This window comes from Actinomyces sp., from assembly GCF_030530635.1.
GTDB lineage: Bacteria > Actinomycetota > Actinomycetes > Actinomycetales > Actinomycetaceae > Actinomyces.
In genome coordinates this window covers 1-44,369 of the sequence record NZ_JAUMUL010000025.1, presented here as the reverse complement: position 1 = coordinate 44,369, position 44,369 = coordinate 1, and the positions used below count along the sequence as shown (strand labels likewise).

Below are 44,369 nucleotides of genomic sequence, written 5' to 3'. Positions count from 1 at the left end.
CTCGACACCGGCCACCACGCCCCGGGCACCAACATCGAGTTCATCGTCGCCCAGCTGTTGCGGCTGGGTCGCCTGGGCGCCTTCGACTTCAACTCGCGCTTCTACGCCGACGACGACCTGATCGTGGGCGCCGCCGACCCCTACCAGCTGTTCCGCATCATGAACGAGATCGTCGCCGTCGGGGCGCTCGCCCCCGACTCCGGGGTCAACTTCATGCTCGACCAGTGCCACAACCTGGAGGAGAAGATCCCCGGCGAGATCCGCTCGGCCACCAATGTGCAGGAGGCCACCGCCAAGGCGCTGCTGGTGGACCGCGAGGCGCTCGCCCAGGCGCAGCGCGCCGGTGACGTCCTGGCCGCCAACGACGTGTTCGTCGACGCCTTCAACACCGACGTGCGCCCGCTGCTGGCCGAGCTGCGCGAGTCTCAGGGCCTGGCCCCCGACCCGATGCGGGCCTTCCTGGACTCCGGCTACCTGGACCAGATCCGCGCCGAGCGCGTCGGCGGCACCGCCGCCGGCTGGGGCGCCTGAGCCGCATTCCGAAGGCGGGGCCGGGCACTCCTCCGGGCGCCCGGCCCCGCCACCGCCGTCCTCCCGTCCGCTCCGCGAAAGAGGTTCCGACCATGACTACCGCCCACCCCGTCCACGTCGGGGCCGTCGACCTGGGCGCCTCCTCCGGGCGCGTCATGGTCGGCACCATCGCCGACGGCCGTATCACCCTGACCGAGACCCGCCGCTTCGCCAACGGCCCCATCCCCCTGCCCGGTCCCGACGGCGAGCGCCTGTACTGGGACGTGCTGCATCTGTGGGCGGAGATCCGCGAGGGCCTGCTCACGGCGGTGCGCGACGTCGGTCCCCTCGCCGCCGTCGGCATCGACACCTGGGGGGTAGACTACGGGCTGCTGGCCCCCAGCGGCCTGCTGGCCGGGCAGGTGGCCGCCTACCGCTGCCCGCGCACCCGGGGCGTGCCGGCGGAGGTCTTCGCCGCCATCCCCGCCGCCGAGCTATACGCCGTCAACGGCCTGCAGGTGCAGGACTTCAACACGTTGTTCCAGCTGGTGGCGGCCTCCCGCGACGGCGATCTGCCGCACTCCACCGCACCGGTCGACGACGGCGTCGCCTCTACCGACGACGCCCCGGATCCAGATACCGCCCAGCGCACCATGCTGCTGCTACCAGACCTGCTCACCTACTGGCTCACCGGGAGGCGGATTGCTGAAATCACCAACGCCTCCACCACCGGCCTGGTCGACGCCCGGACACGCACCTGGTCGGCGCCGCTGCTTCAGCGGCTGCACACCGAACTCGGTGTGGGCCTGGAAGGCGTGCTCCCCGGCATCGTGGAGCCGGGCACCGTGGTCGGACCGGTGCGCCGCGACGTCGTCGACCTCTTCGGCCCGGACGGTGCCCCGACACCGGTGGTCGCCGTCGGCTCCCACGACACCGCCTCCGCGGTCGCGGCCGTGCCCGCGGCCGGAGACGGCTTCGCCTACATCTCCTGCGGAACCTGGTCACTGGTGGGCCTGGAACTGGACGCGCCAGTGCTCAGCGAGGCCTCCAGACTGGCCAACTTCACCAACGAGCTCGGGGTGGACGGCACCGTGCGCTACTTGAAGAACGTCATGGGGCTGTGGGTGTTCAACGAGGCCGTACGCACCTGGCGCCAGCAGGGCCTGGAGCTCTCCTACCGGGAGCTCGACGCGGCCGCCGAGGCGGCCGAGCCGCTGCGCACCGTCGTCGACATCAACGACCCGGCGTTCTTCGACCCCGGAGACATGGCCGCCCGCATTGACGCCTTCGCCATCAGCACCGGCCAACCGCGACCGCGCAGCGTCGGCGAGTACGTGCGCTGCATCGACGACTCCCTGGCCCTGGCCTACCGCCGCGCCGTACGCGAGGCCACGGAGCTGTCCGGCAAGCAGGTCGACGTACTGCACATGGTCGGCGGCGGCATCAGCAACCGGCTGCTGTGCCAACTGGCCGCCGACGCCACCGGGCTGCCAGTTGTAGCCGGGCCCGCCGAGGGAACCGCCTTGGGAAACCTGGTCGTTGCCGCCCGCGGCGCGGGCCTGATCGAGGGAGATCTGACGGCGCTGCGGCAGCTGGTGCGCAACTCCTCAGACATCACCGAGTACACCCCCTCCGCGGCCGCCGCCGGTTGGGACACCGCCGAACGACAGCTGTTCAGCTGACGCCGACGCCACCACTACACATCCCCGAGCACCGCCCGCGCGCCCCGCTCACCCACCCCATCAGCCAAGTCCACGGAGAAGACTCATGACCGACTCTCCCGCCGTCACCCCACCCACGCCACAGCCCACCGCCACCCGCGACGGCGTGCCCGTCGCTCCCCTGGCGGGCGGCTTCCTGCCGCCCTATGCCGAGCGAGTGCACCTGATCGCCGACTTCCCGGCGCCGCGCGCCGAGGATCTGGCCGCAGCCGACCCCCAGGCGGCAGCCGGTGCGCCCTTCGCCGGCGAGGCCCTGGCCGCAATGGAGGCCTGGGAAGCACCCTTCGGCGAGCCCGAACCAACCCACGCTGTCGTGGAAGACCGTAAACTGCCGGGCCCACACGGACCGATCCCCGTGCGCGTCTACCGCCCCGAACCCGGCTGGAATCCGCCCACCCCCTCACCGGCCACGGAATCGGGCCTGCACGCCGGGCTGGTGTGGTACCACGGTGGCGCCTTCCTGGGCGGGGATCTGGACATGCCGGAGGCCGACGCCGTCGCCCGAGGCCTGGCCACCCGCACCGGGGCGTGCGTCGTCTCGGTCTTCTACCGGCTGTGCACCGGCGGCATCCACTACCCGATCCCGCACGACGACGCCTACGCCGCCTACCGGTGGGTGCGTGAGCACGCCTCCGAACTCGGCATTGATGCGGCTCGCATCGCTGTCGGCGGTGCGAGTGCGGGCGGGAACCTGGCCGCCGGGGTGACGCTGCACGGCATCGACGAGGCAGCCGATCCCTGGCAGGCCCTACTCGCCTACCCGGTGGCCCACGGCGGGCGCTGGCCCGCCCCCAGCCCGGAGCTGGCAGCCCGCCTGGGGCAGATGCCGCAGATCCTGCGTTTCCCCGCCGACATGACGGCGGCAATGAACGCCAACTACCTCGGGGCCCCCGTACCGACCGGCACCGCGGTAGACGACGCTGCCGCCATTCCCGCCTACGCCTTCCCCGGGGACGTGCCTGAGGCCTCCCGTCTGGCGGGCTGGCCGGCCACCTACATAGAGAACTGCGAGAACGACGACCTGCGCGCCTCCGGTGAGGCTTTCGCCCGCCAACTGCGGCAGGCGGGGGCCGACGTCGAGGTGCTCACCTGCGCGGGTGTGCCCCACGGGCACCTCAACGCCGTCGGCTCACCGCTGACCGCCGCCAGCCTGGACCGCTTCGCGGCCCGGCTGGCCCGCATTGCCTGAAACCGGCGACACCACGGACGGCGCGCCCAAGGCGGCTCCGCTCAGTCCCACATTCGTCCGCCAACCGCCGGTGCTCCGAACCATCCCCGACTCCATCCAGTAACCATCGGAAAGGACAATCACCGTGACCACCATGCCCCTGTCAGAGATCCTCGCCCAGATGGGCGCCGCCGGGCGCCGCCTTGACCACATGGGCGCCGTCGAGGCCGGCGCCGGCAACATCTCCGTGTCCATACGCGCCTCCGCCGAACAGCTGGGCCTGGCCGATCGCTTCCCGCAGCTCGCCCCCGGCACCGAGTTGCCGCTGCCCGCCCCGGCGCTGGCCGGTCGCACCGTGCTGGTGACCGGCTCGGGCTGCCGCCTGCGTGACGTCGCCGAGTCCCCGGAGGCGAACGTATCCGCCTTCGTCGTGGACGAGGGCGGCGTCACCGGCACCTGGTACACCCACCCCGACCGCGCCTACGTGCGCCCCACCAGCGAGTTCAACTCCCACCTGGCGGTCCACAACGACCAGGTGGCGCGCCGCGGTGTGGACTTCCAGGCCGTCATCCACGCCCAGCCGCCCTACCTGGTGCAGCTCTCCCACATCAAAGACATCCGCAACACAGCGGACTTCAACCGCCGCATCCTGCGCTGGGAGCCGGAGACGATCGTGCAGCTGCCCCAGGGCATTGAGGTGCTCGACTTCATGGTGCCCGGATCGGCCACCCTCATGGAGAACAATGTGCGCGCCCTGCGCGACCACGTGATTGTGCTGTGGGCCAAGCACGGCATCATGGTTCGCTCCGACGTCGCCCCCCTGGCCGCCGTGGATAAGGTCGAGTATGCGGAGACCGGCGCCATGTACGAGGTCCGCGACATCATGGCCGGCGGCCTGGGTGAGGGCGTCACCGACGCCGAGCTGCGCGCCGTGGTGGAGGCCTTCAACGTCGACACCGATCTGATCTAGCCCCCTCTTCCACCGAGGTCGGTAGATCTTACGTACCGAGGTCGGTAGATCTTACGTACCCAGATCGCCCGGAATCGGCACAAACGATGATCAGCGCCCTCGACACCAAACAGGAACCGCACGATTCCAACGGTCCACAATCGGCGTTTCCGCGTCACATGAGCGTTTGTGCCGATTCCAGGCAGTTTTCCTAGTGTGCTTCAAAGGAGAATCCCGTGAACCAGACCGCCACAACACCCACGCTGGACGCGCTACGCGCCGCCATTGCCGAGCCACCCATCGAGTACCGCCCGGAGTTGCGCTGGTGGCTGGCCGCGGGACTACACACCAACGCCACCATCAGCCGTGAGATCGCCGCAGCCCATCGCCTCGGCTTCGGCGGCATGGAGTTCCTGGCCATGCCGGAGGAGAACGTCGACTCCTCCTGTTACGGCTGGGGCAGCGAGGAGTGGACCCACGACTCCCACACGGTCGTCGCCGAGACCACCGCCCGGGGCATGTCCTTCTCCTTCACCTCCGGCACCAATTGGTCCAACGCCAACCTACCCACCATCACGCCGGACGACCCCGCCGCCTCTCAAGAACTCGACGTCGAGTACGAGGACGTTCGTGGACGTCGCACCGGCCTGCTGCCGCGCATCGACCTGGGCGCAGACCGCGGCGAGGGCGGTCTGCCGGGGTCCCGGATCGCCCCGAGGCGGCAGCACCTGGTGGCCGTCGTGGCCGCCGTGATCGTCGACTCCGGCACGGCCGCCTCCACCGACGTGAAAGTCATCGACGTCGGCACCCTCATCGACCTGACTCCCCTCGTCACCGGCAACGAGGGCACCGAGGCGCTGGAATGGAGAACCCCGGACGCACGCGACTGGCGGCTGTTCGTGTTCTGGATGCACGGGACCGGGCAGACCGCGAGCCCCTCAGCAAGCGTGAATTACACGGTCAACTACCTGGATCGTGACGGCGTCGACGCCGTGATCGACTACTGGCGCGAGGTCATCCTCACCGACTCCCTCAAGGCGCATATCGCCCGCAACCCGCGCGCCCAGATGTACATGGACTCCCTCGAGCTGAACACCTGGGGCGAGGGCGGCATGTTCTGGGGGCGCTGCGTCCCGGAGGAGTTCCGCGCACGCCGCGGCTACGACGTCACCCCCTGGCTGCCCCTACTGGTGCGCTCCGCACCCCTGATGGCGGTTTCCACCCGGTACCGTTTCGAACCCGAAGCCGCCTACGCCACCGAGGTCGCCAAGGTCCGCCACGACTACGTGGCCACCCTCACCGACCTGTACATCGAGCACATGCTCCAGCCCTTCGCCGACTTCCTGCACGAGGAGGGCATCACGCTGCGTGCCGAGATCTCCTACGGGCTGCCCTTCGAGCTGACCCGCCCAGGAGTGGCCGTGGATGGCATCGAGACCGAGTCCCTGGAGTTCGGCTCCCAGATCGACGCCTACCGGCTCATGGCGGGTCCGGCGCACCTGTTGGGCAAGCAGTACTCCTCCGAGACCGGGGCGACCACGCGCAACCACATGTTGCCCCACCGCTTCTACGACCAGATCATCAACACGCAGCTGGCGGCCGGCATCACCAAGACCGTCCTGCACGGCTGGTCCAGTCCCGCCGGCGCCGAGGGCAGCACCGAGTGGCCCGGCCATGAGGGCATGCTGCCCATGTTCTCCGAACGCTTCGACACGCGTCAGCCCGCCGCCGAGTTCTATCCGCTGTGGAACCGGGCCATCGGCCGCGTGCAGCAGGTGCTGCGTCGGGGCCGGCCGCGCATCGACGTCGGCATCCTGCGCACCGACCACTTCACGGACAATTCCTCCGGCATGATGTTTTACGACGGCGAGCGCCGTATTCCGGACGAGGTCGCCTACGGGCGCAGGTGGATGCGGGACCGGGACAATCACTGGTGGCGCGACTTGGGCATGCAGGACGCCGGCTGGGGGTACGAGTTCTTCGATGGCTCGCTGCTGCTGCGCGAAGACGTGGTCTTCGCCGACGGCGTCGTTCAGCCCGACGGGCCCGGCTACCAGGCCCTGATCGTCTACCAGGAGGCGCTCGACGCCGACGTCGCCGCCCGGCTGCTCGAATGGGCGCGACGCCGAGCTGGCCGCAACCATGGCGGCCCTGAAGATGCTGCCGAGCGTTGCCGAAGTGGACGACCCTGCCCGTACCGTGGGGGCGCTGCGCGCACTGGGAGTGACCGGCTACCACGAGTTCGCCGTCCCGAACCAGAACCTGCTCGCCTATGAGCGCATTGACGGGGACCTGACCCATGTGTACGTCTACCACTTCCTGTACGAAACCGGAGAGCCGACTCGCGTGAACATCAAGATTCCCGGCTCGGGAATCGCCTACCGGCTGGACCCGTGGAGCGGCCGGTTCCACGAACTTGGCGACGCTCATACCGAGCCGATCGGACCCGAGCACTCGAACGTCACCATAGTCCCGGTCCGCCTGCGTCCGGGCGAAGCCGCCATCATCACACTCGACCGCTCCGCCGGATACTCCCTGGGCGAGTCCGGAACGGTGCCGTCAGTGGTTGCCGAGCTGCCCCACTGGGACATCACGGTGGAGTCCTGGGACGCCGGTGAGGATCAGCTGATCGAGGAGAACCGCGGCTTGGGCTACGTGACCCGCGAGGTGCGTCCTACCACCGCAGTCACCCGCCTGCGCGCCGACGCCGGCGCGCTGGCGCCGTGGAAGAACCTGGACGGCGTCGGCCCGGAGGTATCCGGCGTGGGCGAGTACCGCACCACGCTCGTCCTCGAGGCGGTGCCGGCAGGCCGCCTGGTCCTGGACCTGGGCGACGTGTGCGGCGGCCTGGGATCGGTGTCGGTCAACGGCTGCGCACCGGTCGGCTTCGACACCTCCGCCCCGCGCGTGGACGTGACCGGGCTGCTGCGTGCGGGCGGCAACGACGTCGTCGTACGCGTGTCCTCCGCGCTGTCCAACCGGCTCAAGGCCCGCGGCTACTACGACCACATCCCCGACGTTTCGGCGCTGCTCAACGGTCTGCCGTACCGGCCGCACGACGTGCCGGTGCGCGACTACGGCCTGGCCGGTCCGGTCCGCCTACTCGTCGAGAACTGAGGTTCGCGCGGCGTTCCCCCTGCGAGTCGGGACGGCGCGCGCACCGACTCCCGGACGCCGCCACTTCTACCGATCTCGGCATGTAACTTCTACCGATCTCGGCGGGTCAGGGAGTCGGGGAAGCGGGGACGCGGGGTGCGGGAACGGTGCCCCGCTCGACGACCCGTGCCAGCGTGGCAGGTGCGTCGGGCGGCTCCGTTCCGTCCAGCACCGCGCGTGCGCGGGCCGCCAGGTACCTCGCGAAGGCCACCATGTCGGGGGCGACCGTGGTCAGCGGCGGGTCGAGGAACCTGCCCAGCACCTCGTCATCCGCCCCGATCACGGCCAGCTCGTCGGGCACGCGCAGTCCCGCGCTTCTGGCCGCGGCCACCGCCAGGCCGGCGTGCAGGTCGTTGAAGCAGACCACGGCGTCGGTCCCGGCCTCCACCCATCCGCGCAGGACACCTGCGAACTCGGCGATCGCGTCCTCGTTCAACTGTCCGACGGCGTGCTCATGCGGAGCGGGCAGTCCCGTCCGCTCGCAGGCCGCCAGTACCTCCTCACGACGGGAGGCGACCAGTGCCCCGAGCCCGGGCAGGCGGGTGCTCAGATAGGCGGGGCGGCGCAGGCCGTGAGCCACCAGGTACTGCACCTGCAGCCGGGGCATGCGGCCGAGGACCAGATCGGCCAGCGGCCGCCCCCGCTCGTCGCGGTCCACCAGGGCCGCCCCCACCGCGGCTACCGCCTCCGCCTCAGCCTCCTCCAGGCCCGCCGGGGCGATGACGAGCGCCGGATCGACATGCCCGAGCACGCCCGTCAGGGACGCGTCCGAGCCGCAGGAGACCAGCGTCATTCCCCAAGAATCGACCTCACGCGCTAGGGCGTCGCGCAGCAGCCCCGCCAAGGAACCGAGCTGTAGTACCTCCTGACCCCGGGAGGGGATACGGCCGGAATCGCGCAGGAGGACGATCCGGGACCGCCCCGAGCCGAGTGCGGTGGCGGCGGCGGACGGGACGTAGCCGAGTTCACGGGCGGCGGCCAGGACGCGCTCCCGAGTCTGTTCGGAGATGGTCTTGTCCGCGCGACGGTTGAGGACGTAGCTGACGGTGGCGCGAGAGACGCCGGCACGCCTAGCCACATCGCTGCTGAGCACCCGCCCCATCTGCACCCCAATCCGCTCACCTGGAGACCGGCATCGAGCCGAGACGTCACTGAGGCCTGAACGGCTGCCGGAACCGCCGACCAGCCGCGACCTGTTTTTGACCCCACACTTGCGCTCGGTCGGCCTACAGTCTATCGTGAGCTTGAAGGTTACTCGTGTAACCTATTGCTGTCACTCAGATTGGAACGAATCATGGAGGATTCATCCAGGGGCGTCCCGCCCGAGTTCACCGCCTCCCCCGTCAGCGCCCACGTGACGCGTATCCATGGCCCCTACGACGTGCTCATGTACCTGGTGACCGGACGCGAGCGGGCACTGCTGGTGGACACCGGCTACGGCGTGGGCGACCTGGCCGCATTCGTCGCCTCACTGACCGACCTGCCGCTGACCGTGGTGCTCACCCACGGGCACGTCGACCACGCCTTCGGCGCCTCCCAGTTCGCGGACGTGCGCATGCATCCGGCCGATCTGCCCGTGCTGGCCGCGCACCAGTCCAAGTCCCGTCAGGTTCACGCCGACGCCGTCGCCGACGGGCGCGCGGTGTTCTTAGCCCCCAAGGTGGACCCCTCCCGCTTGGCCCCGCTCAGCGTGGGTAAGCACCTGGAACTCGGCGGACTCACGGTCACGGTACTGGGCGCGCCGGGTCACACCCCCGGCTCGGTGGCGCTACTGGTTCAAGAGGAACGCCTGCTCATCACCGGCGACGCCGCCAACCAGTTCACCTTCCTGTTCCTGCCCGAGTCCTCCACACTGACGCAGTACGTCGATGCCCTGCGCGACCTTGAGGCGCGCACCGCCGGCGCCTACGACCGCGTGCTCGTCTCCCACGGTCGCGGGGAGATCACCCCCACGGTTCTCGACGATCTGCTGGCCCTGAGCCGCGCCGTCCTCGCGGGAGGCGACGATACCGTCCCCTTCCGCTTCGATGGCGCGGACGCCCGCATCGCCCGCGCCGTCGTGCGCGCCGCGGGTGACGGCCCGCCCGCAGACGATACCCCCAACCTCGTCTACGACCCGCGCCGACTCTGACCCACCCGCCGGACTGCACCGGCAGGCCGCATTCCGCTTCCACCTCCGCATCCATCAACACCGACACTCGGCGCCGCCCCCTTAAGTCCAGATCGCAACCAGTTCAAAGGAGAACACCTCAATGGCGGCATCATTAGCCACACGCCACGACGACCCCGACGCCAGGCTCGGCTGGGTCGAGCGGGTCGGATACGGTTCCGGCCAGTTAGGCATTAACGCCATCAACGGGATACTCGGCTCGTTCCTGACCGTGTACTTCACGAACGTGGCGCTGCTGGACGCGGCCGTGATCTCCAGTATCATCGCCGTCTCCAAACTGTTCGACGGCGTCTCGGACATTATCGTCGGACGCCTCGTCGACCGGACGAAGTCGAAGCTGGGCAAGGCCCGCAGCTGGCTGCTCAGAGTGTGCGTCCCCTTCGCCGTGGCGGTGATGCTGCTGTTCCTGGTGCCGCCGAACTGGCCCGGGGCCGTGAAGTACGTGTACGTGTTCGTCATGTACAACGTGGTCAACGCGGTGTTCATGACCTCGATGCTGGTGCCCTTCTACTCGATGATCTCGCTGATGACGAGGAACTCCTACGAGCGCGGTCTGCTCGGCAATATTCAGCAGATCTTCCAGACGCTCGGGAACGTGATCGTCAACGCCGTGTTCGTGTGGCTGCTCGCCCGCCTCTCCTCCGACGCAGCGAACCCCAACACGCAGCAGGCCTACACCCTGACCATGCTGTGCTTCTGCGCGGCCATGGTGCTGCTGGCGCTCGTAACCGTCTTCACCACGAAGGAGCGCGTGCACGACGACGCGGCGGGCGCCGGGGCCCCGACCTCGTCCCACGGCCCGGGCTTCTGGCTGAGCGTGCAGGCGCTGCTGGCCAACAAGTACTGGGTGATGATGTTCGTGGCCATGCTGGTGATCTTCTTCGCCATCATCTTCAATGCCGTGGGCGGCATCTACTACTGCATGTACGTCTTCTACGACATGACCCAGTACAGCTGGCTGTCCAACTCTATGACCATTGCGCAGTTCGCCATCATGTTCGCCACCCCGCTACTCATGGCCAGGTTCGGCAAGGAGAAGATCTACATCGCCGGCATCGGGATCTCGGCCGTCGGCTATCTGGGATTCGGTCTGCTCGGATTCAGTGTTCCCGCGATGCTCACCTGCAACATTCTCAAGGGCGTCGGCCTGGGCATGGCCGGCGGCATGGCGATGGGAATCGTCGCGGACACGCTGACATACGGTCGACTCCGCAGTGGCGTAGACGCCGTGGGCATGGGGAATGCGGGCGTGTCCGCGGCGCAGAAACTCGGCATGGGGCTGGGAACCGCGGTCTTCGGCTGGGTGCTGTCCGCCTCCGGATTCGACGGCGCCCTGGACCTCGAGGGTCTGCGCCAGCCCGAATCGGTGACCACAGCCATCCAGCTCATATACAACTGGATCCCGTTCGCGATGTTCTTGATCGTGTTCGCGCTGCTGACGACCTCGTTCCGCCTGGAGCGCGACCTGAAGGCGCTGCGCACTCAGAACGACACGAAGGCACCGGTATCGGCGGAGCCCGAGTGATCCCGCCAAGAGCGATGCCCGTAGCGCCCCGCGCCGCCCACGGGTATCCGCACCGGACCGAGTGCGCCTGCACCCGCCCGGATGACATCATGACCTGATCCGCAAGTCCGCCGCCGAACAAATCCCCGCCACCGACGAAGGAGTCCCATGCACACCGCCCCGGCCGATCCCGCGCCCGCGCCCGTCCGTCTGACCGTCGACCACCAGCACGCCCCGCTGAATGTGGCGGTGCCGCGGCCCGTGCTCGCCTGGCAGGTGCCCGGCGAGGTACCAGCGAGCGCCTACGAGGTGCAGGTGCGCCGCCTCGACCCGGCCACCGGCGAGGAGCTGGAGCCGCCGGTGTGGGCCACCGGCCGCGTGGCGGTACCCGACCCGCCCGCCTGCCCCTGGCTGCCCTACGACGGCACGCCGCTCGAATCCGATGCGGACTACGTCTGGCGGGTGCGCGTCTGGACGGGCGGCTCGGCGGCGCCCGGGGCGACGGCGTCGAGCACCCCGGCCCAGGCCGCCGGCCCCACGACGTCGGAAACACCCTCACCCTGGGCCGCCTCCACCTTCTCCACCTCTCTGCTGCAGGCGACCGACGTCGTCGCCCCCTGGGTGGAGCCGACCCAGACGCCGGTGGAGCTGGAGCCGGAGGCCTCCTTCGCCACCCTGTTCGCCCCGCGGGAGCCGGTACCGGCCGGGGAGAAGCTGCATCCGGTCAAGCTGGTGCGCCAGGACCTGCCCCGCGCCGCCGCAGGCACCGCCCCCATCACCCGCGCCCGTCTGTACCTCAGCGCCCAGGGCGTGATCGAGGCGAGCATCGACGGCGTCGAAGTGGGCGACACCGTGCTGGCGCCGGGCTGGACCAGCTACCACACCTACACCGAGTTCGACGTCCACGACGTCACCGCGGCCCTGGCCGATCCCGCCGACGCGCCCCGACCGCATACGCTGGGCCTGCGGCTGGGCGACGGCTGGTTCGCAGGGAGGGCCACCATCACCGGGGAGTCCGGCCAGTACGGCACCCTGCTGCGCGGCTGGTGGCAGCTGTCCATCACCCGCGCCGACGGCACCCGCGAGACCTGGGGACCGGACGCCACCGCCCGCTGCACCGAATCCGGCCCGCTGCGCTACAGCGACATCATGATCGGTGAGAGGCGCGACGACCGGCTGGCGGCGGCCGTCGCCGGCTGGGACTCCCCCGGCTTCGACGCCTCCACCTGGGACCCGGTGCACATCATTCCCGGCGCGCTGCTGGACCCGGCCACCGCCCTGGAGCCCTTCCGCGGCGAACCGGTGCGCCGTCTGCTGGAACTGCCCGCCGTGGAGGTCATCACCACGCCGGCCGGGGAGACGGTGGTGGACTTCGGGCAGGTGATCGCCGGGCGGGTGCGGCTGCGCGCCGTCGGCCCGGCCGGCACCGAGATCACTCTGGAGCACTCCGAGCACCTGGCGGCCGACGGCAACTTCTTCTCCAACGTGCAGGGCCCCAACAAGGACCAGCGCGACCTCTGGGTCCTGGCCGGCACGGGCACGCCGCAGGCCCCCGAGACCTATGAGCCGACCTTCACCTTCCACGGCTTCCGCTACGCGCGGGTGACCGGCTACCCCGGGCAGCTGCACACGCGGGACGCGATCGCCGTCGTCATCGGCTCGGACCTGGAGTCGGCGGGCGACTTCAGCTGCTCCGACGAGCGCCTGAACCGGTTGCACGCCAACACGGTGTGGTCCCAGCGCGCCAACTTCCTGTCCATCCCCACCGACTGCCCGCAGCGGGAGCGCGTCGGCTGGACGGGCGACATCCAGGTCTTCGCCCCGGCCGCCACCAATAACGCCCAGGTGCACACCTTCTTGGCCCGCTGGCTGCGCAACGTGCGCGCCGACCAGCTCGACGACGGCCGCGTGGTCATCATCTCCCCCTTCGCGCCCCGCCAGGCGGCGATGGAGGGGCAGCCCGGCATCGGCGGCGTCACCGCCGCAGCCGGCTGGGGCGACGCGATCATCCGCGTGCCGCTGACCCTGTGGGAGCGCTACGGCGACGTCGATACACTGCGCGCCAACTACCCGGCCATGCAGGCCTGGGTGGAAATGCAGTCGCGGCAGGCCGCCACCGAACTACCTCCCCGCCTGCGCGGCGGCGACTGGGAGGACACCGAGCGCACAGTCGGATGGGAGGCCCTGGATGAGGCCACGGCCGCCCGGCAGCGGCTGCTGTGGAACTCGCGCATGCACTTCGGCGACTGGCTGGCGCCCTCCACCCTGGCCAGTGGGGCACCGGACGCGATCATGGCGGCGCCGCACCTGACCAGCGAATTCGTCGGCGCCGCCTTCCACGCCGAGGCGCTGCGCACCCTCGCCCAAGTGGCGCAGGTCCTCGGGCACTTGGACGACGCGGCCGCCTATCGGGCGCGTTGGGAGGCGGTACGGGCCGCGGTGGCCGCGGAGTACATCGGTGCCGACGGCGCCATGACCCCGGACCTGCAGGGCATGTACGTGCTCGCGCTCGCCTTCGACGTCGTCAGTGCCGACGATCCGGACGTAGGTGCGCGGCGTCGGGCCGTGGCGGACCGGTTGGTGCGGCTCGTGCGCCAGGCGGGCGACCACTTGGACACCGGCTTCCTATCGGTGCCGTTCCTGCTTGATGTGCTGGTCGACTCCGGGAACGCGGATGTGGCCTGGGCGGTGCTCATGCAGGACACGGTGCCGTCGTGGCTGTATGAGGTGGCCGAGGGGGCCACGACGATCTGGGAGTCCTGGGATGCCGTCGCCCCGGACGGGACCGTGGGAGCGATGAGCTTCAACCACTATGCCTTCGGCTGCGTGGACGACTGGCTGTTCCGCCGCCTGGGTGGAATCGCCCCCGCCGAGCCCGGCTACCGGCGGGTGCGGGTGGCGCCGCTGACCGACGGGCCGGTGTCCTGGGCGCGCGCGCACCGCGACACGCCTTTTGGCAGGGTGGAGGTCGCCTGGGAGCGCGTCGACCGGGCGGCGCCGGATGCGAGCAGCGCGGAGGCCGCCGCTGACGCCACAGCCGCGGGGCTCGTAGCCCCCGGCTCTACCGTGCGCTACGAGGTGACCCTGCCGTCCGGCGTCACCGGAGAGCTGGCAACGCCGGCCGGAGTGCGTCGCCTGCCCAGTGGGCGCACGGTGCTGGTCGTGTAACCTACATGAACGCGTCCGGGCGCCGGACCGTACTCGCAAACTGTCGTGCCCGCACAACGTGGCGCAACATGTTGCAAGACGTTACTGCAACCATGACAGACTGCACACCCTCCGGGCTGGATCGGCAGCCGACCGATCGGTATATTTATGGGCGTCGGCAGGAACAGCCTGTCGATCCCGGTCGGGGAACCAGCCGGGAGATTTCAACCGAAAGGAACCGAACATGTTCTTCGACATCGATCTGGCCGTCCGTGCCGCCGCCGCCCGTGAGCGTGAGCTTGAGCGCGCGATTGCCGCCGAGAACGAGCAGCGCTGACAGCAATGCAACACGGTGACCGCCTAATGCGGATCACCCCGCGGGCGCTCCCGCGACGGCCATAAGGCCACGGAGACATCAGGGCGAGGACGATGAGGTCCTCGCCCTTCTTGCTGCCCGCCGCCGCGGCTCCCGGTGACACCGCGCAACCCGAGAACAGGCGCAGCCCCACAGCCCCACAACGACCGACCTCAGTACGTAAGATCAACCGACCTCAGTACGTAAGATCGACCGACCTCGGCGGGGATGCGGGGATGCGGGCCGCTCGCCTCAGTCCCGGCTCAGGCACGCCCCGTTGGACTGGGCGATCTCCCCGAGCACATGGGCGCTGGGCTTGGGAGTGCGCGCCTGGGTGTCCCGGTCGACGGCGATGATGCCGAACTTGGGGCCGTAGCCGAAGATCCATTCGAAGTTGTCCATCGCCGACCAGCACATGTAGCCGCGTACGTCGATGCCGTCGGCGATCGCGGCACCGACCTCACCGATGGCGGTGCGCAGGAAGTCGACCCGCTGTGCGTCATCGGTCGTGTTGAGCCCGTTCTCGGTGACGTAGATGGGCATCTGTACCGCATCCCAGGCTTGACGCACCACGGCGCCGATCGCCCAGGGCCAGATCTCCTCCCCGCCCTGATTGACCACCGCTCCCTCCGCCGGCGGCACCGGACCGTCGGGACCGAGCACGGTGCGATTGTAGGTCTGCAGTCCAACGAAGTCGTCGCCCTCACTCACGCGCAGGTAGCGCAGGTTGTTCTCCTCATTCATGCGCGCCACCCGCTCTTCACCGCCGGGGGCGGCATGGAAGTCGGAGTTGGCCAGGGTCCAGCCGACCTGCATCTCGGGCTTGACCTCCTTGATGGCACGGACGGCGGCCTTGTGAGCGGCGCACTTGATCTCATAGGCCTGCGGCGTGGCCGAGAGTTGGAAGCCGGCGACCTTGTCCGCGGTCGTCCCCAGCGCCCGGGCGGCGCCCTCCCAGGTGGGATTGCCGAGCCGCTGGGCGGGTTCGCGTTCGCACATGCCCATCTCGCCGAGCAGAATGGCGAGGTTGGGCTCGTTCATGGTGCAGGCGATGTCGAACAGGTCGCCCAGCTCCTCGGTGACGCGACGGCAGTAGCGGGCGAACAGCGCGGGGGTGTCGGCGTCCTCCCAGCCGCCGCGGGCGATGAGCCACTGCGGGGAGGTGAAGTGGTGGTAGGTCACCAGTGGGGTGAGTCCGTGCTCGTGGCAGGCGCGCAGCATGTCGCGGTAGTGGGCGATGGCGACGGCGGAGAACTCACCCTCGGCCGGCTCGATGCGGCTCCACTCCAGGGAGAAGCGGTAGGAGTTCAGCCCCAGGGAGGCGAGTAGGGCGATGTCCTCCCGGTAGCGGGTGTAATGGTCGCAGGCGTCTGCCGAGGATTCGGCGTACATGGTGTTCGGTACGTGCTCGTACAGCCAGACGTCGTTGTTGATGTTGCCGCCCTCCACCTGGTGGGAGGCGGTGGCGGTGCCCCACAAGAAGCCCTCGGGGAAGGCGGCGGTGCGGGTGGGCGTCGTGTCGGCCGGCGAGGCCAAGTCGGTTGTGGGCACGGGTGCGGGGGTAGTCATGGCGTGATTGTCTCCGGTTGTTGGCTTTGGATTGGTTGACAGTGTCGCGACGTCTGACAGGCGGGACGCCGCATACGGGGGACGGGCACAAAGGATCGGCGCGCTGCACCGCCGCCGGGGCTGGGCGGCGACCGGCACCGGGCCGACCGCCGCCATCCCTCCGCCTACTTCACGCCCTTGACCAGCGGCATCAGCAGCGCTCCGCCGAGGGCGAGGGCGGCCGCGGTTCCCCACAACAGCGGGTAGTTGTTCGAAGCCGGGCCGAGCAGTGTCGGAGCGACGGCCGGCACGAGGACGTTTCCGAGGTTGAGGGCGAGACCGAAGACGGCCATGTCCTTACCCGCGTCGGCCTCGTTGGGCAGGACCTTGGCACACAGGGCGAGGTCGACCGTGAGGTACATGGGCTGGCCGACGGCGAACACCATCCAGGCGACCGTGAACCCGGTGATGGAGGTGGAGGTGGCGGCGATGATCAAGCCGACCGCCATGATGATGGCGGCGAGGGCGACCAGGGGCCGCAGCATGCCGAGCTTGTCGGAGATCCAGCCGGAGCCGATGAAGACCACAATGGAAACGGGGGCGCTCATGAGCGACAGGTGCCCCGCCTGGGCACCGGCCTGGGCGGGGGTCATATGCAGACCGATAATGAGGTAGAGGACGAAGAACCCGAGGAAGGCGGCCATACCGGCACCGGCGAGGAAGCGGGAGAGCCAGACGATACCGAAGTTCGGGTGCTTGACCGGGTTGACGAACATGTGGGCGAACATGTCGAGAGTGCCCCCCTGCGGGATCTCCTCGCGGCTGTGCTGCGGGTCCTTGTAGAGGAGCAGGAGCGGCAGGGCGCAGATGATCGCAAGCGTAGGGGGCACGGTCATGAGCAGGATCGTGGAGATGTCCACGAGGGCACCGGCGATGTAGGAGCCGGCGCTCATGGCGAGTGCTCCGCACAGGCCCATGAAACCCATGATGCGTCCGCGCATGTTGCCGGGGACGCCCTCGACGGGGATGACGGAGTAGGCGTTGAAGCCGGCCTGGGCCGAGGCGATACCGATGATGTAAGCGGCGATGATGACGACGGAGCTGGTGGTTGAACCAATGATGAAGAAGCACAGGAAGGCTACGAGGTAGCCGCCGACGATCCAGGGACGCCGGCGTCCCAGGCGCGAGAGCGTGCGGTCACTGAGCGCTCCAACGATCGGGACGACCGCGAGCATGAGCAGAGCGGACAGCGAGGTGGCCCGAGAGTAGACCAGGGTGGCGAGGTCCTCGTCGATGACGCTCAGGCGCAGTTGGAGAGCCGTGCCCATGCCCATCATCATGATGTAGCCGCCGATGGCGGCGATGAGCACCAGCCAGATGGTCTTGCGCGGATTGCCGAACTTCGCGGTGATGCGCGCGACCTCCTCATCCTCCGGTGCATTGGGCTCAATGGGGTCCGCCCCTCCGGGTGCATCGTCAGCGCCGCCCTTGGCGAAGTCGACCTCGACGACGGCGGAGGGGGCGTGGGTGTCATCGGCACCGTCATGCCGAGTAGCGGGTGATGGGGTCATCAATCGTCCTTGAAGTGAAGCCGGCCGCTGTGCCGGCAACGGCGCGCTCGCGGGTCCCGCGGCGCCTGACAGGCAGCAGCGTAACCTAAGTTGCACCATTTTGGTCAAGATCTATGTCACTTCAGTTATGTTTCACCTCTCCCTGTGGAACAGTCCTCGAACCACCTCGCATCCACGCGGACACACCCGGGCCGCCGCATCCCGAAGCCGATCATCTAGGCTTGATACCGGACCCGGCCTCGGCCGTCCGGTCACCTGGTCCATGCGCCCGAGAACAGCAACTTGCCCGGAGATGAGGTTGGCCGTGTCCGACTCAGACGCCGTCGCCCCGCCAGACGGACGCACCCGTTACGCCAATGGGGAGCGACGCCGCGCAGCGATCGTCGACGCCGCCATGGAGGTCTTCGCCGAGCAGGGCTACAACAACCTGTCGCTGCGTCAGATCGCCGAAGCCGTGGGCGTGAGCCACACCCTGCTGCGCCACCATTTCGGCAACAAGGAGAAGCTCCTCGAAGCAGTCCTCATCCGCCGCGAGGAGACCGAAGCCGAGTGGCGCGCCACCCTGTTCGCCGAGCACGGCCTGCTCGAAGCACTCCCCCTGGTCATGGAGCACAACGCCACCATTCCCGGCCTCATCCAGCTGGACACCGTTATGCGCGCCGAGGCGATCAATCCCGAACATCCCGCGCACGACTACGTCGTCGGCCTGGCCCGACGTTTCCGGGCGGCGGTACGCGCCGACCTGGGCAGCGAGCGCGACGCGGGGCGGCTGCGCACAGACATCGATCTGGACCTGGCCGCCATGCAACTGACGGCGCTCATCGAGGGGGTGCAGGTCGAGTGGCTGCTGGACCGCGACGTGGATATGGCGGCCGTGGTGCGCAACTTCGCCGAGCGACTGCGTCATCGCTAGAGCAGCCGACGTCGGAGGCACGCCGGGCCCGATACCGTCACCCACCCTGAGAACACACTCAACCTAAGAGAGGAACACACATGAAGATCGGCATTATCGGAACCGGAAACATCGGCGCCAGCCTCGTGCGCGCATTGAGCGCGGCCGGACATGACGTTGCCGTCGCCAACTCCCGCGGTCCGCAGGCCATTCCTGCCGAGCTGCTCGTCAACGGCGCCCGTCCCGTCACGTCAGCGCAGGCGGTGCAGGACGCCGAGGCGGTCATCCTCTCGGTGCCATTGAGCGCGATCCCCACGCTGACGCCACTCCTGTCCGACCTGCCCGAGGACGCGACCGTCATCGACACCTCGAACTACTACCCGGGGCGAGACGGTGAGGACCTCGTGCCCGCCGGCACGGTTGAGAGCCTGTGGGTGTCTGAGCAGCTCGGACGCCCCGTCGCCAAGGCATGGAACGCCATCGGCTCTGCCTCACTGGCGACCAAGGGCCTCCCCGCCGGAACCCCCGGCCGGATCGCGCTGCCCGTGGCCGCCGACCGGAGCATCGACAAGCAGCGGGCGATGGCCTTGGTGGAGGAGACGGGCTTCGACGCCCACGATGCCGGCTCCCTGGCCGACTCATGGCGCCAGCAGCCGGGTACGCCCGCCTACGGCACCGACCTGACACTCGACTCGCTCCCCGGGGCCCTCGCTCGCGCCGACGCCGAGCGCGCCCCGGAGCGGCGCGACCTGGTGGTTAAGGTGTTCTCGAGCTGGCTCGGCACCGGCACAAACCCGAACGCACAGTGGGGCGTGGGCGTCGCCCGCCTCATCTGTGGCGGTCCCACCGACACCGTCGATCCCGACGAGGCCTGACACGAACCGGACGGTGGGTGTGGGGCGCGTTGGACGACCCCCCCCCCCCCCGCGCAGCCGCCGGCCCCCCCGCCAGGGCCCCGCGGGACACCCCCCCCGCACGCCCAGCCCGCCAGAACCTCCCCGATCTGCCCGCCCGCACGCCCGGAGAGGTTGACGGATCGGAGTTCCGGCGGTTAAACTCCCTACAACTCGTGAAACGATTCAATGACGAGACGGAGCCCACGACCATGCGTAATGCTCAATCCGCCGCCGGCGCACCCACATCGGCAAGCTCATCGGCCAGCAGTCCCAACACCGATCTGCTCACCGCCGCCGCACCCGACATGAGCGACCCGGTCGGCCCGCTCGCCGCCCCAGAGCGGCTGCGCGTGGACCATCATCGCCCCGACAAACCCGTCCTTGGCGGCACCGGCCCCACTCCCGCACTGTCCTGGGAGATACCGGCCGCACCCACCGGCTGGCGCCAGGCCCGCACGGAGATCGAAATCGTCCGCGCGGGCGTCGGCGCGCTCCCCGCCGCCCCGCAGACATTCACCCTGGAAGGCCCCGACTCCCTGTTCGTCCCCTGGCCCGCCCCTCCGCTGGGCTCACGTGAGACCGCCGCCTGGCGGGTGCGCGTAGCCGGGGACGACGGAGCCTGGTCACCCTGGTCGGCGCCGGCCGTCGTCGAGACCGGCCTGCTGGAGCCCGGCGACTGGACCGCCCGCCCCATTACCGCGCCCGGCAACCGGCGCACCGATGCGGCACCGGTCATGGTGCGTCGCATCACTATCCCCGCCGGCACCACCGCCGCCCGCCTGCACCTGACCGCCGGCGGCACCTATGAGGCCTTTATCGACGGCGTCAAGGTCGGTGCGGACGAGCTCGCCCCGGGCTGGACCGAGTACTCCCGGCGCATCCTCGTGCAGAGCCATGACGTGACCACCACGCTGACCCCGGGCGAGCACGAGCTCGCCGTCGTCCTGGGCAATGGCTGGTACCGCGGCCACCTGACCTGGGCGATGCACGAGGCCGTCTACGGACAGGACCTGTGGCTACTGGCCCAGGTGGAGTTGAGCGACGGCGCGACCACCACCGTAGTCGGCACGGATGAGGAGTGGACCTGGCGGCCTTCCAACGTCACCGCCAACGACCTGTACAACGGCCAGTCCACGGACCTGCGCCTGCCCGCGCTGGGCGAGGCTGAGGCGGAGTCCGCCGTCGCCGCCCTCGACCTGCCCGAGGCGGCGCTGGAACCGACCACGCTGCCGCTGCCCACCGTCATCGGCGAGGTGCGGCCCGTGGAGGTCATCACCACGCCGTCGGGCAGGCGCGTCGTGGACCTGGGGCAGAACCTGACCGGTCACGTGCGCCTGGCGGTCGTCGGCGGCGAGGCCGGAGACGTGGTCACCCTGCGCCACGCCGAGGTCCTCGAGCACGGCGAGCTGGGCACGCGCCCACTGCGAAACGCCGAATGCACCGACCGCGTCACCCTGGCCGGAACCGGCACCGTCGAACGGCCCGAGGTCTTCACCCCCACCCTCACCCAGCACGGCTTCCGCTACGTGGACGTGGAGGGCTTCCCCGGCGACGACGACGCCCTGCTCGCCTCCGTGACCGCCCGCGTGGTCTCGGCCGGTATGGAGCGGGCCGCCTGGTTCGCCAGCTCCCAGCCGCTCGTGGACCGACTGGTGGAGAACACCCGCTGGTCCACGATCGACAACTTCATCACCGTGCCCACCGACTGCCCGCAGCGCGACGAGCGCCTGGGCTGGACCGGCGACATCGGCGCCTTCGCCCCCACCTCCCTGAGCCTGTACGACGCCGCCGCATTCCTGAACTCCTGGACGCAGGACCTGGCCGCCGCCCAGACGCCCGACGGCGCCCTGCCGGTGGTCTCCCCCGACGTGCTGGAGGGCAACAAGCTGACCTGCGCGTGGGGCGACGCCATCACCCTGGTGCCCTGGGCGGTCTACGAGGCCACCGGGAACCCGGCCGTGCTGGCGGCGAGCGTGGAGGCGATGAGTTGCTTCGTCGACGGCGTCGACGCCGTGGCCGGGGCCTCCCACCTGTGGCGGGGCGGCTTCCAGTTCGGCGACTGGCTGGACCCCGACGCGCCGCCGGAGGAGCCGGCCGCTGCCAAGGCCGACCCGGATGTGGTGGCCACCGCCTACTTCGCCCGCAGCGCCGCCATCACCGCTCGCGCCTGGGCGGTCCTCGGCGACGCCGAGCGTGCCGCCCACTACGAGGCGCTGGCCGCGAGCGTGCGGGAGGCCTACCTGGACGCCTACGTCACCGCCGACGGGCTGATCCTGTCCGACTGCGCCACCGTCTACGCCCAGGCACTCGCCTGGGACCTGCTGGACACGCCGCGGCGCGTGAACGGGGCCGGACAGCGCCTGGCCGACCTGGTGCGGCTGCGGTCCTTCCGGATCTCCACCGGCTTCGTCGGCACCCCACTGGTGCCGGCCGCACTGGTCAAGGGCGGCCAGGCCGCCACGGCCTCCCGGCTCGTGCTGGAGCGGGAGTGCCCCAGCTGGCTGTACCCGGTGACCATGGGGGCCACCACCATCTGGGAGCGCTGGGACTCCATGCTTCCCAACGGGGACATCAACCCCGGGGAGATGACCAGCTTCAACCACTACGCCCTGGGCGCCGTCACCCAGTGGCTGATCACCGACCTGGCGGGCCTGGACGTCGTCGGCGCCGGCGGCCGGGCGCTGCGAGTGGCCCCGCAGGTGGGGCACGGCTTCACCTCCGCGAGCGTGGTGCGGCGGCTGCCGCTGGGCACCGCCCGCACCGCCTGGGAGATCGACGGCGACGTGCTGCACGTGAGCGTGCAGGTGCCGGTGGGGGCGAGTGCCGAGCTGGTGCTGCCCGGCGCCGCGCCGGAGACGCTCGGGCACGGCGTGCACGAGCGCACGGCGAGCTTGCCCGAGCAGCTGCGCGACGGCGGTCGAACGATCCGCACGGTGCGGGACCTCATGGACGATGACGCGGCCTGGGCGCGCGTGGTGGAGGCGGTGGCCGGCAAGCACGGCGCCTACATGGCCGACCCGGCCGCCACTCTCACCGGCTTCCTCACCCACGAGCTCGACTCGACCGCGCGAATCGTTCCCTGGGCCGCCACCGTATACGGCTTCGCCCCCGGGATGGAGACGATGCAGCAGGCGCTGGATGCCGTGATCGCGGAGGTGGCGCCGGACGCGCCGAAGGTCCCCTCCGCCCAGCGCGGCTGAGCCCCCGCCACCCCCTCCGCCCCTCCGCCGAGGTCGGTAGATCTTACGTACCGAGGTCGGTAGATATGGCGGTGGCCCGGGAGGTCCCCACGATCCCGGACCACCGCCCCGCCCCCAGAAGGAGAACACCGTGTCCATCCGCTCCACTCGTCCGATCCTGCCGGGCTACTACCCGGACCCGTCCATCTGCCGCGCGGAGGACACATTCTGGCTGGTCAACTCCAGCTTCGAGTACCTGCCCGGCGTGCCGGTGCACCGCTCCACCGACCTGGTGCACTGGGAGCAGGTCGGCCACGCCTACACGCGTCCGACCGCACTGCCGCTGCCCGGCGGCGACGCCGGTTCCCAGGGCACCTTCGCCCCCACCATCCGCCACCACGACGGCACCTTCTACGTGATCGTCACCAATATGGGTCAGGACCCGCTGAGCCAACGCATCGTGCGCACCACCGACCCGGCCGCCGGCTGGTCCGACCCGGTGGAAGTGCCCGACACCCCGGGCATCGACCCGGACCTGTGCTGGGACGAGGAGGGCGTCTGCCACCTGAGCTGGCGCGGGGTGTCCTTCGAGACCGGCACCGCGGTCTCCACGCTGCGCTCGGTGCCGATCGACCCGGACACCGGCGAACGTCTGGGCGAAGTGGTGGATCTCTGGCAGGGCACGGGCATGCGCGATGCGGAGGGACCGCACCTGTACCGGCGCCGAGGCTGGTGGTACCTGCTGCTGGCCGAGGGCGGGACCGGCGTCGGCCACTGCGTGACCATGGCGCGCGCCCGCGAGCTGACCGGCCCATGGGAGGAGCACCCCGGCAACCCGATCCTCACCCACCGCTCCACCGACCATCCGGTGCAGGCCACCGGGCACGCCGACCTCGTTCCGCTCGACGACGCCGGCTGGGACGGGGCTCGGTTCGCCATGGTGCACCTGGGCATCCGCCAGTTGGAGCCCTTCCCCGGCTATCACGTCAACGGCCGGGAGACCTTCCTGGTCGGCGTCGACTGGGAGGGGGACTGGCCGGTCGTCGTCGAGGATCGTTATGCGGAGGCGATCGCCGCGCGCGACGCCGCCTCTACGCACGCCTTCACCGATGAGCTGCGTGGGCGGCCCGGCCCGGTCGCGGACGGTGACGCCCCCTGGGACCTGCCCGACCGGTGGGTCTCCCCCGGCGGGCTCGCCCGTACCGCGCTGACGCGCAACGCCGCCGGGGCGCTGGCGATCACCGCGCCCGACGACGACGCCGCGTCGCGTCCGCTGCTGGCGACCCGGTGCCGCGACGCCGGCTGGCGGGCCGAGGTGGAGTTGGCGGTGGAGCCGGGCGCCGTCGTCGAGCTCTGCGTGTATTTGGACCCCGATCACCGGGCCGCCGTGCGCTGGGACGGGAGCCGGGCCTCAGCCGTGGCGACCTCGGCCCCGTTCGAGCAGGTTCTTGGCGAATTGGCGGCGGAGGATTTGGAGGCGCCGCAGGGACGGGCGCTGCGACTATGGGTGAGCGCGCAGCTCCCGGAGTCGGGTTTCTTCGGGCGGCGGGTGCCCGATGAGCTGGTGCTGGGTGTGAGTATGGCCGGACGGGACGTCGAGTTGGGGCGGCTCGACGGCCGCTACCTGTCCACCGAGGTGGCCGGCGGCTTCACCGGTCGGGTCGTGGGCGTGCGCGCCATCCGCGGCACCGCGACCGTTGGGCGCTTCCAGTACCAGCCACTGTAGACACGTCAGGCTCGGGCAGGATGAGCCTGATTGACCGGTTGCACACTTCTCCTCAGAGTCCAATCCCCGATCCGCATGTTTCCGCGGTTCTGCTGAGGCCGCCGACAGCTATGAGCCGCCTCCAGTGTGCAACGAGGCACCCGTTGCACACTGGAGCCATACCACCCAACTCCAGGCCCAACCGACAATTCCGCATAATACCAACGAAAACTCAAGATCGGACGGGTTCATCCCAACGACTATTGCATGCAAGAACACCCGCCAATCCAGTCGCAGCGCACTCGCACCGCCATCCACGGACGGCTCGGCAGCGGCACCTCAACCCCGCCGCTCACCCCAGTCGCGACCTGCTCCACCGTCATGTTCCACGTGTCGATGACATCTAACGCCCCGGTACGGCCCGCCGGCACCGTGACCGTGGCCCGATAGGGCTGTGCACCGCCGAAATAGGTCAACAGGTAGCCCTCCCCATCTGCGGCCGATAGTGCCGTCGACCGCTGCGGATCCTTGGTCCGCAGCAATCGCCGCCGGCGTCCACAACTCTTCTTCGCCGCAGGGTCAACCGGCCACCTGTGGAGAACTTGCTGGCTGCGCGTGCACGGACGCCGCAGCAGCCCGAGTATCGGTTCATGGACACCATCCCCGCGCCGCCTCCGCTACCCACGATTGACTTCGCCTACGCCGGGCGCCCCAGCAGAGCTCGGACCGTGGACACCCGCGTACAGATCTCCCCCGGCGTCAGCCTGTTTCCGACTACCGGGCAGGCGGTGTGGGCGTAGCAGCGCGAGGTTGGCCTGGCCCGCTGCGTCGCCGCGATTCACTCAGCCAGATCCGCGGTTGTACTCACTCATGAGGCTGCGGCACTCGTACACGGCCTGTGGCTGCGCCGCGGCGAGACCGATATTCGCATTGCGGTACCTACGAATCCCAAGCGTGCCCGACAACCGTTGTCTCCCATCGACTTCGCAGATGGGAGCCTTCCACATCTTTCCGGGGCGGGTCGTGCCGTCAGCCTGAGACGCCGTCGCTCCCGCCTGCAGCCCGAAGATGTGGAGGCGGTCAACGGGCTACCGGTCACGACCCTGCTGAGAACGGCGGTCGACTGCGCCTTCGATCTGCCTGCGCGCGAGTCGATCACGATCGTCGATTCGGCCATGCGGGCGCTGTGCCGCCCCGACCGCTTCAAGCCACAGCAGGCGCAGGCCCGGTGGGAGCGCGTCCGCCCCCAGTTGCTGGCGGCGGTGGACGCCGAAGGACCACGCCGGGGAGCGGTGCGCGCCCGCGCCGTCGTCGCCATGGCGAGCCCCTTCTCGGAGTCACCCGGTGAAAGCCTGACCCGGCGGCTGGTTGTGGCACTCGGGCTGCCGCCGCCGGAGCTGCAGTACGAAATCCTGCTCGAAGCCGGCGGCCAGCGCTTCCTCGACCTCGCCTGGCCGGATCTGCGGCTGGCGATCGAGTTCGACGGCCGTAGCAAGTACAGCGTCAACGACGATGTCTGGGAGGAGAAGCTCCGGCAGGACGCCATCGGCGCCATGGGCTGGTCGTTCATGCGAGTGACGTACGCAGACCTCAACGATGAGGAGCGGCTGACCTCCAGAATCATGAAGCACATGCCGCCAAGCGTGACGCTGCACGCCCGCCGCGTTCTCGGCCTGTGGGAGTAGTGCGGCTCGAGTTTCAAGCACGGCGAACACCCGCACGGGTGAAGGTCGATCTCGGGCCGAAGAAGACGTGTTCGCCCGCCCAGAGTCGTATTCGGGATGAGGAGGTCGTATTCGGGCTGCCGTGGTCGTATTCGGGATGAGGAGAACGTGCTGGCCCGCTCAGGGGCGCACCCAGGATGAGGAGAACGTGCTCGAACGACCGGGCGGGGTCGTTATAGGGACCGCGAGGACGTCTTCGGGCGCACGAGGTCGTCCTCAGGCCTGCTGGGCGGTCTTCGACGCGCGCTTCGGACACCTCCTGCCGGGTCGTCTTCGACGCGCGCTACGGCCACCGCCTGCCGGGCTGCCGCCAACCAGGAAGCCGATGTGCAACACGCGCGAGGCAGCTCATGCCAAGGTGCCTGCGAAAACGCGTTGACTGCACCCGCCTCAACAATTAACCTTTGAGTCGTTTCAACGCCCGCCCCTCGTCACCGCAGACGGAGCCACACCATGTCAACGCAGACGTCCCCCTCGCCACAGCAGCCCGCCACCGTGTCCCCGTCCCCAGCGGCGCCGGGTCCACTCCCCGAGGTCTCGACGTCCCAACCCGACGGCGTCCTCCCGTCCGCACGTCCCGCAACCCCCGAGCCCGCCATCACCGCCGCCGACCTGCCTGACCCCGTCGGTGACCTGGCAGCCCCCGTCCACCTCAAGTTCGAGCAGTACCTGCCCGGCAACGTCCTGGGTGGCGCCTCCCCCACGCCGCGCCTTTCCTGGGAGATCCCCACCGCCCCCGCAGGCTGGTCCCCCATCGACGCCGAGCTCGAGCTGACCCGCACCGACGCCGCCGGAAACCCGCTCGGTAACCCGCAAACACTCACGCTTCCCTCCGCCGACGGCGTCCTGGTGGACTGGCCCGCCCCCGCACTCGCCTCCCGCGAGCGCGTCGCGGTGCGCGTGCGCGTTACCGGCAGCGTAGCCGTCGCCGCCTCCGCCACCACACCGGCCGCCGCGGTGCCCGCCACCACCGACTGGTCCGCGCCGGTGGCCTACGAGGCCGGTCTGCTGGATGCCGCCGATTGGGAGGCGCTTCCCGTCGGCCCGGCCTGGCCGGAGAATCCGGAGAGCGATCGCCGCCCGCCGCGCGTGCGCCACGAGTTCACGATCGACCGCCCGGTGGTGGCAGCGCGCGCCTATGTCAGCGCCCACGGCCTGATTCGCGCCGAGCTCGACGGCGACCGCGTCGGTTCCGATGAACTGGTGCCCGGCTGGACCGTGTACGGGGAGCGCCTGGTGGCTCGCACCTACGACGTCACCGCCCAACTGCTGGACTCCTCCCCCGGTGGCGACGGCGTCGGCCCACACGCGCTCGGCGCTCAGCTGGCCGATGGCTGGTACCGCGGACACATCGGCTTCGACGGCGGCTACCGCAACCTGTATAGCAACGACGTCGCCGCCATCATCCAGCTCGAACTCATCCACGCCGACGGCACCCGCACCAGGGTCGCCACCGGCCCCGACTGGCGGGCGGGCGCCGGCGAGATCCTGTTCACCGGCCTCTACGAGGGTGAAACGGTGGACGCCCGCCTGACCACTCCGGGCTGGTCGGCCCCCGGCTTCGATGACGCCTCCTGGTCGCCGGTGGCCGTGGGCGCCTCGAATGCGGAGCGCCTGATCATGCCGCTGGATGCCCCGGTTCGGGCGCAAGAGGTACTACTTCCGGTCGCCGTCACGGTGCAGGACCGGCAGGTGATGACCATGGGAGAGGCGGAGATCGAGACCGCCCCCGAGCGAGCGCTTATCGACTTCGGGCAGAACATCTCCGGCCGCCTGCGCATCTGTGTGGCCGGCCCGGCGGGCACCACCATCACGCTGCGGCACGCCGAGGTGCTGGAAGACGGTCGGCTGGGTACGCGCCCGCTGCGCGGTGCCGCCGCCACCGACCGCTTCACGCTGGCCGGCGACGGCGTGGAGGAGTGGGAGCCCACCTTCACCATCCACGGTTTCCGCTACGCGGACGTGACAGGCTGGCCGGGCGGGGCGGCGGCCGCCAAACGGGACATTGAGGCCGGGGCGATCACCGCCGTCGTCGTACACACCTCCATGGAGCGGCTGGGCGCCTTCGACTGCTCGGACGCGCGCGTGAGCCGCCTGCATGAGAACTCGCGGTGGTCCATGCGGGACAACTTCGTCGCCCTGCCCACCGACTGCCCGCAGCGTGACGAGCGCCTGGGCTGGACCGGTGACATCCAGGCCTTCGCCCCCACCGCCGCCTTCCACTACGGCTGCACCGGGCTGTTGTCCTCCTGGCTGATCGACCTGGCGATTGAGCAGGCCGCGCACGGCACCGTCACCTGGTACGTGCCCGTGATCCCCGGAGGTTTCTGGACCCCGCCGCGGCCAGCGGCCGTGTGGGGCGACGCCGCCACCGTGGTGCCATGGGAGCTGTTCCGGGCCACCGGCGACCGGGGTCTGCTCGCCCAGCAGTACGACTCCGCCAGGGCCTGGGTGGATCTGGTTGACTCCCTGGCCGCCGCCGATCACGTGTGGGACTCCGGCATGCAGCTGGGCGACTGGCTGGACCCCTCCGCCCCACCGGACAACCCCATGCAGGCCATGACGGAGCCGCACCTGGTGGCGACAGCCTTCTTCGCGCAGTCGGCCCGCATTGTGGCCCGCTGGGCGCAGGAGCTCGGCAAGAACGACGACGCCGCTCACTACGCCGCCCTGGCGGAGGCGATCGGGGAGGGCTTCCGCGCCCGCTTCACCGACGGCGCCGGGCACATGAGTTCCGACACCCAGACCGCCTACGCCCTGGCGATCACCTTCGACCTGACCGGTTCGGCGGAGAACCGCCAGGTGGCCGGGGACCGGCTGGCGGAGTTGGTGGAGGCCTCAGGCGGGCACGTGTCCACCGGTTTCGCGGGCACACCCGTACTCACCGGGGCGTTGACGGCAACAGGTCACGCCGACGCCGCCTACCGGCTGCTGCTGACCACGACGTGCCCGAGTTGGCTGTACACGGTCACCATGGGGGCAACCACCACCTGGGAGCGTTGGGACTCCATGCTGCCGGACGGACGCATCAACCCCGGCGATATGACCAGTTTCAACCACTACGCCCTGGGGGCGGTGGCGGCCTGGTTGCAGCGCGACGTCGCGGGCCTGGCCCCGGCCGATCCCGGCTACCGGGTGATCGAGGTGGCGCCGGCACCGGGCGGGGGCCTGACCCATGCGGAGTCCGTGCACCGCACCCCCTACGGTTGGGCGGCCTCCTCCTGGCGCCTGGTGGGCGAGGACGGACGGGAAGTGGCACCGCAGGCGGCCGCCGCCGGCCAGGGCCGCCTGGAACTCGACGTCGTTGTGCCCGTAGGGGCGCGGGCGCGGGTGCGGCTACCGGGCCGGGAGGGCGAGGTCGTCGAACTGTCCCATGGCCGCCACCACCTGGTGGCCTGAGCGCAGGCCCGAACCGAGGCCCGGTTCAGAAAAACCGATAGCCAAAGAGCTACTCGCCACTGAAATTCGTGAGACGCTAGGAGAATACCCGCACGAGAACGAAGGAGTTCCCATGTCCCGAGCGCACGCGGTCCCACAGGTGGGTAAGGACCCCAATATTCAAGAGCCCACCCGCCCCGGCACCTCCATGAAGTACCTGGGCGGCCGGCCCTTCTACCAGTACCTGTTCGCCTACACGATCGCGGGCATGTTCCTGTTCTCGTGCTACTCCGCCATCCCCGGAATTCTGCTGCCCAACCAGGTGCAGATGGTGGAGTTCCAGGTGTTCTTCGGCGATTACCCGCATGTAAACGCGCAGGTTCTCCAACAGCTCGCCTCCGGCACCTACACGGGAGCGGACGCCGCCGAGTTGATGGATATCTACGATCGGTACGACGGCGCCCGCGCCTCCGCGATGTCCGTGGTCGCCGCGATCGGCTCCTTGTTCACCATGTTCGCCCAGCCGATCGTCGGTGTCCTGTCCGACCGGTGGCGCTCGCGCTGGGGGCGGCGCTCCTTCTGGATCTGCGCGGGCGGATTCGTGGGCGCCCTGCTCATGATCGGGCTGCGCTACTCCACCACCATCCTGCTGATCACCGTCTTCTGGGTGGTGGCGCAGGTGGCCCTGAACTTCATGCAGGCACCGCTGGTCACCACCATCGCCGACCGCACTCCGGAGAACCGGCTGGCCACGGTCTCAGCCTTCGCCGGTCTCGGCACCATGATCGGCGGGCTGGCGGGCTCACTGGTAGCAGGCAACGCCTTCAACGCCATGGGCCTGGACGCCTACTACATCTTCGCCATCCTGGTGGCCTTCGGTGCCGCCTGCTTCGTGCTGCTGGCCCGGGACCGTTCCTCCAAGGAACTGGAACTGCCGCACTTCGATGCCAAGGCCTTCATCATCGGGTTCACTATCGCCCTGCGGGACCGCGACTACCGCTGGGTGTGGATCGCCCGCCTGCTCATGTTCCTGGGATACACCTCATCCACCACCTTCAACCTGTACATCCTCCAGTCCTATGTGCAACCGGCCCTCACCCAGGCGGAGGCCAATGCCATGGCGCCGATCCTGGGTCTGGTGGCCATGCCCGGCATGATCATCATGATGCTCGTCTCGGGCCGAATGTCTGACAAGCTGGGGCGGCGCAAGCCTTTCGTCATCTATTCCTCCTTCGCCCTGGCGGCCTTGTACGTGCTGCCCGCCGTCTGGCCGTCGGTGGTGAGTCTGCTGATCATGTCGGCCCTGTCCGGATTCGCCTTCGGCGCTTTTATGACCGTGGACCAGGCTCTGTTCATCGATGTGTTGCCTGACCCGGAGGCCGCCGGCCGTGACCTGGGCGTGGCGAATGTGGCCACGAATATCGGTCAGATGCTGGCCCCTGTGATCGCCGGCCAGTTCGTTGCCCGCATCGCCGGCGCCACGGGATACCGCATGATCTACATCTTCGCCATGGCCATGCTGCTATTGGCGGCCCTGGCGATCTACCCGGTGAAGAAGGTCAAGTGACATGTCCGCCGCCACGCACCCGGCCGACACACCGATTGCGGTTCCCGTAGCCGACGTGGGCCCGGTAGTCCCTGCCCCCTGCGGGGCGGTGCGCGGGGCGTGGCGGCGCATCGTCTCCGCATCCGGTGCCGCGCCCGCATCCCGGGCGATGCCCTCGGCCACCGGGGCCAGCAATGGTCCGGCCGGTGCCGACAGCCCCGGCCGGACCGTCGTCGACCAGGCCGACGCCGACTACGCCCGCTTCACCCGCTCCGCCGCCTTCTACGCCATCCCCTTCGCCGAGCCACCGACCGGTCCACGCCGCTTCCTGGCGCCGGTGCGGCGCAGGCGCTGGGACGGTATCCGGGATGCCACCCGTCCCGGCCCCACCCCGCAACGGCGCCCCTTCGGGGAGACCACCGCCATCCCCGAACCGTCCATACCGGGCGCTGACATCCTCGCGGTGAATGTCTTCACCCCGGCTCCAGGGGATGTGGGCGCCCGCCTACCGGTACTGGTGTGGATACACGGCGGCGGCTTCTACGCGGGCAGCCCGGCCAGCCCCTACTACGACGGGGCCGCCTTCAACCGCGACGGCGTGGTCACCGTGAACGTGTCCTACCGGCTCGGATTCGACGGCTTCGGTTGGATCCCCGGCTCCGACGCCCCGGTCAACCGCGGTGTGCTGGACCAGATCCTCGCCCTGGAGTGGGTGCGGGACAACATCGCCGCCTTCGGTGGGGACCCGGAGTGGATCACCGTCGGCGGGCAGAGCGCCGGGGGCGCATCCGCCCTGGTGCTGCTGCACTCTCCGCGCGCCCGCGGCCTGCTGCACGGGGTGATCTGCGAGTCGGGCGGCACGACGGCGGCGACCACCGCCGACGCCCGGGTCATCGGGGAGCGGGCCGCCCAGATCGCCGGCATCACCCCTGACCTGGCGGGCTGGCGCTCCGTGTCGGAGGAGCGGGTACTGGACGTCTCGGAGCAGCTCGGCCGGGAGTTCCCGCTGTTCGACGTTACCGCCGATCTGTCGCGTTTCATCCGTCCGCCCCGGGCCATCTCCCGCACCTTCATGCCGGTGGTGGACGGGGGCATCATCCCCGCCGCCTCCCTGGACGCGGCGAGCGCGGCGGCGGATGTGCCGGTCCTGTGCGGCGGAGTGCGCCACGAGCTCACCCCCATCGGTCGGGCGCTGGCCGGGGAGCTGGACGGGCGCAGCACCAGGGAGCTGTTGGCCGAGGCGGGCATGCGCCCGGAGCGCATTGAGCAGCTGGTTGCCGCCTACCCGGAACTGGCCGGCGACGAGGAGCTGCTGGTGGGCCAGGTGGTCTCCAACGGCCTGTTCCGCCTCCCGGTACTTCAGTGGGTGCGGCGGCGCGGCGCCGATCCGGTCGCGGCCGATCGCACCTGGGTGTACGACTTCTCCTGGTGCTCGGTGCTGCCCGCTCCGGAGGGCGGCCTGTCCGCACACTGCATGGAAGTGCCCTTCGTCTTCGACTGCCTGACCCACCCGCATGCCGACGGCGTCCAAGGCTCGCCACGCCCGCAAACGCTGGCCGATGTCATGCACGCCGACTGGGTGCGATTCATCCGCGATGGCGACCCGGGCTGGGAGCCCTGGGCACGGTCCGGAACTGGACGCCGCTACGGCGGCCCGGCCGCCCCCGCCGGCGCCGTCGACGAGTTCATCTATCCCCTGGAGCTGGCCATGCTGGTCGACGCCGAATCCGCGCAATAGGAGCCCGCATCATGTCTAACAACAGTCGCACCGCCGCGCAGCCGGAACCGACCCGGGGCCGGCGCTCGCCGTCGTCGGGACGCACGGAGGCCGGGCCGGCCGGAGCCATCCCGGCCTCCGTGCGTGCCGCCCTGAAGCTGCCCGCACCCGGTGGCCCCGCCTCCTGCGCCATCCACGAGGTGTTGGTGACCCCGATGCCGGACGGGACCGTGCTGCGGGCCGACGTGGTGCGGCCGGACGACGACGGCACCCACCCGGTGCTACTCGCCCGGTGTCCGTATTTCGGGGCCTGGCGGCCCATGGTGGCTGAGGTGTCCGGCGCCGACCCGGCCACACCCGGGCTGATGGCGGGCGTGCTGGGCATGCAGGCGAATGTGAGCCTGGACCGGGCCATTGCCGAGGGCTTCGCGGTGGTCGCCCAGGCCTGCCGCGGCACGGACATCTCCGATGGCGACTTCCACTTCTACTTCGATGAGGCCGCCGACGGCACCGCCACGCGTGCAGCCCTGGCCTCCCTGCCCTGGTGTGACGGGCGGGTACTGACCTTCGGCAACTCCTACCTGACCACCACCCAGTTCACTGCCGCGCTGGCCAGCACCGAACATCTGGCCGCCATGACAGCCTGGGTGTCTCCCTCCACCTACGACGACGATCTGGCCATGCGCGGCGGCGTACTGCTGGAGGGGCCGTCATATGAGTGGGCGCGCCAGCAGGTGCGCACCGGACTTTGGCGTGACGGGCGCCCGGACGCCCCACAGGAGACCCTGCCCGAACCGGTTGAGGCATTCACGCCCTACCTGGAGCGGGTCGGGATCGCGCAGGCGGCCCGGGACCTGGCGACGTCGCACCGGGCCGGCGGGCACGTGGTCGACTGGGTCAAGCACCCGCTGCGCGACGCGTATTGGGAGCATCTCGCCTACCCGGTGGACGGCCTGGCGGGCGTGGATGTGCCGACGCTGCACGTGTCCGGCTGGTACGACCTGTTCCAGGGCGGCACTCTGCGCAATTTCACGGCCATGTCCGCGGGCGCGGCCGCTCGGGGTCGGACCGGGGATGTGCGCCTGGTGGTCGGCCCGTGGACGCATCTTACTTTCGACGGGCAGCTGGCCGGGCGCGACTTCCCCGGCGGCGGCATTGACGACGTCGGCCTGGGCGAGCTGAGCCTGGACTTCTGGAAGGCGGCCCTCGGGGATGAGCGGGCGGCGGAGCGGCTGCCGCACGATCCGGTGCGGGTCTACGTCATGGGCGCGAATCGCTGGATAGACCTTCCCTCCTGGCCGGCTCCCGACGCCGTCGAACAGACCTGGCGCCTGGGCGCAGGCGGGGCGTTGCACACGCCCGGCGTCGAGGCGGGGCGGGACGACGTTTCAGGTTTCGATGCCACCGCGGACGCTGCGGGTTGGACCGCCTGGGTGCACGATCCGGCAGACCCGGTGCCCACCGCGGGCGGCCAGATGCTGATGGGGCCGCCGGGCAGCGCCGGGCCGCATGATCAGCGCAACGTTGAGGCACGTGGGGACGTGGCCGTCTTCTCCAGCGCGCCGCGGGTGGAGCCGGTGACGATTCTCGGGGCGGTACGGCTGCACGCCTGGGTGGCGGCGGACGCCGTCGACGCCCACCTGCACGTCACTTTGACCGATGTGGTCCCGGATGGTACCTCAACCCTGCTGACCGACGGCGTCCTGCGGCTCAGCGCCCGTGCCGGTCTGGATAGACGCGACCCGCTCTCACCGGGCGAGCCCGTTGAAGTGACTGTGGACATGTGGTCCACCGGTGTGCACCTGCCGGCCGGGCACCGGCTGCGCGTGAACCTGGCCGGCTCGAACTGGCCGCGCTATAGCGTCTGCGACCCGTCTGGTGGCACCCCGGTGAGCATGCGGGTACTGCACGACGCCGACCACCCCAGCGCGGTGGTACTGCCCATCGTCGACTTGGAGGCGCACCCCGAGGTGGGCCGTTACGGCGCCTGACCCAAGGTCTGCGCGCTTGGCGCCGATGATTACCCCGCGCCGGGCACGCTGCAGGGGCTATCCGGCTACCGGCTGCGCCGAGTCCCTGCGGTCGGCCAGGGTGGCGACCATTACGGCTTTGATGGTGTGCATGCGGTTCTCGGCCTGGTCGAACACGATGGAGGCCGCGGACTCGAAGACGTCCTCGGTCACCTCCAGGCCATCCATGCCGGTGGCCTGGTAGATCTCCTCCCCGATACTGGTCTGCCGGTTGTGGTAGGAGGGCAGGCAGTGCATGAACTTCGCCTGCTGTCCCGCCCTGGCCATCAGGGCGGCGCCCACCTGGTAGTCCCGCAGCAGCTCAATGCGCTCGGTCCACACGTCCTTGGGCTCCCCCATGGACACCCAGATGTCGGTGTGCACGAAATCCACCCCGGCCACGCCCGCGTCCACGGACTCGGTGAGCGTGATGCGCGCACCGGTGCCCGCGGCCACGGCCCGGGCTGCGGCCACACACTCGTCATCGGGCCACAACTGCCTGGGAGCAACAATGCGCACATCGGCACCGAGCAGAGCACCGGCCACCAACAGGGAACGACCCATGTTGAAGCGGGCGTCACCGACGTAGGCGTAGGCGATCTCGCCCGCGGGCTTGTCGGTGTGCTCCAGCATGGTCAGGCAGTCGCACAGCATCTGGGTGGGGTGCCAGTCATCGGTCAACCCGTTCCACACCGGCACCCCCGACAGCTCGGCCAGCTGATCAACCTTGGCCTGGGAGTCACCCCGGTATTCGATACCGTCGAACATCCGACCCAGTACCCGGGCGGTGTCCGCCACCGACTCCTTGTGCCCGATCTGGGAGCCTGACGGATCCAGGTAAGTGACGTGAGCACCCTGATCGTGGGCGGCGACCTCGAAGGAGCAACGCGTACGCGTTGAGGTCTTCTCAAAGATCAGCGCGATGTTCTTGCCCACCAAGTGCTGGGTCTCCCGACCGGCCCGCTTGTCCGCCTTCAAACCTGCCGCCAGAGCGATCAGAGCCGTCCACTCCTGCGGCGTGAAGTCCAGCTCCCGCAGGAAGCTGCGCCCCTTCAGTGAAGCGAGAACAGCGGGATCGGGCGCCGGGATGGCAGACATACGAAGGTCCTTTCGAGGCGTGAACTCAGGGGATGATCATAAGCCACGCCGTGGGACGAGGCCGCGGGGACCGGCGCAGGTTGTCGGCAAGTGCGACTGGTCGGCGCCGTGCGGTCCACAGGGGCGTTACCGGGCAGCGGCGGCAGCCTTCGCAACCGGCTGCTGCACCCTCAAGCCGGAAAAGTCGCTAATCGCCTAACGCGCGCTGGGGCCCCGCACCGAGTGCGGGGCCCCAGCAGAGATTCGGCCGGTCGCGTTCAGGTGTCCTGCCGGACCTGCCGGTTGCCGAGATCGGAATCAAGGGCGACGCGTGTAGTTGACGTCAGCGCAATGGCCGGACATTCATTCGCGCCCGGCAGATGGCCGACGCTGAGGTTGATCGTCACATCCTGGTCAGTTTCGGTCACATCCACGCTCACGCCCTCGCACTGAGCGGGGCCGGCAACAAATGTCACCTCAATGGTCCGGGAGTCCAGAAGGACCCACGAGTCCCACGGCACTCGGGCGGGCGCGACCAGGTCAGCGCGCGGCTGGAGCACCTGGGGCGACTCCGTCCCTTCACCGCTCGGTGCGGGGACGGCAGTCGAACCAGCTGATCCGGAACCGCTCGTGGAGTCAGTCGAGTTCACGGTCGGAACTGTGCTCTCGGAACCGGCTTGCTCCGTGGAGCCAGAGGGAGAGCCTTGCGGTTGCCCACACCCTCCGATTCCTGCGGCAGCGGCGATACCAGCGGCGAAGACGACCTTCACCGTCGTACGTCGTCTGAGCTGAGACACGATGCGCTCCCCTGGTGCACGATGCTAAGTACCGTTCCTCCACCTGACTAGTCGGATATGGTGGCATCCAACATGATCTTCATCTGAGAGGTGAAGTAGGGCCCCCAGTTCTGGTAAGTAGCAGGCCGCCAGGTGGACGTCACCGAGTTCACGTACCCCACCCCGGAGTCGTTGTTGTAATACTGGAGCCACGGGCCTCCGGACGCACCCCTGCCGAAGTCGCAGCCGACTATGCTGACCCGAGGTCCATCAGCATGGGTGCCTCCCCAGCATGCCCACATGGTGTAGCGCCCATACGGATTGAGCTTGTTGCTCGGGTAGCCGAAGATCGAGACGTCGACGGCCATGGGGGAGTTCCAGATGAGACCGTGGCCGCCAACCGCGTCCACAATTCTCCTACCGTGGTCTCCTCCGTTGTTGAGGGTGACGAACCCGACGTCGTACGTCATGTCGCGGTAGGTGATCCACGAGTTGAAAGTCCGCAGCGTGCGAGCTGTCCAGATTCCCACAGGATCAGGATCCGCCCTGGTAGCGTCGTAGCCCGGAACAAATACCAGGTTGCGCATCCAACCGCCGTCGCTGTGGCTGTAGACGCAGTGGCCAGCCGTGATGATCACGCGCTTGGACGGCGTATTGACGGCAGACGCCGAGCAATACGAGTTGCCCTGCCCGTAACCGTTGAAGAACAGCTTCCCGTTCGTGATCGAGAAGTTCGTCACCCGCTGGGCCGCCAGAATCTCCTCGTCGGAGCCAGCAGCCACCGTCTGGACGTCATCGTCGAACACGCCGGCCGCTTCGGCCTGCGCGAGGACGTCAGCGGCGGGAACTGCGGGAGCGCTGGTACCCTCCTCGCCGTCCGCCACGTTGTCAGACGCAGCGACCACCTGTTCTGAGCCGGCGACGACGTCGGCCGGCTGAGCCTGGGCCATCCGTTCGGGTGTCCAGTAGTCGAGGACGTCCTGATCGGGAGCCGCCGCTTCCAGATCGGCCTCGCTTGCGAGCACCGGCTCCTGACCGAAGGTGTCGGGGGCGACGACGGCGGTTGACGCCGCTTGGCCCCCCTCGTCCGCTACGGCCGCCGGTCCGGGCGCAGCAGCGGCGCTCGCCGCAGCCGGGACATCGTCTCCGGATGCCGTCGGTGCGGCGACGGCCGGAGCGATAGTCAAAGCTGCGACCGCCGTGAAGGACAGAAGAGCCGTTGGCAGGCTTCTTCTTCGCTTGTTTCCAGCAAGTCTCACGTTCATGATACCTCTTGCCTTCCCCCATGATCCTCCTAAGCGCACGTCATCGCATACTCAAGAGGCAGGGCGAATATTGCAGGGACAAAACAGGGCGACTTACGCCGACCAAGTAGAAAATATCATCGAGAACACGCTGATGTCAAGTAGGCATCGAGACTCACCTCAGACCTCCGCAGGTTGGCGCTCAGTGCCTCGGACGGGGCCGAAGCTCGACCGGGCCGCGTCATCCGCGTCGCGGGTGGCAGGCAGGCCCGGCAGTGAGCACGGCCCCGGCCACGCACCAACTCCAGGCCGAACGCCTCAAGGACCTGCCCGCCCGACGCAGCACTTAGCCGGCGACCATCTGTACCCGATTCAGGCGGTGGGCAGGGGGCAGGACTCGGAGTACTTGCCGCCGTCGGTCTCCTTCACGCTCCCGTCGGGCAGGCGCAGCTTGGTTGGTACCCCGAGCGGAGTCTCGCCCCGCATGTGGAAGACGCCGTCACTGATCGTCCACACGCTGTCGATCAGCCCCCGAGACGTCTCGAGAATGGCCCGGCTGCTGGTCAGTCCACCGCCCGGCTGCGGCGCGATCTCCACCGCCGTGTAGCCCGGCGCGGCGGGCTTGATACCAGCCACATACTCGTGCAGGAAGGTACTGACCGCTCCCTTGGCGTAGTGGTTCTGCGAGCCGTGCGGTCGCCCCTGGGCGTCGATGCCGTTCCACTGCTCCCAGATGGACCTGGCACCACGGTCGATCATGACCATCCACCCGGGCTCCTCACGCTGCAGCAGCACCTGGTAGGCCAGATCGAGGTAGCCGGCATCCGCAAGCGTGGGCAGCAGCAGGCCGGTGGACAGGAATCCGGTGGACAACCGGAAGCTGTTCTTACGAATCAACTCGGCCAGATGCTCGGCGGCTTCCGGCCGCCGCTCGGACTCCAGCAGGTCAAAGGCGAGCGCACGCACATAGTTCGCCTGCGTCGGCTCAGTCAACCGAATACCCGTCTTACCCGTCTTGCGCGACTTCCGAGTCTTGACAACAAACTCCCTGCGCCACGCGGCCGCGACCTCATCCGCCAACTCGCCGAACCGGAGGGCATCGTCCCGCACGCCCAGGATTTCCGCGGTGTCGGCCAGGATACGCGCCGAGCGGGCGAAGTAGGCGGTGGCCACAATGCCAAAGTCCGCCTGAGGATCCCACTTCACGCCCGGCTCGGCCCACTCCCCCCATTGGAAGCCGGTATCCCACAGGTAGCGGTCATGCTCGCGCCAGTCGGGGTGCCGCTGGGCCCGGCTGGGGTGACGGTCGGCGGCCGCCACCCGCTCCACCCGCTCCACCCAGCGTCGCATCATCGGGTAGGCCTCAGCGAGTGCCTCAACGTCACCGTAGGCGCGGTACATCTCCCAGGGGACCATGGTGGCCGCGTCGCCCCAGCCGGCGGCACCGGCCATATCCGGCAGGGGGCTGTCGTCGTCGGCACCCATATCCGGGGCGACATTCGGGATGGTGCCGTCCTCGCGCTGTTCATCAGCGAGCGTGCGCAACCATTTACGGGTGAAATCGGAGATGTCGTCGAGGAAGGCAGCAGTACGGGCGAAGACCTGGAAATCGCCCGTATACCCCCACCGCTCGCGTTGCGGGCAGTCGGTGGGGATGTCGCACGAGTTGGAGCGCCAGGAGTGCACCGTGTTGGCGTGCAGGCGGTTCAAGCTCCGGTCTGAGCAGGTGAAGCCGCCACGCTGCATTAGGCCACTGCGTACTTCAACCGCGGTCACCTTGCCCGGATCGATCTGCCAGTCGGCCCCGTCAATCGCCACGTAGCGAAAACCATGGATGGTGTGCCTGGGCTCGACGATGTCGCCGTCCACTCCCCGGGAGTAGATCACGTCCACCTGACCGATCGGGTAGGGCTCGCTTCGATACGGCGGGTCGTACTGGAGGTGGCGGGTGGTCATGTCGCTGCGCTCGTTCAGGACTTCGAAGTGGGTCAATGCGAGCCGCGTTCCCTTGGGTCCCAGATCGCTGATCCGCACCCATCCGTTCAGTTGCCTACCGAAATCGACGATCTGCCTGCCCGAGGGGAGGTCAAAAATGGTCAGGGCCGGCAGTATCTCGCCACGCCGGACCGGCGGGCCGGGTGAGACCGCCAGGCGGGACCGGTCACGGGTGAGCGGGGTGTCCGCAATCAGGGCCGGCTCCCACCGCTCCTGCCCGAGCCGGAACAGGTCGGTGGTCTGACCGTCCATCAGGTCCGCGGCGGTGATGGCGCAGACCGCGACCTCCCAGCCGGGGCCGGTGGCCACCCGACGTTCGACGGCGTCACCGCGGGCCGCCCCGTCGCCGTCGGCCGCCGTCGGCGGCGCCCCACCCAGGGTGAGCGCGGCGATTACGGCCGTCGCCTCACCGTAGTTGTCGGGTACGCGGGCCGGCCCGCAGCGGCCGCGGAACCAGCCGTCCGAGACGACCAGGCGCAGCTCGTTCTCACCCTCGCGCAGCATTCCCGTCACGTCCCAGGTCTGCACATACAGGGTCTTCCGGTAGTTGGTGGCACCGGGGGTCAGTTCGACGTTGCCGACGCGCTCGCCGTTGATGTAGGCCTCGTAGATGCCGTGGGCGGTCGCGGTCAGACGGGCAGGTCCGTCGGCCTCGGCGGCGGACGCGTCCAGGTGCGTGCGCAGCTCATAGGCGGGCCGGTTCCCGGCCGCGGGGGTGGGGGTGGGCGTGGCGAGCCAGGCGGCGTCGTCCAGATCGGTCAAGACGGGGTCGATGAGTGGCGCAGGGTTACAGATCATCAGGTGTTCACCTTTATTTGAGTGTTGAAGGGCGCGTCGGAGCCGTCTCCGGCGGCGGCATCAAGGATGGTCTCATCCTTGCACCCATTCGCCCGCAAACGGGCAGCAATGGCGCAACCGATTCGACTCGAACGGTAACGCAATGATCACGGTCAGGCCGGAGATGGCCGAACGCGCTCCAAGGCCGTGAACTCGTGCACCGGACGGAGTTTCTGTGACGCTTCACGCGACCCTAGAAGTCGTCTCTGGTCAGTCGGTAGTGGCCCCACAGGAACAGGGGCAGGCACCACGCTGCGGCCAGCAGCACCGTGGCGATCGGCTCCTCCTGCCATGAGGAGGCTGGTATGGCGGCCACACCCTGTAGCCTGGCAATGACCGCATTGGGCATCACTGTGTCAACCCACTCGAGGGTCCGAACCGTCCCTCCGGCCATAGTCAGCAGCGACTGGACCAGCACGCCCAGCATCTGGGCTGCACCCATTATTAGTGCCAGGACCATCGACGCGACCGCCACCGATCGCACTCCCATCGCCAACAGGGCGCCCGCAACGGCGACCAGCGCCAGAACCAGCGCCGCACGAACCACGGTCTCCACAGAAGCGGCCATGTCGAATGGAACACCGCGGTAGTCCAGGTAAGGCCTGGCCGTCAAAGCAAGCCCCATCATGAGCACAAACGCGGGTAGGGCCGTTACCACCGCTGCGCTGACCAACTGCGCCCAGAACAGCCTGGTACGTCTGCCAACGGCCACCACCGTGAGCATGATGGCCCCGGAGGGGTACTCTGCACCGGCGATCACCACTCCCGCCAGTCCGACCGGCAGTGCCGCCGCCTGAACTCCGGGGACTCCGACAACGGCTGAGAAGAAGCCGACGAGGCATAGTTCCAGGGCGACCAGTACCTGAACCGAGCGAGCCCTCGCAGCCTTGCCGAGTTCACTTGCCAGGACCCGCCGCCAAGTCACCGCCTCCTGAGCGGCGCTATCAACAGTCATGGCTCTTCCCATCCTTCCTGCGCACTGAAGAACCAGCTTTCAAGCGATTGCCTCGCCTCGCGCATCTCAGTGAAAATGACGCCCTCTTCGAGGAAGGCCCTCTGCACCTCTTTGATGTCGGCGTCTATGAGCATCGCATCCTCGCCGGCTCCGGGTAGTTCCGCAGCCTTCACCTGCCAGTGGCGCGAATGGGCCAGGGCGGCCAACTGGGCCGGGTCCTCCACACGGACTATGACCCCGCCGGGGTGCCGCATCTGGTCAGCAGAGGCTTTGGCCTTAACCCGGCCCTTCTTGAGGACGACGACGTGGTCCATGATGTCCTCTACCTCCCCGAGCAGGTGGGAGGAGACCAGCACGGCCCTGCCTTCATCGGCGAGTCTGCGTAGGAGCGAGCGCAGCCACCGCACCCCCTCCGGGTCCAGACCGTTGAACGGTTCATCCAGGACGATGTTCTGCGACTTCCCCAACATGGCCGCTGCCAGCGACAGGCGCTGGCGCATCCCGAGCGAGTATGTGCGCACCTTGCGGTGCCCGGCTTCAGCGATACCTGTCTCCTCCAGGCATTGGCGCACGCGGGTATGCGGAATGCCGCTGGTGCGGGCCAGTCCCATGAGGCACTGGAACCCCGTTCGGGAACCGACCCAGTGCTCTGCTCCCAGAACCAGCCCCAGACACCCGAGCGGGTCGGGCGACGTTCCTGGCTCCATGCCTTCGACCCGTACCTCGCCTCCGTCGGGTCGCACGAGTTCTCCGATCACCTTCAGGGCCGTTGTCTTGCCGGCGCCGTTCGCGCCGACCAGGCATACGATCACCCCGTCCGACACCTCGAAAGAGGAATGAACCAACCCACGTCCACCCCCATAGTCTTTACTCACCTCCGTCAGTGAGATCATCGCAGACCCTCCCTCCCCGTAAGATCGACAGCCGAGCACTCAAGGCACACGCACACTCTCCAACACACCACCATCAAGCCCGTAACGACATCAACACCACAGCCGACGACGGCCGCGCTGGATTCGCGTTCAATCAATCTACCCATCCCCTCCTTGAGCGCGGCTCATACGCCTGAGAAGTACAGCACTGATACAGCTTATTACCACAAGCAGAGGCGGCGCCACGGCCTGGATTGGATTATCGGGCATTTCCGGAACTATCGCAAGCAATGTATAGCCATTCCGGGAAGAGTTATTGAAAGTTGCACTGACGAAGAGCACGATATGTACATAACTAGCCTTCTTAGCCCAATCAACCCTGCCTTGATCAGCATTTCCCAGGACCCCGCACCAAACGGCATGCTCCAGCGCTAGCGCGAGGAACACGACCACAGGGCCCACTGACGCCGCCCCACCCGACAGTTGCTGCTGCACCAGCCCCAAGCTGACCGCATACGCGCAGCAGGTCAATGCACCAACGAGAAATAGAAGCCGTGCCGCGGCCAATCCTGATGGGCCGGATGCAGTTACACCCGAGGCTTGCACATCCGGTTCGCGACTCATGGGGCATCTCTTCTTCCACGCAGGGCCATAGGCGAGGGCGTCATAGCCCCCGGAAATGCGCTGTAGCCTACACGCCTGCGCCTGCGCCCGCAAGGGTGCGACGAGGACTGATTACAGGCTATTCGTGCAGCTCCCGACCGAGTTGTGGGCCGCTAGCTCGCCGTCGCCGCGCCGTCAGTCTCGGCGGCGCGACGGGCGGCCAGGTCCGCGTTGATCTGTGGCAAAAGGGGCGCTTCGTGTTTGAGGGTGTGGTGGTTCGGGCCCGCGGGTGGTTGTGTTCGGGCGTGGGGGTCGTTTTCGGGCCGGCGAGGACCTTTGGCCGGTCATATGCCCGACGACGAACCCTCTCTTCACGGGGCATGGAGGCCGGCGGTGCGAGCATCCGAGGTGGGGCGGGCGTCACGGACGTAGAGCCAGTGGGATCAAGGCCAGGGCCCGAGCGTTGGGTACGCCCCTTCGGCCTCTACTACGCCAGTTAGACCTCCGCTGAAGGGCCCAGAACCCTTCAACAAACACCTAACCGGCGTAGTAAACCCCAAACCGGCGTAGTAAACGACGTCACCGCTGAGCACGCGAGCGAACCGACTCCCGGCTCCACCCACACCCTCAAACGCGAAACGCCGAATAAGGCTGCCTATCAGGAGCAACGCAATATTGGTGTTGGCGAGTAGCAGCACAATGTCACCCAGAATGCACAGCAGTTGGCCGGCGATAATGATCGAGCTGAGTTTGAAGCGCTTCATCAGGGGTGGAATGGCGGCTCTCGCGGTTTGGAGGTGTGGTGATGAGGGTTGGGGTTGCGGTGTGGTGGTTGCTGTCGGGTGTGGGAGGTCGTCTTCGGTGGGTGCCGGTCTGTTGAGGGTGACCTTTTCATCCCCAAGTCCTTCACATTCGGGAGGGTTTTGGGCCGAAGAAGAGGTTTTCGCCGGACCAGGGTCGTTGTCGGGCGGGTGGTGTCGGCTGGCGGGGACGATTCGTTGAATCCGTTGAGATCATCCGGGTATCGGACCGGGGCGCGGACCCGGGGTGTGTTCGCTGGTGCGCGCCGGGTGAGGGTTCGGCACTTCGCCTGACGGTTCGGCACTTCATCCCAGCGCTTCGGCACTTCGCGCGACGGTTCGTACCCGTAGGTGCCGAACCGTCG

Annotated in this window: 27 protein-coding genes and 2 pseudogenes; 19 read left to right on the top strand and 10 right to left on the bottom strand. The window is 68.9% G+C overall.

The genetic code is table 11. From position 1 onward, the window contains the following. The 6 genes and pseudogenes from Q4A20_RS07700 to Q4A20_RS07675 all read left to right on the top strand — a co-directional run. Positions 1-531, top strand: a pseudogene (locus Q4A20_RS07700) (rhamnose isomerase); the annotation flags it as partial. 92 nt (positions 532-623) lie between these two features. Beyond that, positions 624-2,192, top strand: a complete 1,569-nt coding sequence (locus Q4A20_RS07695) for a rhamnulokinase family protein (RefSeq protein WP_303122051.1) — start codon at positions 624-626, stop codon at positions 2,190-2,192. Positions 2,193-2,277: 85 nt separating this feature from the next. Next, positions 2,278-3,420, top strand: coding sequence for an alpha/beta hydrolase (locus Q4A20_RS07690; RefSeq protein ID WP_303122049.1), 1,143 nt, complete (start codon positions 2,278-2,280; stop codon positions 3,418-3,420). A gap of 133 nt (positions 3,421-3,553) precedes the next feature. Further along, the gene (locus tag Q4A20_RS07685; RefSeq protein ID WP_303122053.1) at positions 3,554-4,369 is read left to right on the top strand and encodes a class II aldolase/adducin family protein; all 816 of its coding nucleotides are present in this window, start codon (positions 3,554-3,556) and stop codon (positions 4,367-4,369) included. A gap of 215 nt (positions 4,370-4,584) precedes the next feature. Then, complete coding sequence (locus tag Q4A20_RS07680; RefSeq protein WP_303122047.1) at positions 4,585-6,624, top strand: glycosyl hydrolase; 2,040 nt, start codon at positions 4,585-4,587, stop codon at positions 6,622-6,624. Then, the gene (locus Q4A20_RS07675) at positions 6,527-7,465 is read left to right on the top strand and encodes a hypothetical protein (protein WP_303122046.1); all 939 of its coding nucleotides are present in this window, start codon (positions 6,527-6,529) and stop codon (positions 7,463-7,465) included. Before Q4A20_RS07680 ends, Q4A20_RS07675 begins: the two co-directional genes overlap by 98 nt. 106 nt (positions 7,466-7,571) lie before the next feature. Here the strand turns inward: Q4A20_RS07675 and Q4A20_RS07670 are convergent, their stop codons facing one another. Beyond that, positions 7,572-8,597 (bottom strand): LacI family DNA-binding transcriptional regulator, encoded by a 1,026-nt coding sequence (locus Q4A20_RS07670; RefSeq protein ID WP_303122040.1) that lies wholly within the window; start codon positions 8,595-8,597, stop codon positions 7,572-7,574. 201 nt (positions 8,598-8,798) lie between these two features. Between Q4A20_RS07670 and Q4A20_RS07665 the strand changes: the two genes are divergently transcribed. The 3 genes from Q4A20_RS07665 (at position 8,799) to Q4A20_RS07655 (ending at position 14,346) form a co-directional block, all read left to right on the top strand. Beyond that, positions 8,799-9,635: an MBL fold metallo-hydrolase gene (locus tag Q4A20_RS07665; RefSeq protein ID WP_303122032.1), complete on the top strand. Its 837-nt coding sequence runs from the start codon at positions 8,799-8,801 to the stop codon at positions 9,633-9,635. Positions 9,636-9,756: 121 nt separating this feature from the next. Continuing rightward, entirely contained in the window at positions 9,757-11,199 is a 1,443-nt protein-coding gene (locus Q4A20_RS07660) for an MFS transporter (RefSeq protein WP_303122025.1), read from the top strand. A 147-nt stretch (positions 11,200-11,346) separates the two neighbouring features. Then, entirely contained in the window at positions 11,347-14,346 is a 3,000-nt protein-coding gene (locus Q4A20_RS07655; RefSeq protein ID WP_303122018.1) for a family 78 glycoside hydrolase catalytic domain, read from the top strand. A gap of 586 nt (positions 14,347-14,932) precedes the next feature. Here Q4A20_RS07655 and Q4A20_RS07650 read toward each other — a convergent pair. Both Q4A20_RS07650 and Q4A20_RS07645 read right to left on the bottom strand, forming a co-directional pair. Continuing rightward, on the bottom strand, positions 14,933-16,249 hold the full coding sequence (locus Q4A20_RS07650; RefSeq protein ID WP_303122011.1) for a glycoside hydrolase family 1 protein: 1,317 nt from the start codon (positions 16,247-16,249) through the stop codon (positions 14,933-14,935). 164 nt (positions 16,250-16,413) lie between these two features. After that, positions 16,414-17,799 (bottom strand): MFS transporter, encoded by a 1,386-nt coding sequence (locus Q4A20_RS07645; RefSeq protein WP_303122006.1) that lies wholly within the window; start codon positions 17,797-17,799, stop codon positions 16,414-16,416. Positions 17,800-18,103: 304 nt separating this feature from the next. Between Q4A20_RS07645 and Q4A20_RS07640 the strand changes: the two genes are divergently transcribed. The 4 genes and pseudogenes from Q4A20_RS07640 to Q4A20_RS07625 all read left to right on the top strand — a co-directional run bounded on the left by Q4A20_RS07640 (position 18,104) and on the right by Q4A20_RS07625 (position 24,492). Beyond that, positions 18,104-18,712, top strand: a complete 609-nt coding sequence (locus tag Q4A20_RS07640; protein WP_303121989.1) for a TetR/AcrR family transcriptional regulator — start codon at positions 18,104-18,106, stop codon at positions 18,710-18,712. A 74-nt stretch (positions 18,713-18,786) separates the two neighbouring features. Further along, positions 18,787-19,566, top strand: a pseudogene (locus tag Q4A20_RS07635) (NADPH-dependent F420 reductase); the annotation flags it as partial. Positions 19,567-19,796: 230 nt separating this feature from the next. Continuing rightward, a complete protein-coding gene (locus Q4A20_RS07630) occupies positions 19,797-22,787 on the top strand; it encodes an alpha-L-rhamnosidase (protein ID WP_303121982.1) in 2,991 nt (996 codons plus the stop codon). Positions 22,788-22,917: 130 nt separating this feature from the next. Then, a complete protein-coding gene (locus Q4A20_RS07625) occupies positions 22,918-24,492 on the top strand; it encodes a glycoside hydrolase family 43 protein (protein WP_303121976.1) in 1,575 nt (524 codons plus the stop codon). Positions 24,493-24,731: 239 nt separating this feature from the next. Here the strand turns inward: Q4A20_RS07625 and Q4A20_RS15100 are convergent, their stop codons facing one another. Further along, positions 24,732-25,013 (bottom strand): DUF5605 domain-containing protein, encoded by a 282-nt coding sequence (locus Q4A20_RS15100; protein WP_368502455.1) that lies wholly within the window; start codon positions 25,011-25,013, stop codon positions 24,732-24,734. Positions 25,014-25,121: 108 nt separating this feature from the next. On the opposite strand from Q4A20_RS15100, the gene Q4A20_RS07620 reads away from it, so the two are divergent. The 6 genes from Q4A20_RS07620 (at position 25,122) to Q4A20_RS07595 (ending at position 34,827) form a co-directional block, all read left to right on the top strand. After that, positions 25,122-25,271 carry a hypothetical protein gene (locus Q4A20_RS07620; RefSeq protein WP_303121970.1) on the top strand — a complete coding sequence of 50 codons (150 nt, stop codon included), beginning with the start codon at positions 25,122-25,124 and terminating at the stop codon, positions 25,269-25,271. Between the two features lie 270 nt (positions 25,272-25,541). Further along, the gene (locus tag Q4A20_RS07615; RefSeq protein ID WP_303121963.1) at positions 25,542-26,156 is read left to right on the top strand and encodes a hypothetical protein; all 615 of its coding nucleotides are present in this window, start codon (positions 25,542-25,544) and stop codon (positions 26,154-26,156) included. Positions 26,157-26,648: 492 nt separating this feature from the next. Then, the gene (locus tag Q4A20_RS07610) at positions 26,649-29,594 is read left to right on the top strand and encodes a family 78 glycoside hydrolase catalytic domain (RefSeq protein WP_303121960.1); all 2,946 of its coding nucleotides are present in this window, start codon (positions 26,649-26,651) and stop codon (positions 29,592-29,594) included. Positions 29,595-29,706: 112 nt separating this feature from the next. Beyond that, entirely contained in the window at positions 29,707-31,140 is a 1,434-nt protein-coding gene (locus tag Q4A20_RS07605; RefSeq protein WP_303121953.1) for an MFS transporter, read from the top strand. Between the two features lies 1 nt (position 31,141). Beyond that, positions 31,142-32,857, top strand: a complete 1,716-nt coding sequence (locus Q4A20_RS07600) for a carboxylesterase/lipase family protein (RefSeq protein ID WP_303121946.1) — start codon at positions 31,142-31,144, stop codon at positions 32,855-32,857. Positions 32,858-32,868: 11 nt separating this feature from the next. Further along, positions 32,869-34,827: a CocE/NonD family hydrolase gene (locus Q4A20_RS07595; protein ID WP_303121940.1), complete on the top strand. Its 1,959-nt coding sequence runs from the start codon at positions 32,869-32,871 to the stop codon at positions 34,825-34,827. 57 nt (positions 34,828-34,884) lie between these two features. On the opposite strand, the gene argF is transcribed toward Q4A20_RS07595, so the two are convergent. From argF to Q4A20_RS07565, 6 genes are all read right to left on the bottom strand, one after another. Next, a complete protein-coding gene (argF, locus tag Q4A20_RS07590; protein ID WP_303121932.1) occupies positions 34,885-35,943 on the bottom strand; it encodes an ornithine carbamoyltransferase in 1,059 nt (352 codons plus the stop codon). A gap of 257 nt (positions 35,944-36,200) precedes the next feature. Then, entirely contained in the window at positions 36,201-36,356 is a 156-nt protein-coding gene (locus Q4A20_RS07585; RefSeq protein WP_303121930.1) for a hypothetical protein, read from the bottom strand. 410 nt (positions 36,357-36,766) lie between these two features. Beyond that, positions 36,767-37,885: a serine protease gene (locus Q4A20_RS07580; protein ID WP_303121928.1), complete on the bottom strand. Its 1,119-nt coding sequence runs from the start codon at positions 37,883-37,885 to the stop codon at positions 36,767-36,769. 429 nt (positions 37,886-38,314) lie between these two features. Further along, the gene (locus Q4A20_RS07575; protein WP_303121926.1) at positions 38,315-40,735 is read right to left on the bottom strand and encodes a family 78 glycoside hydrolase catalytic domain; all 2,421 of its coding nucleotides are present in this window, start codon (positions 40,733-40,735) and stop codon (positions 38,315-38,317) included. Positions 40,736-40,967: 232 nt separating this feature from the next. Then, complete coding sequence (locus tag Q4A20_RS07570; RefSeq protein ID WP_303121924.1) at positions 40,968-41,729, bottom strand: hypothetical protein; 762 nt, start codon at positions 41,727-41,729, stop codon at positions 40,968-40,970. After that, positions 41,726-42,574 carry an ATP-binding cassette domain-containing protein gene (locus Q4A20_RS07565; RefSeq protein ID WP_303121922.1) on the bottom strand — a complete coding sequence of 283 codons (849 nt, stop codon included), beginning with the start codon at positions 42,572-42,574 and terminating at the stop codon, positions 41,726-41,728. Before Q4A20_RS07565 ends, Q4A20_RS07570 begins: the two co-directional genes overlap by 4 nt. Positions 42,575-44,369: the final 1,795 nt, after the last annotated feature.

What these genes read in the sequence shown, in the direction of transcription:
- Q4A20_RS07695 (WP_303122051.1), top strand. Translation starts at nt 624, where the DNA reads ATGACTACCGCCCACCCCGTCCACGTCGGGGCCGTCGACCTGGGCGCC.
- Q4A20_RS07690 (WP_303122049.1), top strand. Translation starts at nt 2,278, where the DNA reads ATGACCGACTCTCCCGCCGTCACCCCACCCACGCCACAGCCCACCGCC.
- Q4A20_RS07685 (WP_303122053.1), top strand. Translation starts at nt 3,554, where the DNA reads ATGCCCCTGTCAGAGATCCTCGCCCAGATGGGCGCCGCCGGGCGCCGC.
- Q4A20_RS07665 (WP_303122032.1), top strand. Translation starts at nt 8,799, where the DNA reads ATGGAGGATTCATCCAGGGGCGTCCCGCCCGAGTTCACCGCCTCCCCC.
- Q4A20_RS07660 (WP_303122025.1), top strand. Translation starts at nt 9,757, where the DNA reads ATGGCGGCATCATTAGCCACACGCCACGACGACCCCGACGCCAGGCTC.
- Q4A20_RS07655 (WP_303122018.1), top strand. Translation starts at nt 11,347, where the DNA reads ATGCACACCGCCCCGGCCGATCCCGCGCCCGCGCCCGTCCGTCTGACC.
- Q4A20_RS07650 (WP_303122011.1), bottom strand. Translation starts at nt 16,249, where the DNA reads ATGACTACCCCCGCACCCGTGCCCACAACCGACTTGGCCTCGCCGGCC.
- Q4A20_RS07645 (WP_303122006.1), bottom strand. Translation starts at nt 17,799, where the DNA reads ATGACCCCATCACCCGCTACTCGGCATGACGGTGCCGATGACACCCAC.
- Q4A20_RS07630 (WP_303121982.1), top strand. Translation starts at nt 19,797, where the DNA reads ATGCGTAATGCTCAATCCGCCGCCGGCGCACCCACATCGGCAAGCTCA.
- Q4A20_RS07620 (WP_303121970.1), top strand. Translation starts at nt 25,122, where the DNA reads ATGGACACCATCCCCGCGCCGCCTCCGCTACCCACGATTGACTTCGCC.
- Q4A20_RS07610 (WP_303121960.1), top strand. Translation starts at nt 26,649, where the DNA reads ATGTCAACGCAGACGTCCCCCTCGCCACAGCAGCCCGCCACCGTGTCC.
- Q4A20_RS07605 (WP_303121953.1), top strand. Translation starts at nt 29,707, where the DNA reads ATGTCCCGAGCGCACGCGGTCCCACAGGTGGGTAAGGACCCCAATATT.
- Q4A20_RS07600 (WP_303121946.1), top strand. Translation starts at nt 31,142, where the DNA reads ATGTCCGCCGCCACGCACCCGGCCGACACACCGATTGCGGTTCCCGTA.
- Q4A20_RS07595 (WP_303121940.1), top strand. Translation starts at nt 32,869, where the DNA reads ATGTCTAACAACAGTCGCACCGCCGCGCAGCCGGAACCGACCCGGGGC.
- argF (WP_303121932.1), bottom strand. Translation starts at nt 35,943, where the DNA reads ATGTCTGCCATCCCGGCGCCCGATCCCGCTGTTCTCGCTTCACTGAAG.
- Q4A20_RS07575 (WP_303121926.1), bottom strand. Translation starts at nt 40,735, where the DNA reads ATGATCTGTAACCCTGCGCCACTCATCGACCCCGTCTTGACCGATCTG.
- Q4A20_RS07570 (WP_303121924.1), bottom strand. Translation starts at nt 41,729, where the DNA reads ATGACTGTTGATAGCGCCGCTCAGGAGGCGGTGACTTGGCGGCGGGTC.